This is a genomic window from Litoribrevibacter euphylliae (assembly GCF_042646085.1).
Classification (GTDB): domain Bacteria; phylum Pseudomonadota; class Gammaproteobacteria; order Pseudomonadales; family Litoribrevibacteraceae; genus Litoribrevibacter; species Litoribrevibacter euphylliae.
Genome location: NZ_JBHRSZ010000004.1, coordinates 1 through 57,671 on the forward strand (window position 1 = coordinate 1; position 57,671 = coordinate 57,671).

At 44.4% G+C, this 57,671-nt stretch carries 46 protein-coding genes (1 of these 46 running past the window's edge); 20 read left to right on the forward strand and 26 right to left on the reverse strand.

What is annotated here, in order from left to right; genetic code table 11:
- Window positions 1–3,114, forward strand: a 3,114-nt coding sequence (locus ACFOEK_RS07580; protein ID WP_386718622.1) for a VCBS domain-containing protein, incomplete at its 5' end; no start/stop codon positions are given.
- A 144-nt stretch (window positions 3,115–3,258) separates the two neighbouring features.
- Here ACFOEK_RS07580 and ACFOEK_RS07585 read toward each other — a convergent pair.
- The 10 genes from ACFOEK_RS07585 to ACFOEK_RS07630 all read right to left on the reverse strand — a co-directional run bounded on the left by ACFOEK_RS07585 (window position 3,259) and on the right by ACFOEK_RS07630 (window position 17,079).
- Complete coding sequence (locus ACFOEK_RS07585; RefSeq protein WP_386718625.1) at window positions 3,259–3,597, reverse strand: tryptophan synthase subunit beta like protein; 339 nt, start codon at window positions 3,595–3,597, stop codon at window positions 3,259–3,261.
- 23 nt (window positions 3,598–3,620) lie between these two features.
- A complete protein-coding gene (locus ACFOEK_RS07590) occupies window positions 3,621–4,991 on the reverse strand; it encodes a TolC family outer membrane protein (protein WP_386718628.1) in 1,371 nt (456 codons plus the stop codon).
- 17 nt (window positions 4,992–5,008) lie between these two features.
- Window positions 5,009–5,641, reverse strand: coding sequence for a response regulator transcription factor (locus ACFOEK_RS07595; RefSeq protein WP_386718631.1), 633 nt, complete (start codon window positions 5,639–5,641; stop codon window positions 5,009–5,011).
- Window positions 5,638–6,978 (reverse strand): HlyD family type I secretion periplasmic adaptor subunit, encoded by a 1,341-nt coding sequence (locus ACFOEK_RS07600; RefSeq protein WP_386718634.1) that lies wholly within the window; start codon window positions 6,976–6,978, stop codon window positions 5,638–5,640. Before ACFOEK_RS07600 ends, ACFOEK_RS07595 begins: the two co-directional genes overlap by 4 nt.
- A 1-nt stretch (window position 6,979) precedes the next feature.
- Window positions 6,980–9,154 carry a type I secretion system permease/ATPase gene (locus ACFOEK_RS07605; RefSeq protein ID WP_386718637.1) on the reverse strand — a complete coding sequence of 725 codons (2,175 nt, stop codon included), beginning with the start codon at window positions 9,152–9,154 and terminating at the stop codon, window positions 6,980–6,982.
- Between the two features lie 205 nt (window positions 9,155–9,359).
- Window positions 9,360–9,776: a phosphoribosyl-AMP cyclohydrolase gene (gene hisI, locus ACFOEK_RS07610; protein ID WP_386718640.1), complete on the reverse strand. Its 417-nt coding sequence runs from the start codon at window positions 9,774–9,776 to the stop codon at window positions 9,360–9,362.
- 123 nt (window positions 9,777–9,899) lie between these two features.
- The gene (folE2, locus tag ACFOEK_RS07615) at window positions 9,900–10,853 is read right to left on the reverse strand and encodes a GTP cyclohydrolase FolE2 (RefSeq protein WP_386718643.1); all 954 of its coding nucleotides are present in this window, start codon (window positions 10,851–10,853) and stop codon (window positions 9,900–9,902) included.
- Between the two features lie 207 nt (window positions 10,854–11,060).
- Window positions 11,061–13,295: a bifunctional diguanylate cyclase/phosphodiesterase gene (locus tag ACFOEK_RS07620; protein ID WP_386718646.1), complete on the reverse strand. Its 2,235-nt coding sequence runs from the start codon at window positions 13,293–13,295 to the stop codon at window positions 11,061–11,063.
- Between the two features lie 9 nt (window positions 13,296–13,304).
- Window positions 13,305–15,188 (reverse strand): PAS domain-containing sensor histidine kinase, encoded by a 1,884-nt coding sequence (locus tag ACFOEK_RS07625; RefSeq protein WP_386718649.1) that lies wholly within the window; start codon window positions 15,186–15,188, stop codon window positions 13,305–13,307.
- A 67-nt stretch (window positions 15,189–15,255) separates the two neighbouring features.
- A complete protein-coding gene (locus ACFOEK_RS07630; RefSeq protein WP_386718652.1) occupies window positions 15,256–17,079 on the reverse strand; it encodes a M61 family metallopeptidase in 1,824 nt (607 codons plus the stop codon).
- Window positions 17,080–17,278: 199 nt separating this feature from the next.
- Between ACFOEK_RS07630 and ACFOEK_RS07635 the strand changes: the two genes are divergently transcribed.
- A complete protein-coding gene (locus ACFOEK_RS07635; RefSeq protein WP_386718655.1) occupies window positions 17,279–17,545 on the forward strand; it encodes a late competence development ComFB family protein in 267 nt (88 codons plus the stop codon).
- A gap of 14 nt (window positions 17,546–17,559) precedes the next feature.
- Here ACFOEK_RS07635 and yfaE read toward each other — a convergent pair whose 3' ends face one another.
- The 5 genes from yfaE to ACFOEK_RS07660 form a co-directional block, all read right to left on the reverse strand.
- Window positions 17,560–17,823, reverse strand: coding sequence for a class I ribonucleotide reductase maintenance protein YfaE (yfaE, locus tag ACFOEK_RS07640; protein ID WP_386718658.1), 264 nt, complete (start codon window positions 17,821–17,823; stop codon window positions 17,560–17,562).
- Between the two features lie 30 nt (window positions 17,824–17,853).
- A complete protein-coding gene (nrdB, locus tag ACFOEK_RS07645) occupies window positions 17,854–18,984 on the reverse strand; it encodes a class Ia ribonucleoside-diphosphate reductase subunit beta (RefSeq protein ID WP_386718661.1) in 1,131 nt (376 codons plus the stop codon).
- Between the two features lie 137 nt (window positions 18,985–19,121).
- Window positions 19,122–21,386 carry a class 1a ribonucleoside-diphosphate reductase subunit alpha gene (gene nrdA, locus ACFOEK_RS07650; RefSeq protein ID WP_386718664.1) on the reverse strand — a complete coding sequence of 755 codons (2,265 nt, stop codon included), beginning with the start codon at window positions 21,384–21,386 and terminating at the stop codon, window positions 19,122–19,124.
- A 597-nt stretch (window positions 21,387–21,983) separates the two neighbouring features.
- The gene (locus ACFOEK_RS07655) at window positions 21,984–23,561 is read right to left on the reverse strand and encodes an ATP-binding protein (RefSeq protein WP_386718667.1); all 1,578 of its coding nucleotides are present in this window, start codon (window positions 23,559–23,561) and stop codon (window positions 21,984–21,986) included.
- Between the two features lie 138 nt (window positions 23,562–23,699).
- On the reverse strand, window positions 23,700–24,428 hold the full coding sequence (locus ACFOEK_RS07660; protein WP_386718670.1) for a response regulator: 729 nt from the start codon (window positions 24,426–24,428) through the stop codon (window positions 23,700–23,702).
- 225 nt (window positions 24,429–24,653) lie between these two features.
- Here ACFOEK_RS07660 and ACFOEK_RS07665 point away from each other — a divergent pair, with 225 nt between their 5' ends.
- Window positions 24,654–25,472, forward strand: coding sequence for a substrate-binding periplasmic protein (locus ACFOEK_RS07665; RefSeq protein WP_386718673.1), 819 nt, complete (start codon window positions 24,654–24,656; stop codon window positions 25,470–25,472).
- A gap of 3 nt (window positions 25,473–25,475) precedes the next feature.
- On the opposite strand, the gene ACFOEK_RS07670 is transcribed toward ACFOEK_RS07665, so the two are convergent.
- Entirely contained in the window at window positions 25,476–26,594 is a 1,119-nt protein-coding gene (locus tag ACFOEK_RS07670; RefSeq protein ID WP_386718676.1) for an ABC transporter ATP-binding protein, read from the reverse strand.
- Between the two features lie 273 nt (window positions 26,595–26,867).
- On the opposite strand from ACFOEK_RS07670, the gene ACFOEK_RS07675 reads away from it, so the two are divergent.
- Both ACFOEK_RS07675 and ACFOEK_RS07680 read left to right on the forward strand, forming a co-directional pair.
- Complete coding sequence (locus ACFOEK_RS07675) at window positions 26,868–28,418, forward strand: hydantoinase B/oxoprolinase family protein (RefSeq protein WP_386718679.1); 1,551 nt, start codon at window positions 26,868–26,870, stop codon at window positions 28,416–28,418.
- Window positions 28,419–28,568: 150 nt separating this feature from the next.
- Window positions 28,569–28,904: a Grx4 family monothiol glutaredoxin gene (locus ACFOEK_RS07680; RefSeq protein ID WP_284379912.1), complete on the forward strand. Its 336-nt coding sequence runs from the start codon at window positions 28,569–28,571 to the stop codon at window positions 28,902–28,904.
- Window positions 28,905–28,967: 63 nt separating this feature from the next.
- Here ACFOEK_RS07680 and ACFOEK_RS07685 read toward each other — a convergent pair whose 3' ends face one another.
- Complete coding sequence (locus ACFOEK_RS07685; protein ID WP_386718683.1) at window positions 28,968–29,795, reverse strand: TonB family protein; 828 nt, start codon at window positions 29,793–29,795, stop codon at window positions 28,968–28,970.
- A gap of 346 nt (window positions 29,796–30,141) precedes the next feature.
- Here ACFOEK_RS07685 and ACFOEK_RS07690 point away from each other — a divergent pair, with 346 nt between their 5' ends.
- Window positions 30,142–30,744 carry a peroxiredoxin gene (locus ACFOEK_RS07690; protein WP_386718686.1) on the forward strand — a complete coding sequence of 201 codons (603 nt, stop codon included), beginning with the start codon at window positions 30,142–30,144 and terminating at the stop codon, window positions 30,742–30,744.
- A gap of 120 nt (window positions 30,745–30,864) precedes the next feature.
- Here the strand turns inward: ACFOEK_RS07690 and ACFOEK_RS07695 are convergent, their stop codons facing one another.
- The gene (locus ACFOEK_RS07695; protein ID WP_386718689.1) at window positions 30,865–31,914 is read right to left on the reverse strand and encodes a 1-acyl-sn-glycerol-3-phosphate acyltransferase; all 1,050 of its coding nucleotides are present in this window, start codon (window positions 31,912–31,914) and stop codon (window positions 30,865–30,867) included.
- A gap of 206 nt (window positions 31,915–32,120) precedes the next feature.
- Between ACFOEK_RS07695 and fabA the strand changes: the two genes are divergently transcribed.
- The 5 genes from fabA (at window position 32,121) to ACFOEK_RS07720 (ending at window position 40,296) form a co-directional block, all read left to right on the forward strand.
- Window positions 32,121–32,669 carry a bifunctional 3-hydroxydecanoyl-ACP dehydratase/trans-2-decenoyl-ACP isomerase gene (fabA, locus tag ACFOEK_RS07700; protein WP_386718692.1) on the forward strand — a complete coding sequence of 183 codons (549 nt, stop codon included), beginning with the start codon at window positions 32,121–32,123 and terminating at the stop codon, window positions 32,667–32,669.
- Between the two features lie 56 nt (window positions 32,670–32,725).
- On the forward strand, window positions 32,726–33,976 hold the full coding sequence (locus tag ACFOEK_RS07705) for a beta-ketoacyl synthase N-terminal-like domain-containing protein (RefSeq protein WP_386718694.1): 1,251 nt from the start codon (window positions 32,726–32,728) through the stop codon (window positions 33,974–33,976).
- Window positions 33,973–35,178 carry an enoyl-ACP reductase FabV gene (fabV, locus tag ACFOEK_RS07710; RefSeq protein ID WP_386718697.1) on the forward strand — a complete coding sequence of 402 codons (1,206 nt, stop codon included), beginning with the start codon at window positions 33,973–33,975 and terminating at the stop codon, window positions 35,176–35,178. The genes ACFOEK_RS07705 and fabV overlap by 4 nt, the downstream gene beginning before the upstream one ends.
- 219 nt (window positions 35,179–35,397) lie before the next feature.
- On the forward strand, window positions 35,398–39,969 hold the full coding sequence (locus tag ACFOEK_RS07715) for an ATP-binding protein (RefSeq protein WP_386718700.1): 4,572 nt from the start codon (window positions 35,398–35,400) through the stop codon (window positions 39,967–39,969).
- Between the two features lie 84 nt (window positions 39,970–40,053).
- Entirely contained in the window at window positions 40,054–40,296 is a 243-nt protein-coding gene (locus ACFOEK_RS07720; RefSeq protein ID WP_386718703.1) for an acyl carrier protein, read from the forward strand.
- 79 nt (window positions 40,297–40,375) lie between these two features.
- Here the strand turns inward: ACFOEK_RS07720 and ACFOEK_RS07725 are convergent, their stop codons facing one another.
- Together ACFOEK_RS07725 and rnt are read right to left on the reverse strand one after the other, a co-directional pair.
- The gene (locus tag ACFOEK_RS07725; protein ID WP_386718706.1) at window positions 40,376–41,392 is read right to left on the reverse strand and encodes an AraC family transcriptional regulator; all 1,017 of its coding nucleotides are present in this window, start codon (window positions 41,390–41,392) and stop codon (window positions 40,376–40,378) included.
- An 89-nt stretch (window positions 41,393–41,481) separates the two neighbouring features.
- Window positions 41,482–42,168 (reverse strand): ribonuclease T, encoded by a 687-nt coding sequence (rnt, locus tag ACFOEK_RS07730; protein WP_386718709.1) that lies wholly within the window; start codon window positions 42,166–42,168, stop codon window positions 41,482–41,484.
- 359 nt (window positions 42,169–42,527) lie between these two features.
- On the opposite strand from rnt, the gene ACFOEK_RS07735 reads away from it, so the two are divergent.
- From ACFOEK_RS07735 to ACFOEK_RS07755, 5 genes are all read left to right on the forward strand, one after another.
- Window positions 42,528–43,472, forward strand: a complete 945-nt coding sequence (locus ACFOEK_RS07735; RefSeq protein ID WP_386718712.1) for a flagellar protein MotY — start codon at window positions 42,528–42,530, stop codon at window positions 43,470–43,472.
- 208 nt (window positions 43,473–43,680) lie between these two features.
- On the forward strand, window positions 43,681–44,904 hold the full coding sequence (locus ACFOEK_RS07740; protein WP_386718715.1) for an argininosuccinate synthase: 1,224 nt from the start codon (window positions 43,681–43,683) through the stop codon (window positions 44,902–44,904).
- 214 nt (window positions 44,905–45,118) lie between these two features.
- The gene (gene cmoA, locus ACFOEK_RS07745; protein ID WP_386718717.1) at window positions 45,119–45,871 is read left to right on the forward strand and encodes a carboxy-S-adenosyl-L-methionine synthase CmoA; all 753 of its coding nucleotides are present in this window, start codon (window positions 45,119–45,121) and stop codon (window positions 45,869–45,871) included.
- Between the two features lie 66 nt (window positions 45,872–45,937).
- Window positions 45,938–46,927, forward strand: a complete 990-nt coding sequence (gene cmoB / locus ACFOEK_RS07750) for a tRNA 5-methoxyuridine(34)/uridine 5-oxyacetic acid(34) synthase CmoB (protein WP_386718720.1) — start codon at window positions 45,938–45,940, stop codon at window positions 46,925–46,927.
- A 64-nt stretch (window positions 46,928–46,991) separates the two neighbouring features.
- Window positions 46,992–47,651, forward strand: a complete 660-nt coding sequence (locus ACFOEK_RS07755; protein WP_386718723.1) for an MBL fold metallo-hydrolase — start codon at window positions 46,992–46,994, stop codon at window positions 47,649–47,651.
- Window positions 47,652–47,690: 39 nt separating this feature from the next.
- On the opposite strand, the gene ACFOEK_RS07760 is transcribed toward ACFOEK_RS07755, so the two are convergent.
- From ACFOEK_RS07760 to ACFOEK_RS07770, 3 genes are all read right to left on the reverse strand, one after another.
- Window positions 47,691–48,761, reverse strand: a complete 1,071-nt coding sequence (locus ACFOEK_RS07760; protein WP_386718726.1) for an AI-2E family transporter — start codon at window positions 48,759–48,761, stop codon at window positions 47,691–47,693.
- Window positions 48,762–48,764: 3 nt separating this feature from the next.
- Window positions 48,765–49,328 carry a Crp/Fnr family transcriptional regulator gene (locus ACFOEK_RS07765; RefSeq protein ID WP_386718729.1) on the reverse strand — a complete coding sequence of 188 codons (564 nt, stop codon included), beginning with the start codon at window positions 49,326–49,328 and terminating at the stop codon, window positions 48,765–48,767.
- Between the two features lie 160 nt (window positions 49,329–49,488).
- The gene (locus ACFOEK_RS07770; protein ID WP_386718732.1) at window positions 49,489–50,775 is read right to left on the reverse strand and encodes an HD-GYP domain-containing protein; all 1,287 of its coding nucleotides are present in this window, start codon (window positions 50,773–50,775) and stop codon (window positions 49,489–49,491) included.
- Window positions 50,776–50,945: 170 nt separating this feature from the next.
- On the opposite strand from ACFOEK_RS07770, the gene ACFOEK_RS07775 reads away from it, so the two are divergent.
- The 4 genes from ACFOEK_RS07775 (at window position 50,946) to ACFOEK_RS07790 (ending at window position 53,376) form a co-directional block, all read left to right on the forward strand.
- Window positions 50,946–52,031 (forward strand): PA0069 family radical SAM protein, encoded by a 1,086-nt coding sequence (locus ACFOEK_RS07775; RefSeq protein WP_386718735.1) that lies wholly within the window; start codon window positions 50,946–50,948, stop codon window positions 52,029–52,031.
- Window positions 52,032–52,128: 97 nt separating this feature from the next.
- The gene (locus tag ACFOEK_RS07780; protein ID WP_386718738.1) at window positions 52,129–52,383 is read left to right on the forward strand and encodes a GrxA family glutaredoxin; all 255 of its coding nucleotides are present in this window, start codon (window positions 52,129–52,131) and stop codon (window positions 52,381–52,383) included.
- A gap of 225 nt (window positions 52,384–52,608) precedes the next feature.
- A complete protein-coding gene (locus tag ACFOEK_RS07785; RefSeq protein ID WP_386718741.1) occupies window positions 52,609–53,091 on the forward strand; it encodes an FKBP-type peptidyl-prolyl cis-trans isomerase in 483 nt (160 codons plus the stop codon).
- Between the two features lie 54 nt (window positions 53,092–53,145).
- Window positions 53,146–53,376, forward strand: coding sequence for a DUF5683 domain-containing protein (locus ACFOEK_RS07790; protein ID WP_386718744.1), 231 nt, complete (start codon window positions 53,146–53,148; stop codon window positions 53,374–53,376).
- Window positions 53,377–53,465: 89 nt separating this feature from the next.
- On the opposite strand, the gene ACFOEK_RS07795 is transcribed toward ACFOEK_RS07790, so the two are convergent.
- The 3 genes in view from ACFOEK_RS07795 to ACFOEK_RS07805 are tightly spaced (at most 56 nt apart) and all read right to left on the reverse strand, a layout consistent with a single transcriptional unit that may run on beyond the window.
- Window positions 53,466–54,509, reverse strand: a complete 1,044-nt coding sequence (locus tag ACFOEK_RS07795) for a prolipoprotein diacylglyceryl transferase family protein (protein ID WP_386718747.1) — start codon at window positions 54,507–54,509, stop codon at window positions 53,466–53,468.
- 56 nt (window positions 54,510–54,565) lie between these two features.
- A complete protein-coding gene (locus ACFOEK_RS07800) occupies window positions 54,566–55,684 on the reverse strand; it encodes a phosphatidylserine decarboxylase (protein ID WP_386718750.1) in 1,119 nt (372 codons plus the stop codon).
- Window positions 55,678–57,671, reverse strand: partial view of a hypothetical protein gene (locus tag ACFOEK_RS07805; protein WP_386718753.1) — the 3' portion only. Its footprint extends 469 nt past the window's final position; only the last 1,994 of its 2,463 coding nucleotides appear in the window; its start codon lies off the right edge, out of view; its stop codon occupies window positions 55,678–55,680. The genes ACFOEK_RS07800 and ACFOEK_RS07805 overlap by 7 nt, the downstream gene beginning before the upstream one ends.

The following is a 57,671-nucleotide window of genomic DNA, read 5'->3' on the forward strand; positions in this document are numbered from 1 at the left end:
ACCAAATCTCAGACCATCACCATTACCGGTGCCAATGACGATGCAAACATCGTTGTGACGGCAACGGACACAGCAGTGACGGAAGACGATGCGTCGAATGCCACAGCGACCGGTACTGTAACTATTACTGATAGTGATGTTGGTGAAGGCTCTTTAGTAAGTAGTTTGGCTTTATATGGCAATGTGTCTGTAGACCTCTTGGGTAACTGGACATATACCTTGAATAATACTAACCCTCTAGTTCAGGCGTTAGCAGATGGAGAGACCTTAACGGATACGATTAGGTTTATTTCAGACGATGGCACCGTGGCTACACAAGAAATCATCATCACCGGTGTCAACGATGAGGCAACTATTGTCGTTGTAGCAACTGATGCTTCGGTAATGGAAGATGACGCTACTAACACTACAGCTTCAGGTACAGTTGTAATCACTGATATTGACAATGGTGAAGGAACCCTTGTAAGCAGCACTGCCACTTATGGAACAGTCTCTGTAGATGCGTCCGGCAACTGGACCTATACCTTGAACAATGGTAGCACCACTGTTCAAGCTTTAGGTGATGGCCAGGTTCTGAACGATATCATCACCTTTACGTCAGACGACGGTTCCACTCAGACGCAGCAAATCACCATTACAGGTACAAACGATGATCCTAAGATTTCTTTAGGTTTATTAGGTGATGTCGAAGAAAATAGTGCTGTCGAAGGTCAAAGTATTGCTAAGTACTCTGCTAGTGATGTGGAAGGTGATGTTGTTGTAACCTTTAAAGATGGTACAAACTCTGCCGGTTACTACCAACTAGTAGGCGCAACTGTAGTTTTGACTGCTGTCGGGGCAGCATTTGTAAATGCAGGTAATGAACTGCCTGATATTCAGCTGACAGTTACCGACGAAAGCGGTGCTTCTGTTGATTCGATTACTGTGACGCCAGTAGTTAATCTTGTTAATGATGCGCCAGTAGTTTCTTCTGCAGATCTTGGTTCTATTGCTGAAGACGGTAGTCTGCTTATTACTCAGGCTGATCTTCTTTCTGCTACTGAGGATGAAGAGGGTGGCTTGACGGTAAGTAATCTTCAAGTGACGTCTGGTTCGGGTGTTTTAACCGATAATGGAAATGGAACCTGGACATTTGAGCCTAATGACCATTGGAGTGGAAGTGTTGAGTTCAGCTTCGATGTGATTGATGGTGCGCATTCGATCGCTGGGGATGCAACTCTTTCAGTAACTGCACAAGCGGATACTCCAAACTTGTCTGGCCCAACTAAGATTGTCGAACTTGTAGATTTGTCAGGTAATAATGGCAATGACCAAGACGGTGTGGTTGATATTACGAATGGTACGATCACATTAAACAGCGAAGGTGATGATTCAGAAACTTCCCCTTCTGAAATTGAAAATGGTCTTGGGTTAAGTGCTGGTACATTAGATGCACTGGCTGATACGACATCTTCAACCAAAGCGTATGATGGTTCTTACTATCAAAAAACCTTTTATGCTCAAGCTGGTGATACGTTGACGTTTGATTGGGACTTTATTGATCCTGAAGGAGCTAATAATCAAAACACTTCCGTTTATAATGATTATGCGATTGTTGTGATAAATGGAGTGCCTGTTGTTCTAGAGGAAGCTAATGACAACGAGCAAGGCGTCGCCACTTATACTTATACGGTTACTGAAACTGGACCTTTAACTCTTGGATTTGCCGTCGTAAATGTTGGTGACTGGCGTTATGACTCTCAGCTAGTTATTTCTGATCTTGAGTTGTCTGGTGCTACTATCCCGACTGAGTCGATAGACGTAGCTGTAAATGTTGCATCTTCTTTGATAGACCTGGATGGTTCTGAGTCCATGACGGTCACTTTGTCAGGTTTCCCTGAAGGTACGCTATTTAGTCAGGGCGAATTAATAAATGGAGAGTGGGTAATCGATTTAGGTACTGATTCTCTAGAAGGGTTAATTATGACCTTGCCTGTACCAGCCAGTAATTTTGATCTTCAAGTTACTGCAATGTCTACGGATAGCAATGGTACTACGGCTGAATCTGATTTAACGATCCCTGTTACTTTGATTGATACCAGTGGTTCAGAAACTGCACAAGTTGGTTTGCAGGGAAGTTACTATGGATTTAATAACTGGCCTGGTGGCGTAGGAAGAGAAGTAGACTCTATCTCTGAGGCTAAGACTATTATTAATGGTCGAAGTCCTTCGGCTACTTTCACTGCTACGTCATTAGATTATGTTGCTGGTACTGGTGATCTTGCGAAAAATGATCATCTACAAACTTTCTTAGGGGAGGATGCTGATTCACTTTCAAAAGATCCTGGTTCAAGAGATCAAGCTGTTTTACACATGGAAGGTAAGATCTTCTTAACTGAAGGGACGTACGCTTTCCAAGTAACAGCTGATGATGGTTATCAGATCTTAGTTGATGGCGTTTCTGTTGCTGAATACGATGGTAATCAAGGCGCTACTACTCGTAATCCTGATAATTACTCAAACGGTCATGTGTATTTTGATATTGATACCGCAGGTGCGCACGATATTGAGATTATTTATTGGGATCAGGGTGGAGCTTATCAGTTCCGTGCCGAGATCACTGATGATAATGGTCAAAGCTGGAATACCTTAGATGGTTCTTACTTAAGAAGTTCTGAAACCAATGCTGATCAACTTATTGGTGATGATTCTGCCAATGAATTAATTGGTTTGTTGGTGGATGACAACATCTTTGGTCAGGATGGAAACGATACCATTATTGGTAATGCTGGTGATGATTACCTTTCAGGCGGTGCGGGTAGCGATACCTTTGTTTGGAAGTCAGGTGATGACGGCACGGTTTCTGATGTTGCCATGGATACCATCAAGGATTTCCAAACTGGCAATGGCGGTGATGTATTAGACCTTTCTGATCTGTTAATTGATGAGCAGGCCAACGATCTGACTAACTACCTAAGCTTCGAAAGTGATGGTGTTAATACGGTTGTTAGTGTGAAAGCGGACGGTGCTAATGTGACTCAAAAGATTACTCTGGAAGGTGTGAATCTCACAGGGCCGGATGCGGATATCATTAATCAGCTAATCAATGATGGTAACTTGGATGTGGATCAGTAGTGATCCATCTTTCCATTACTCAAATCCTCTCTGAAAGGGGATTTGAGTAAGCATTAAAAAAGGAGCCGTAGCACGGCTCCTTTTTTAATGGATGATTGTTCTTAAGAATGATGATTCTGTTCTTAAGAGTGAAAAATCAGATCGTTAAAGCAAGTCGTCTTCATTTAGCAGAGAGGTTCCTTCTTGATTTAACAGAGAGCGTAATTTCTGACGAGATACCAGTTTCTGTTGAACGGCATCTGGTAGATCGGTGAATAGAATGACCTGTTTTTCAATTAAGACCTGAATTATGTCTTCTGCTACACGTGCTAATTCGCTGTCAGATTCACGAAGTGCTCTTAGTGCTTCATCTTGATCCGGTTCCATACCTAAGAAAGCAACTACTTCAGGTGAGGTTGTAGGAAGGTATTCATCGTCATCACTGTCTTTCACTGAGGTGAGAGCAATGATGTTTCCTTCGTGATTGCGTTTTACGTAAGGCATGATGAAATCTTCCTAATCTGAGCTTATGAGAACTTCTTACCTGGCGGTAGTTGTTCTGGTTCTGGTGCTTTTACTTTCAACGAGTTAAGTAGTTGCCCTTGAGCTCGTAGTACCTGGAACTTAGCGATGGTAAATTCGCTTTGCGCCTGAACGTATTGGTTCTTGGCTCGTAACAACTCATTCTCTGAATCTAGCACATCTAGCAGACTGCGCTGACCAATTCGAAATTGTTGTTCATACGCTTTTTGAGTCTCTTGAGTTGAGTCCACATAGTCTTTAAGGAAAGCTACGCGGTTCTCGGCTGATTTGAATGCATTCCAGGCAACCTCAGCGTTCTTACGAACTTCTCGTAGTTGAGCATCCAACTCGTATTGGGATTTTTCAAACTGGCTCATTGCCTGACGCTGGCTCGCATCGGTAAAGCCACCTTGGAATAGGCTGTATTCCATTTTTAGCATGATGTAAGCGTCGTCGTTACGACCTGCTGTGCCATCTAAGTTGTCGTTCCACGAAACGCCTGACTCCAGGAAGAAGTTAGGATAGTAATCGCCTTCAACCGCTTCTACATTGAATTCTTGAGACTTCACTTGATGACGTCGTGATTGGACGGTTGGATGGTTTGCCAACGCAGCTTCAATAGCATCGCTTTTATGGTTTGGTAAGTCGTAATCGAAGTAGGGCATGTTCACCAGTTCAGGTGGATTTACGCCAACCAATTCGTAGTACTGGCTTTCGGCATCGTACAGATTATTCAGAGCGGTTTCGAAGTTGGAGCGTGCCAATGCCAGACGTGCGCGGATTTGGCTGATGTTGGCTTTATTATCTGCACCAGAATTAACTCGCATTTGAATCTGATCATGAATACGTTGGTGCGCTAATAGATTCTCTTTACTGTTTTTAAGAACTTGATTCGCCGAAACCACGTCAACGTAAGCGTCAACTACTCGAATTGCGACGTCTTCTGCCACTTCGATCAGTTCGAAGTCAGCTGCGTCAATGCGAGATTGCTCACGAGCTCGCTCGCTCTGCATTTTAAAACCATCGAACAGGTTCTGAGTGATTAATACTTGCGCTTCACGACGCTTAAGTGTTTCTGAACCACCGCCGGCAACTGTACGTGTGGTGTTATTTTCACTGTTTTCAGGCCCAATACCGGCAGAAATCAGAATCTGTGGTAAGTAGCGTGAGTAGGCTTTTTGTTCTTCATCACGAATGGTCGCGTGCTCTTTAATTTGAGCCTGAACATCAGGATGATTCGTAATAGCGACGCGGATGGATTCTTCTAGGCTACTGGCCAGCGATAGATTTGAAAATCCAAGTGCGCCAACACAGGTTAGAGCAGCGAAGGTTCGCTTTAACCTCATTGATAGGTGAGTTTTGCTGTTGTTAGTCATAGTATACCCGGAACAAGTTATAAGTCGTTTTTATAGTTCAGAATTAATTCGGTTCGATTTTTAATCGATAGTTTCTCGTATACGGCGGTCAGATGTGCTTTTACGGTTCTTTCCGCTATATGCAGACTGTCAGCAATTTGTTTGTTGCTATGGCCCAAGACTACGTTTTTGGCCACAGACAGCTCTTTTGATGTCAGTCTTTCAAGAGCACTCTTGTCGGTGCTTTGTTCATTAGAAGAGGGTGTTTGTTTCAACCCTTCGACAACAGAAGCGCCTAGCCATACATCACCAGCAAGCACTAAATTAATGGCTGCTACCAGCCGCTCTTTACTACTAAAGAGATTTCCATAACCTTTATAGCCTTGTTGCAAGGCTATAAGGCCTTCTTCGAACGAAGGCGTAGGGCTTAATAATATTACTTTCTTTTGGTGCTTTATTAATTCGGAGCGCACTATATCACAGTCGATTTTTTGTTCAATCAGGACAAGTTCTGTTGTGTGTTGAGAAAGTACAATTAGTGCTTCTTCCTTAGAGTTTGCACAGTAAATTTGAAACTCTGCTTGGAGCTGTTGAGTTATCGTCGGCTCAGACTCTAGTGAAGCTATAATGACTAAGCTACCTTTAATTTCTTGCAATAGTTGAATACTCATTTTTCTGTCAGAGCTCTCTCTTTTGCTTTGAAAATGGGCTTAAGTAGGTAATCCATAATGGTTTTCTTACCCGTCAGAATATCAACATTGGTGGTCATCCCTGGGATGATAGGCAACTCGCGTTCGTTTTTTCCTAGGAAGCTTTGATCTGTTGTAACTCGAACCAAATAGTAGGTTTCATCTTTCTCATTAGTGATTGAGTCAGCACTGATATGAATAACAGAGCCTTCAAGGCCACCATAAATAGAAAAGTCATAAGCAGTAAATTTAACGATGGCTCGCTGCCCAGGGTAAATACGTGCAATATCGGCCGGACTAACTTTGGCTTCTATCAGTAGAGAATCTTCGATTGGAACGATACTGAGAATGTCCATACCCGGTTGAACAACACCACCTACGGTATTGATCATGATTTGTTTGACGGTTCCTTTTACCGGTGAGCGCACGGCGGTGCGGGTGACTTTATCTTCCAATGCGTCTTCGGATTTAGAAAGGCGTGACAACTCAGCAGTAACTTCTGAGAGTTCCGCATAGGCTTCACTTTGGTGTTTGAGAATGATTTCCGACAGTTTTGAATCCATCTCTTCGATCTGTGCCTGTAGCACAGGGATTGATAGATTAAGTGAGCTGATTTGGGTTTCTAGTCGAACCACCTCTTTTTCAGCTCGGATAATTTCTACTTCGGAAACCGCGCCACTTCTTGCTAAAGGAATCAATAAGTTTAATTCACGTTCGGCTAATTTCAGTGATCGTTTGGTCTGAGCTTTTTCCGATTTAACCTGAGTTAGTTCGGCTTTGGTTTGCGAAACTTGTTTTGAAATAGTCGCCTTTTGAGCATTTAATTGATTCAAACGTTTTAAGAACAGACCTCGTTCCTGCTGAATAAAGCTCAATGCATCTTCGGGAAGATCATAGGGTACGGCAATGGCATCATCACCCTGTGATTCAGCCGTTAAGCGTGCAGCTCTGGCTTGAAGTTCAAAGTAACGTAATTTAGTTTCCTGGAAAGACGACTGGAACTGGGTGTCATCAATTTTAACTAATACATCGCCTTTGTTGACTAACTGACCTTCGCTGACCAGTAATTCAGAGATGATGCCGCCTTCTAAGTTCTGAATCACTTGAAGTTGTTGAGACGGTATAACTTTACCTTCGCCCCGTGCGATTTCGTCAATTTCAGCAAAATAGGCCCAAGTTATGATCAGAATCAGAAAGGCAAAGACAGTCCATAGCAGCAGTCTGGATTTAAATGGCGTTTGTTCTTCCATCGCCGCTCTGTTTGGCGACATATAGGCAATGTCGATGTCTTGGGTGCGTTTCAAACCGGGTTTTAACATATTATGACTCCGATCCTGATTGGCTGGCGGAGCGAAGCAAACCACGTTTTAAGGCATCCATAACCTGAGTTTTTGGACCGTCAGCAATGATGTGCCCCTGATCCAGTACGATGATGCGATCAACCAAGTTTAAAAGAGATGCACGGTGAGTACTCAGGATCAGCGTCTTGCCTTTTAGATGCTGATCAAACTGTTGAAGTACCGCTTGTTCGGTTTGATTGTCCATTGCACTGGTGCATTCGTCCATGAAGATGATCGGCGGATCGTTCACTAAAGAACGAGAGATTGCTAATTGTTGACGTTGGCCGCCAGACAAGCCTTCGCCACGCTCTCCGACGGTCATGCTGTAACCTTGCGGGTGGTGATTGGCAAATTCGGACAATAATGAGATTTCGGCCACTCTTAGAATTTCTTCATCGGGTGAGAATGGCGCTTTCAATGCAATATTATCTCGAAGACTACCACTGAATACCTGAATATCTTGAGGAACATAAGCAATGTTGTTTCGGCAATCGCTAGGATTAATTTGCTGTTGATCCAAACCGTCCAGAAGTATTTGTCCTTGGGATGGGGTAAATAAGCCCATTAAGAGTTTACCCAGAGTGGACTTTCCTGAACCTACTTTTCCGATCAAGGCAACACGCTCACCGGCCTTGATCTTGATGTTGATTTTGGACAGTGTGGGCTGAGATTGACCAGGGTAGGTAAATTGTAGGTCTTTAAACTCAATCGAGCCCTTGAGCTCCGGTCGATAAATATAGCGGCTGTCATCCTGTTGATCATCGGGTAAGTGGATGATTTGATCCAGAGAGCTGATGGCTTGTTTGGTTTGCTCAAATTGTGCAATCAAGTTGGCGGCTTGTGCCATTGGTGCAATCGCGCGACTACCGAGTAAGACACACGCAATCAAGGCGCCCATACTCATTTCATGCTCTGTGATTTGATAGACCCCGATAATGACAATGGCAACGCCTGTAAGCTGTACGAAAAAGCTGGATAGCTGGCTGACGGAATTGGAAATTCGACGAATATTAACTTGGTTTTTGCTCAAGAAGGCGACGTTTTCTTCCCATTGGCTTTGTCGTTGGCCTTCGGCATTAAAAGAACGAATGGTTTCCAATGATTGAATGGATTCAATTAAATTAGCATGCTTCTTTACGTGCGCCATTTGAGTTTTCTCAATGGCGCGTTTGAGTGGCCATTGGGCGTAATAGCCATAACTTAGAATCAAAAGCGCGGCAACGATAGGCGCTAAAACAATAGGACCGCCTAATGAAAAGATCACGATTAAGAAGAGAATAGCGAAAGGGAAGTCCACTAACGTTGCGATGGTAATGGAACTAAAAAAACTTCGTACGTGATCAAATTCTTTGATGTGCTGCGCAAAGCCACCAACCGATGGCGGTATATGCTGGAAATGAATACCTAACGCTTTTTGGAACAGCTTGGCACTGAGGATAACATCTAGCTTCTTTCCGGCTACTTCGATGAAATGATTTCTTAAACTCTTAATGATGAAATCAAAGATAAATACAACCGCGACACCACTAGCCAAGACCCAAAGTGTCTCTACTGCATTATTGGGAACCACCCGGTCATAAACGTTCATGACGAATAAGGGGTTTGCCAGGACAAATAAGTTGATCATGATGCTGGCAATGATCACATCGCGATAAATACTTTTCGAATACCTGAGAGTATTTCGTAGCCAGTGTTTAGCTTCAGGGGATGAACTAGCTTGTTCTTTACCGCCCGCCGGAAGTTCATGGGTAACGCGGAACTGGGGCTTAATGAATAGGCATTGCCCTGTGTACAGATCTTTAAGATCAGCATAGGACAGCGATAAATGCGTCATGCCATCGTCTTTGGAAGGATCAATGACGGTATAGGAATCGTCTTCTTGATCTAAAGCCGTCAATACATAGGCTTTATGGTCTTTTAAAAGTAGGACGCACGGAAGAATATCTGAAGGTATCTCCCGAAGAGAGCGAGTGACTAACGAGGCGTTAAAGTCGATGCGCTCACAGGCTCGAATAAATAAGCTGGGTGTTAGTTGGTTATCAACTAACGGCAGCCCGGAGATCAGAGATACAGGGGAATGTGGACGGTGCAATATTTGGCATACAGCCGTTAAACAACCCAACAACATGTCATTGTTATTGTAAGAATTCGCCACGTTCATATATCCCTTTATATTCAAAGGTTAATGTACAAGATGTTATTTAGTTTTATTGTTATTTTTTGTTAATAGCGTTAATTAGTTAACAGACAGACTTAAAGTAAAGAATAGTCAAGTTTCACAAAAGTTATTGTCTTTATTGAACTTTTTAGTATTGTTTGACTAAATCCAACAATATCTTTCAAAGTAATATACGTGAATACTATTCGATTGGATCAGACTTTATGGTGACTTTTTGCTCAGAAATGTCGTTATAGAAGCAGCTGCGACGATTGGTATGGCATGCCGGGCCTTTTTGATCTACTTGCAACAAAAGTGCATCGGCATCGCAATCTGCAGCCATAGAAATTAACGTTTGCTGGTGACCTGAACTTTCACCTTTTCGCCAGTAGGTTTGGCGAGAACGAGACCAGTAACACACTTGTTTGGTCTGTAGTGTTTCTTGGATGGAGAGCTTGTTCATCCAAGCCATCATTAACACTTCTCCGGTATCATGCTGCTGAGCAATCGCAGGGATAAGTCCGTCTTCGTTATATTTCAAACTGTCTAAGGCTTCTTCCAGGTCAAAAGTGCTACCGGATGATTGTTTCTCAATGGCTTTCCAGTCAAGTTTGCTCATGAGTGTGTCCAATGATTTGTAGTGGTTATTTATCGTAATGATTATTTGGAGAGAGGAGAACTGGCTTGATGATTCAAGCCAGTGAATTATCTAGGTCGAGAGAGCGGTTGAACTCTCTAGTGACTAACGATGCAGATGGGGTTGGAAACCGCCTTCAACACCTTTAGTGGTGATGCTTACTGCATCGTGAGCATGAAGGCTCTCTAAATGTTCTACACGCAGCCAAAAATCCAGGTATGAATTTTGTTGGTTCAATGCATTCTTAACGCGACGAGCAGCGTCTTCAACGAACATTAAGTTGTGGCCATTCAGACGCGCAAATTCTTGTTCATCTTCACGTTTAACCGCGGTTTGAACCGGCGTTTTCAGAGCGTCTTCAATCACGTTAATCAATTCTGAAATTGGGAATAACTCAACAGATTCATCAAGACGAACAACGACGTGTGCTGTACTTCTTTGGCTATGAGGTGTTGCGTAGGTTCCTTTTTCTGAGCGTAACCAGCTTTCCACTTCGTTAACAGAAATGTCAGCACGACCTTCAAAGTCTTTACTAAATTGTTCTTGAATCAACTGTCTGGCCAATGCTGCTGAGCATGGGCAGGTCGAGGAATATGGCACTTTAACTGAAAGCTCAATAACAACTTTGCCGTCCTCAAGAAAACCGTTAACGCTGACTGGATAATCTTTCCAACCTGCAAATTGACTTTTCAATGCGGGTTTCTTAATCAGGTAATCAAAATCAATATTAAGATTTGCACAGTCACTGATGTCATGATGGCTGTCTAGAAGGTGAGATAAAAACTCTCTCAAGCCCGCAACGGTAACCACTTCTTTTTCTGCATATTGCATCAGAAGAAGGTAAAGACGAGACATGTGAATGCCTTTTACCTGAGGATTATTCAGGTTGACGTAAGTCTGCACTTTGGCATCAATGCGTTGTTCTGGTTCGTTCACATCTTTGATGACGAGTGGTAGAGCGATCCCGCTCATGCCTACCCAGTCCAGCGTAGTGCTATGGCTTGAACGACTTGTAAGTGCCACATCAGGAAGGGCTTTTTCGGAAGCAGGGTTGGTCACTGACTTAGGTATCCTATGTTAGTGTGATAGGGCTTTAAAACCTTAAAAATATTAAGGATAGTTGATCAAACCCAGAGTAGAAATAATCGCGGTATGCTATACGAAAGTGCCAGGATCAGCAAGAAGCGACCCTGGCGAATCTGATAGTAATTATTGATAAGTTACATTAAAAAGGCTAATGGAACCTTAAGTGTCTTAGTTAGACACTTAAGGTTGCTTTTTCAGGAGAAGCTCTTTCAGATCGTTGGCGTGCATTGGTTTTGCATAGAAGAAGCCTTGCACCTCATCGCATCCAAGTTCTACTAATACGTCCGTTTGCTCTTGATCTTCAACCCCTTCGGCAATCACCTGAAGATTGAGTTCGTGGCCCATTTTGATGATCAAGGACACGATGGTTTTGTCACCTTGATTGCTCTCGACACGTCGAATAAATGAGCGATCAATCTTAACTCGATCCACGGGTAAGCGTTGAAGGTAGCTTAATGAGGAGTAGCCGGTACCAAAGTCATCAATAGCGACAGTGATACCGTCCAGTCTTAACATAGACAGTTGATCGATGAACACCATAGCATCTTCTGTCAGCATAGATTCAGTGATTTCCAGTTCCAGGTATTTAGGATTAATGCCCGTGCTTTGAATAGTTTCATGGACGTAGTCGATGAAGTTGGGATCTTTAAACTGACGCATTGAAATGTTCACCGCAACGCGCAGTGGCGGCAGACCTTCCTGAGTCCACTTAACTTGTTGCTCACACGCGGTTTTCAATACCCATTCACCGATATGAACAATCTGGCCTGAATCTTCTGCGGCAGGAATGAAATCCATCGGAGAAATAATAGTGCCGTCTGGCTTGAACCAACGAACCAGAGCCTCAACACCAATGTATTGATTTGTCTTCAGGCAATACTGTGGTTGATAGAAGAGCACCATTTCGTCATTTTCGAGAGCGCCTTTCAATTCTTTGATGACATTAAGGCGGCGTTTCAGTTGCTCATCCATTGCCGGATCAAAGAATTGGTGTTTGCCCTTGGTGTTACTTTTAGCGTACTTCAGGGCAATGCCAGCGTTCTTGAATAATTCGTTCGCATCGCACTCGCAAGTGTCTGAAGCTGCAACACCGGCAGATACAGAGACAGGAAGTTCGTTATCACCAATTTGAAGCGTTGTTTCCAGCGCTTTGTAGAGTTGCTGTGGTATAAGCTCGCGATCTTCATCTGTCGCGACAGCGATGTACACGCCAAAGGTGTCGCCACTTACACGACCAATAACTGCATTAGGGTAGGTGCTGGTTAGGCGCTCTGCGACCATCTTGATCACAGAGTTGCCGGTATCATGACCGAGCCCATCATTCACCGCTTGGAAGTTATCTATGTCGATAAGCAGCAATAAGTGCGTTTGGTTATTATTAGCAAGCAGGCTTTGGATTTTATCCAGAAAACCATTGCGATTCTTTAAACGGGTCAGATTATCCTGAAAGGCGATTTCGTTAATGTGTTCAAAGAGATAGGTATTCTCAAGTGAAGTAGCTATTTGAACGCCAAAAACAGCAAGCAGCTTCTTGTTAACAAACTCCAGTTCGTTATCTGGTTGACCTGCGATCACGATTTTGTGACCAGAAGGTGATTTTGCAAAGAGGCAAATGATATCACCATCAAACAGGCTGGTTTCCGACGAAAAGGCGTTGGCTATAGCGATATTAAAGTCATCACCTAATTCTGATATTGGCGTATTTGCTTCGATGTTTATATCTGAACCTGAAGCCAGTACCAGTGCTGTATTCTTGGTGCTCATGTTGTGACTGCCACACACCAGAACTTTACTTGGAGAGCATTTAGCCAAGTTACCAAATGGCTCCATCACATCACGGGATAGACCTGAGATACTGCGTTCTTGAAAGAGCTCTCTTGAAGACTTAACAATGTATTCCAAGCCTGCTTGACCGGTTTCCATTGCTTTGATTTGTTCGTAGGAGCGTAGAGCAGAGGTAAGTGCGGTAATTAACTTAGTACGTGTTAATTCACTTTTCGCTTTGTAATCATTGATGTCATATTTACTTATAACTTCTAACTCGGGAGCGTAACCAGGCTGGCCTGTACGTAGAATAATACGAACCGAGTTATTCTTAATTTCATCTCGAATGTAGCCTACAAGTTCTAAACCGGCGTTTTCAGTTTCCATGACAACGTCAAGGAGGATGCAAGCGATATCCTCTTCTTGTTGAAGAATTTCTCTTGCTTCTTGTCCTGAAAATGCAGATAGAATTTCCAGAGGTTTACCCTCAAAGACAAAGCCTTGCAAAGCAAAAGTGGTCGCCTTATGCATTTGCTGTTCGTCATCGACAACGAGCATTTTCCAGGGTACCGACGAAGTTTCTGATGGAACTTCATGGTGGTCATCCTCAAATACAATTAGCTCGTCCTGCGGTGATAGCTGCTGTGTCATATAATTATTTTATCCTTGAGCCTCATCCGATATTGGTGCAACTTTTGGAATCGTCACAATAAATCTTGTTCCTTTATCTTCGTCACTTTCAAGTGATAAGGTACCGCCCAATATTTTTACAGTAATATTGTGAACCAAGTTTAAACCTAATCCGGTACCACCTTCACCCATTTTGGTTGTGAAGAAGGGATCAAATACCTTTTTCTGAAGGTCCTTAGGAATCCCTTTTCCGTTGTCTTCAAAGATAATTTGAACCTGGCCATCGGGTAACAGTTTTGCATTAATTAGCATAGTTCCCGCTTGATCATCGGTAAAGGCATGATTTACCGCATTTGTGAAAAAGTTCGTAACTACTTGGCCTAAGGGGCCGGGGTAGCTGTCTAAGGAAATGCCTGGTGCAATATCAATGCTGATTGAGTGTCGTGTATGTTTTAATCGAGGCACTAAGGTCGAGATAACTTCTTCTAATACTGTCTTGAGGTTAAACGTCCGTCTTTGAGAACTGGTTTGGTCGGCTGCTACCTGCTTGAAGTTCTGAACCAAATGAACGGCACTGGTTAAGCTGGAGTTGAGCAAAGATGATGCTTCTTCAACGCCGTCAATAAAGGTTACCAAAGAGGACTTCTTAAGTTGTCCGTTGTCGAATTCATCTCGAAAATTTTTAGCGCGATCAAGTAGAGCACTGGATACGGTAACGCTACTGCCAATTGGGGTGTTGATTTCATGTGCAACCCCAGCCACGAGTCGTCCTAGCGAGGCCAGCTTTTCTGTTTGAACTAAGGTGTCTTGAGCCAGTTCCAAGTCTGCTAATGCCTTTTCAGCTCTGTCTCGGGCTTCTTGAATCTTGGCTTCACTGCGTTTGCGCTCACTGATGTCTTGCAGCACGATTACGTGGCCTTGCGCATTACCCTGGGAGTCGAACAAAGGCGCTGATGAATACATCAGCGTCATGCCAATGGTGCTGGTGTTTTGACCTAAGTGTGAGGCGACCGTGAGCTCGCCTTTGATCTGGGTATCTTGAAGGGTTGAATCAAGGGGCAGGTCTTTAATGATGTCCGATAGCGGTTGATTGATAACCTGAAGTTTTTCTATATGTACCAGTTCATTGAACGATGGATTACAGTCCACAATATCTCGGGCTTTATTCAGATAAACAATCGGACTCGGAATGCCGTTAAGTAATGTTCGTTGGAAGCTTAACTGGTCTTGAAGGTTCTTCTCAAACTTCTCCTGAAGGCGTTGAATGGAGTTGTAGGCTTGAATGAAGTGGCCCAGCTCATCTTCGGTTTGCCAATCAAAGTATTCGCGCTGTCCGGTACGCTCAAAGGTTTCAATGGAGTCCATCACTTTACGAATTGGCTTAATGATAGTGACTCCAAAACCAAAGAACACCATCACGGTCAATGTGCCGGATAGGAGAGATAGTAGAAGCAATTGAGTTAGGATATTTTCGTTCAGATCTTTTTGATCAGGTGAAAGATCAAAATGAATTTCCAGTTTTCCCAGTGTATCTGTTTCCAGATCCGCTTCATGAATGATTGAACGCTTACTGACGTAAACATTCTCTGAACTTGGAGGGCATTCTTTATTGAAGTCGAATTCATTGGGACCTAGAACAGATTCGAGACGAATACAGATGACACGCTCTTCTCGACTGATGGTTTCGAGAATGGCTTTTACACTGCTGGATTCCAAATACCAAAGAGGTCGTTCAAGCAATTGTGTGGAACGTGTGATAAAGCGATCAGCTTCGCTTTTAAGAACTCGCTTGGATTCAGATACTGTGGTGAGTGCAAACACCAATACAAACAGGCTGGTGATGAGCAACATTGGAGGTATGGTAATTAGCAGGAATTTTCCCCGTAATGACCGTTTGCTAAACCAATGCTGCATAAATCTTCGAGTCCTTAATTACTATCTTGTCAGTTAAGATTGAGGTTCTTTCTCAGTCTAGTTTATATCAGTGTTTAATCCACTTCTCAGCTTCATTCTCATTTATTATCGATAAATATACGGAAGGTAAAGAAGTTTTTGAGATTTTAATGTCACAGCTCATCAGTTGATCTTGCCTAAAGAAGTGACAAGGGACGTCACTGTTTTCATCGAACTTACTAAGCAGTTTATCGAGGTCTTCTTTACCGACTTTCAACTGATCGATAGCGATGATGACATCGCCTGCTGACAATCCAGCCGCTTGTGCAGGCATATTATCAAGCACCTGAACGATTTCTGCGCCCATTGGGTGTGCTTTACTTCGCAGACCAAAACTGAAGGTGCTCTCCTTGGTAGGCTTTTTTCCGCCCAGATCGGTCAGACTGGCACTTTGATATTCTTCATAGGATACGCCAACGGCTTTAAGTAAATCACTAAGCGGTAAATCTTCGGTGGTGTGTAAAGCTAAGTTCAGATAGTCAGAGACATCAACCGAAGTGACTTCCTGAATTACATCAGGCATTTCGCTTTCGTTAACGCCTCGACCTTCCGATAAGTAGCGTTGCCAAAGGTGTCTCATCACATCGTCTAAGCGGAATTGATGATCGCTCTTAGTTTGTATGAGTAAATCTAGGCCCAATGCGATTAAAGCGCCTTTCACGTAATAGCTGACAATGTGATTTGGCGCGCCTTCATCTTGTTTATAAAAACGTGTCCAGGTGTCAAAGCTGGAATCGGCAACCGTTTGACGAAAACGGCCGTTTTGGCGGATTACACGCGTAATATCTTGTCCTAAACATTCAAGGTAACTTTCATTGGAAATAACGCCACTTCGAGCAAGGAACAAGTTATCAAAGTAAGAGGTTACTCCTTCAAATAGCCACATTAAGTTGGTATGAACTTCTTGGGTCAGGTCGTATGGTAAAAACTTCTGTGGTTTGATGCGCTTTACATTCCAGGTATGGAAGTATTCATGACTGCACAGACCTAAGTAAGTTCGATAACCGTCAGTTATTTCTTTGTCATTCTTATGAGGTAAGTCGGAGCGGTTGGCGATCAGACTGGTCGATGCTCTGTGTTCCAAACCGCCATAGCCTTGATCTACCACTAAGGTCATGAACAGGTAGTAGTCCATCGGCGCTGGTGTACCAAAGAAATTGATTTGATATTCACAAATGATTTTCAAATCACGACAGAGGCGATCCATGTCTGCATAGTGTTTTCCAACTAGTACGACATCATGCTGTACTCCGCAAGCCTCAAAGCTGGCCAGGGTGAAGTCAGAGATTTCTACAGGGTGATCAATCAAATCATCGTAGTTATCCGCATGATAAAGACCAAATTCATAGCGCCCATGATCCACAGGTTTTAGTGACGTGGCGACTTTCCACTCTGAACTTTCTTTAAAGCTTGGTTTGATGATATTCAGTGAACAAGGTTGTGATTCTTGCCCGAGCACTTCAAGGAATAAACTGGTGCCGTTGAAATAGGCGTGTGTTTGATCAAAGTGAGCGCTACGCACGGATAAATCCCATGCATAAACAGGATAACTGATTCGTGTGGGTTGCCCTTGGGTATGAATAATCCAAGTTGATTTGTCTTTTTTCTCTGCTTTTAGCGGTGCTTGCGTGCTGGTGTTGATGGCATGTAATTCAACAATGTTCTTGGCAAAATCACGGATCATGTAACTGCCTGGTATCCATGCAGGCAAACGAATTTCTTGTTGTTGAGCTGGAGCGTCGATGTCTAGGTGAACCAAGTAACGATGGGCATAAGGTTCGGCAAGCTCAACGGTATAACGTATGGCATAGGAAGAGGGTGTTTCGTTAGACGATGCAGTTGCATGGGACATGATGATAAGACCGTAACATTTTTAATAATCAATGAGTTATGAACGTTTTATAAGTTCTGCATGGTTTTTTCAAGCCATTTGCTAAACTTCATCTATAAACTTTAGACATAGATTAAAAAGTCAGCGTGTAAAGTAGCTTATTTATTCGGTTATTTTCTCGTTGGTTTGAATGAAACGATGGCAGAAGGAATGGGTTGCTATGAGTCTAACAGACCAAATTCAGAACTATGTAGAAACGCTTGTTGAAGAAAAAATATACGAGAAGCTCGGTGCGGATGCAGATATGGATACCATGATTGATATTGCCTGTGTGGCTCTCAATCAGCTTCCGGCTAGATACATTCGTTATGCAGTTGATTTGGTCTTTTATATGCAGCCAGAAGAGCGTCAAAAACTGTTTGATGACGTAGAGGCCAGTGTGTCAGAAGCGATTGCTTACGTTGAAAACCATAAACGCCAAGCTTGATGGTAGGCGTTTTTTTACAAGGGGCGCTCTAGCTTGATGTCTGTTAGAGCTCTGGAACAGCAAGTTACGATTTCGTTTTCCTTTAAAAAGGCCAGGGGTGGCTCTTGATATTCCACCCGGCCTTCCAGCAGCTTTACGCGGCAGGCTCCGCAATACCCAGAACGGCATTGATATTCAATACGAATATCATGCTCTTCCAGGCTGTCTAGGATAGGTCGTGATTTTGGTGCATAGATAGGCATTAAATCATCAACTTGAACCTTCACTTCATCAGACACGTAAGTCTACTCTTATCTCTGGTATGAAGGTTAAAGATCGAAATCATCAAAGTCGTCGGCGGAAATAGCACTGTCCACCTGGCCAACTAGGTAAGAACTGATTTCAGACTCTTGAGGTGCTACCTGAACGTTGTCGCTGACTAACCAGGCATTCATCCATGGTAGAGGGTTTGATTTCACTTCAAATGGTGATGTTAGACCAACCGCTTGCATACGAATAGAAGTGATGTATTCAACGTACTGGCACAAAATGGCTTTGTTTAGGCCGATCATAGAGCCATCTTTAAACAGGTATTCCGCCCATTCTTTTTCCTGTTCCGCTGCGTCGATGAAGATTTGAGTTGCTTCTTGTTTACACTCTTCTGCGACTTTTGCCATTTCAGCATCATCTTGACCGCTAGCCATGATGTTCAACATGTGTTGTGTGCCGGTTAAGTGAAGCGCTTCGTCTCGGGCAATTAATTTAATGACTTTAGCGTTGCCTTCCATCAGTGCGCGTTCTGCAAACGCAAAGCTACATGCGAAGCTCACATAGAAGCGAATGGCTTCTAGCACGTTGATGGAAACCAGGCACAGATAAAGGCGTTTCTTTAACTCGAAACTGGTGATTTCAATCGTTTCACCATTGATTTGATGAGTGCCAATGCCGTGCATGATGTAGTGATTCATGTATTCAATGAAGCAGTCATAGTATTTACTGACGCTGTCTGCACGCTTCTGGATTTCTTCGTTTTTAACAATGTCGTCGAATACTTCAGAAGGGTTAGCCTTGATGTTACGGATAATGTGAGTGTAACTGCGGCTATGAATTGTTTCACTGAAAGCCCAGGTTTCGATCCAAGTTTCCAGTTCTGGTAACGAACAGACAGGCAGTAGAGCTACGTTCGGTGAGCGCCCTTGGATACTGTCCAACAGCGTTTGATACTTTAAGTTGCTGAGGAAAATGTGTTGCTCGTGCTCAGCTAAGTCTTGGAAATCCTTGCGGTCTTTTGACAGATCAACCTCTTCAGGGCGCCAAAAGAAAGACAGTTGTTTTTCAATTAACTGTTCGAAGATAGGGTATTTTTGTTGGTCGTAACGAGCAACGTTAACCGTCTCACCAAAGAACATAGGTTCTTTTAAAGGGTTGTAAGATTTTCTGTTAAAAGTAGTGTACTGCATCAGCTGTTATCCGGATCTACAAGACGTTCGTTATGTTCGTAAAGCGAGTGTTATGTTTAATATAAACAGTGTTCTCAAAAAAGGACTGTAATTACAGTCCTTTTAAGTTGGTCATTCCAATGGGGCTTATGAGACTATTAAATCTTACAAGCGCCGCCTTCACAACCATCGTCTCCGCTGTTGTCGCTCGCGCCGTCGCGGGTGTTGTGGTAGTAAAGTGTTTTAACCCCTAGCTTATAAGCTGCCAGGATGTCTTTCAAAATGGTCTTTACAGGTACTTTGCCATCCGGGAATTTAGATGGATCATAGTTTGTGTTAGCCGAGATCGCCTGATCCACAAACTTCTGCATAAGACCAACAGCTTGAAGGTATCCGTCGTTGCTTGGGATATCCCAAAGCAATTCATATTCGTGACGGTGGTTATCAATGTCTGGTACCACTTGTTTCAGAATACCATCTTTACTTGCTTTAATACTGATTAAGCCGCGTGGTGGCTCAATACCGTTAGTTGCATTACTGATCTGAGAAGAGGTTTCGGAAGGCATTAATGCCGTCAAGGTGCTGTTTCTTAGACCGTGCGTTGTAATGTCAGTACGTAGCGTTTCCCAATCCAAGTGCAATGGCTCATCACAAATGTCGTCGAGCTCTTTACGATACGTATCAATTGGCAGAATGCCTTGTGAATAGGTTGTTTCATTGAACTTTTCACAAGCACCTTGCTCTTTTGCCAGGTTATTTGATGCTTTCAATAGATAGTATTGAATGGCTTCAAACGTTTTGTGTGTTAGTCGGTTAGCAGAGCCATCCGAGTAACGCTTATAGTTCTTCGCAAGGTAGTAAGCGTAGTTAATAACGCCAACGCCTAATGTACGACGGCTCAGGCTGGCAATTTCGGCTGCTTTGATTGGGTAATCCTGATAGCTAAGCAAGCTGTCCAGTGCTCGTACGATCAAGTCAGACAGTTCTTCCAGTTCGTCCAAATTCTCAAGTGTACCCAGGTTGAACGCAGCCAGTGTGCAAAGCGCAATTTCGCCGTTTTCATCGTCGACCGAATTCAAAGGCTTGGTTGGTAGCGCAATTTCTAGGCACAAGTTACTTTGACGAATCGGTGCATATTCAGGGTTGAATGGGCTGTGTGTATTACAGTGATCCACATTCTGAAGATAAATACGGCCTGTGCTTGCGCGTTCTTGAGCAAATAATGAGAAGAGCTCAATAGCAGGAACCGTCTTCTTACGAATAGATTCGTCGGCTTCGTACTTAACATAAAGCTCTTCGAACTTTTCTTGATTTTCGAAGAAAGCATCATACAAGCCTGGAACGTCTGACGGGCTGAACAAGGTAATGTTGCCGCCTTTGATCAAACGCTGATACATCATGCGGTTGAATTGAACGCCGTAGTCCATGTGGCGAACACGGTTTTCTTCAACGCCTCGGTTGTTTTTCAGAACCAACAGCGATTCAACTTCCAAGTGCCAAATTGGGTAGAACAGAGTAGCTGCACCACCGCGAACACCACCTTGAGAACAGCTCTTTACGGCTGTCTGGAAATGCTTGTAGAAAGGAATACAGCCTGTATGGAAGGCTTCACCACCACGGATTGGGCTACCTAGCGCGCGAATACGACCCGCGTTGATGCCGATACCAGCTCGCTGACTGACGTATTTAACGATTGAAGATGCCGTCGCGTTGATGGAATCCAAAGAGTCGCCAGTCTCAATCAATACACATGAGCTGAACTGACGAGTAGGTGTGCGTACTCCGGCCATGATTGGCGTTGGTAATGACAACTTAAACTGGGAAACGGCATCGTAGAAACGCTTGATGAAGTCTAAGCGACGCTCTTTGTCATAGCTGGCAAATAGGCAGGCGCCAATCAAAATGTATAAAATCTGAGGGCTCTCAAAGATTTCGCCAGTAACACGGTTCTGAACCAGATATTTACCTTCAAGCTGCTTAACCGCAGCGTAACTGAAGTTCATATCGCGATCATGAACCAAGAAATCGTTCATTTGATCGAACTCTTCTTCGCTGTAGTCTTCCAGTAAGTGTTTGTCGTAACGACCAGCCTCAACCATTTCAACAACATGACTGAACAAGCGTGGTGGCTCAAACTTACCGAATGCTTTTTTACGAAGGTGGAAAATATTCAAACGCGCAGCAAGGTATTGATAGTCAGGTGTGTCCTGAGAAATCAAATCGGCTGCGGACTTAATTAAAGTTTCATGAATGTCTTCGGTTTTAATGCCTTCGAAAAACTGAATGTGAGATTTTAATTCCACTTCAGAGACTGATACGTTATTCAGTCCTTTTGCTGCCCACTCAACAACCTTGTGGATTTTGTCCAAATCAATTGATTCAGTACGTCCATCTCGTTTAGTAACCGAAAAATTTTTATTCATGAAGGATGACCTGCCTGCTTCCTTATTATGGTCTTTTGGAAGAACTACTTTCCCTACCTATACGGCGTTACTTATATAACAGATCCGCAAAAACTAAATGCACTATTTGTGGTACTGAGTCCCCTATGTGGTGCACAAGATATAGGGTTAAATGAATGTTAGATGACACAAGATAGAGCGTTAAAAGTGTAATTTCAAGGATTGACATTAGTCGCCAAAATGTGCCTTTTTTACAAGTCTTGGGGGCGGTATTCGACGTAAGCCAGAGCTGATGCGGGGTGGCTGATAAAGACCTTGTGAAAGTTCAGGGATTAAAGATTTTATTGATTTTTTCTATGGTTTTTCTTGAAGGCTTTAGCGGGAAATTATGGACAAAAAAAAGGAACTCAAATGAGTTCCTTAAATTCAGAGATAAATACGAAAAGGGTAGAACTAAATGTTCTAACTACAACCTCTCTGTATTCGTGAATCAATCTGCCTAGAGAACTACTGTTCAACGAATACATGATCTATTTTGGTTGAAAACCCTTTAAGCGTCTGTTGTTGGTTTGTGAGAGTGCTGTAACAGACTGTAAGCTGGTGAGAAGTGTGTCTCACTTATGGTTGTTCTCTAGGCCAGATCAGGCTGAACTTGGCCCCCTGGAGTTTTTTACTGCGCCCAATCATGGCTTTGCCGCCGTGCCAATAAGTAATTCGGCGAACGATGGATAGCCCTAAGCCATAACCTCCTGACGCTCGAGTACGACTGTCATCCAAACGAGCAAAAGGTGTAAACACTCGATCCCATTCTTTTTCAGGAATGCCTGGGCCGTCGTCTTCAACATCAACACGGCAGGTGTCTTTGGTGAGATGACAATTAACAAAGACTTCTGATTTGGCATAACGGCGAGCGTTACCAACCAGATTTTGAATGGCTCGATGAATGTATCGCTCTTCGAACTCTGAGGTTGTGTTTTTAGTGTCACAGCTGAATTGATAGTCGATGGTCAGGTGGCTATCTGCTAGGGCCTGTTGCTCGGTGCAGACTTGCTCAACAATGTCTTCCAACTTGAGTTTCTGGAACTCGATGATCGGGCCGCCTTCTTCTAATCTAGCGTAAGTCAGAATCTCATCAATCAGATCGTCTAATTCTTGAATATCATTGTCGATGGCTTGCAGTTGGTTGCTCATCGAAGGGTCATCCGAGAAGTCTTCGATCATTTGAACGCCAAAGCGAATTCGAGCAACAGGAGTTCGTAGCTCGTGGGAAACCGCTCGAATCATTTCGCGTTGGATGCTCAGTAGGCGTTCAATGTGCTCAGCCATGGTATTGAAGGCTTCCGCCATGCGCCCCAATGCGCCCTGGTCTTGTTGATCAATTCGGGTGTTTAAGTCGCCGCGCGAAATCTTATAAGAGGCATGCTCGATTTTTCGGAATTTACTGTTCAGTTTTTTAACCTGGAAGTAGAGCACCAGTCCTAAGGTACAGAAGGCAACAATAATAACGATGATCGCAGGTAGTAGCGGGAAGTCGGCTTCCAAAGGAATAGGCCCCACGCTGATGACTTTATCTTGATATGGGATGTTGACGAACAGCGAGTTCTTCGCGCAGTAATCATGTGAGCAGACTTGATAGTGGGCGATGGGCGTTCCGGACAGATCGGTTTGTTGACGTTCTTTATCGGCTGTTGAAATGTTAATAGCAAAGCTTGTTAATTCTCTGAGCTGCGCCAGTGCTGCGTCAAAGCTTTCTGACTGCGCTACAAAACGTTTCATGAGTTTTGGAAGTGCATGTGTGAACGTGTAGGACGGGTTATTTAGCGTCACTTCCAGGATTTCATCCTCCAGTGTATCTAGACGAATAAAGGCTTTGAGTTGTCCGTGCTCAGTAAATTCATAATAGGTAAAGCCTCTTCTTAATCGCTCTTTGATGCGATCACTAAATTGAGTGCTTTCATATTCTGTGGTGGTAAATGTGGCGCCGGGAAAGTGGGTTTGAGAGGCACTTAGTAATTGATCGGAATCTTGTTGGAAGGCCAGTTTTGCCAAGGCTAATGGTGCGGCTGAAATCGTTTCCACGTGACGAACTTGATTCACGAAGTTGATGGCGTAGATGGAAACAAATGACAAGCCGAATAGGGCAATCGAGGCGACTATCAGAGTCACGTATAGTTTGAAGAAGAGGCTTTTAAACACGAGCTATACCTGAACTGTGGAATGGATCAGTGCTGTGAACGAGACAGGTTCAACAGGGTTATAGTTATTTTTGAAGTTTATCGTTTGGACGAGGGAAAATAATTCGTCTAAGTATGAAATGAAAAAGGGTAGGAAAACCTACCCTTCGATGTCTTTGACGAATAAATACCCTTTACTGCGAACTGTTTTAATTCGTCTTGGGTGCATAGGATCATCGCCAACTTTAGGTCGAATTCTGGATACTCGAACATCAATAGAACGGTCTTGGCCGTCGTATTCGATGCCTCGTAGCGCGGTGAAGATTTCTTCACGGCTTAGTACCGTGCCAGCATTGCTTGCCAGTAACCAAAGTAAATCAAATTCGGCACTGGTGAGGTCGATGCTTTCTTCAGCAAGCCAGGCTTCTCGCATAGCGCTATCGATTACCAGCTCGCCAAACTCAAGGCGTGTTAGTTGTTCGCTGGCTGGTTCAGGAGTGCTGTCGGTGGTTGGTTGATGTGTTCTGCGGAGTAAGGCTTGTATGCGCGCCAGTAATACTCGAGGACGTACAGGTTTAGCGACGTAATCGTCGGCACCCATTTCCAGGCCAAGTACTTGGTCCAAGTCATCTGTGCGAGCAGTCAACATCAGAATCGGGCCTTTGTATTTAGGGCGAACCAAGCGACATACTGCGATGCCATCTTCACCAGGAAGCATAAGGTCTAATACGACCAAATCTGGTTGCTCATTGATAATGCGGTCAATGGCTTTTGCACCATCACCTTCAATGCTGACCTGAAGACCATTATTTTCAAGATAGTCTTTAGTAAGGCCTGCCAGACGTTCATCGTCCTCGACGATTAAAATATTTGGAGTATGGGTATCCATATTTCTTATTGTTACCAAACGCTTAATTGTTTTTCGTTATAGTTCTCACAGTGTCTAATTCAAGTCTTTTTATGTAATTATTTCAAGTTATTAGTTTGATATTTTAAAAAAACACTGAATGTTGAATAGAAAACTCTTCTATTTTCGTCAAAGGCTTCTATTTTTAATTTAGTTTTTATCAAAAAGTTGTTTTTCCATGAGTTGTTTTACCATGGGTTGTTTTTCATGAAGAGTACATTGATACAGAACTGTTGGATTTCTTTGGCTATCGTTATTTTTAGCTCAGTTTCCCAATCGCTTTTTGCCGGTGAAGTACATGGCAATGCACGGCCTTCTTTAGTTTTCGCATTTCAAGATACGGACAATTATCCTTTTCAGGTGGGTAATGGTGCTGATATTCGCGAGAAACGACCGGGTATAGCTGTAGATCAGATCAGAGAAGTTGCGAGTCGCTTGAATCTTGATATAGAGCTTGTGCGAGTACCATGGAAACGTGGCTTAGTCATGCTTAAAAAAGGACGGATAGATGGTTTGTTTAGTGCCAGCTATCAGAAAGCTCGTCGACAATATGGGCGTTATCCGTTTGACGGAGAAAAGGAAAGCAGTGAGCTGCGTAGCTATTCAAACAGTTATTCGCTTTTCATTCATAAAGACAGTGGAATATCCTGGGACGGCACTTCCTTTAATCGCCAAGAGTTTCGAGTTTTTGTTCCTTTGGGCTTTTCCATTGCAAACGACTTAAAAAAGCATGGACTGTTGGTTAATGAGTCTTCTGATGTGTTGCCATTTCTGAAGATGTTGTCAAAAAACCGAGTTGATGCTGTAGCGCTATTAACGCCTTCAGGCCAGAGTTATCTATCAAAGCATAAGGATGAGTTGAGTTCGGTTAGAATGCTGCCAACGCCCTTGGTGAACAAGGATTATTACCTGATGTTGTCGCATCAGTTTGTTGCGAAAGATGCGCCCTTAGCGTCACAGATTTGGGCGACCATTGCTGCAGTACGTGATGATCCGGTATTTCATGAACGCTTCTCGTTGTATTGATGCTTACGCCGTTTCCTTAGAAAACGTAATAATGTGGTCAGCAGAGAAGCGAATGCCCACTCGATCACCCACTTCAAAGTTCAAATGGCTGGATAAGAGTGTTGATACTCTTTGTTTGGACGGCAGTTCAAGGTCGTAAAAACAGGAAGCGCCGAGGAAGTGTTTTTGGGTTACTTTTGCGTGTAGCGGACTGTCAGAGGCAAAGACGATATCTTCGGGGCGTACAAGTAAGTCAACTTCTTCCCCTACGGAGTGAAGCAGCGGATGAGGTGAGGACGCCAACCCAAGTTCAGACGATACGCCGTGACTGCTTTCAATCTTCGCCGGTATTAGGCAGCCTTTTCCAATAAAACTTGCGATTTGGCGATTAGCAGGTTCATGGTAAAGATCGTATGGCGTACCCCATTGCTGGATTTTACCTTTCATCATGATGCCGATTTTGTCTGCAACGGTGAAGGCTTCTTCCTGATCATGAGTCACTAGGATGGCACTGGTGTTTTGTGCTTTCAGAATCTCACGAACCTCAAGGCTCAATGAACGACGCAGTTCCGTGTCCAGATTGGAAAACGGTTCATCTAACAGGATTAACTTTGGACTTGGTGCCAGTGCTCGTGCCAGCGCAATTCGTTGTTGCTGACCGCCTGATAGTTCATGAGGAAAACGATTGGCCAGTTCTTTTAATTGGACAATATCGAGCATTTCTAATGCTTTCGATTCCGTATTCTTATCTTTTTTATTGAGCCCAAAAAGGACGTTGTCGAGTACTGAAAGATGAGGGAAGAGAGCATAATCCTGGAATACCATGCCCACGTTGCGCGTTTCCGGTGGTTGCGACAGGGTTGGACTAGCTATTAATTTACCATCAACTTTGATCTCGCCTTGATCGATGTTTTGGAAGCCGGCAATGGTTCTTAAAATGGTGGTCTTACCGCACCCAGACGGCCCAAGTAAACAACCGATTTCTCCAGGATGCAGAGTGAAGCTGGCGGACTGAACCACTGGGGTCTTTTCGTATTTGCAATGCAAATCACTGATGCTAAGAACATCGGTTGTGGAAAAACTGCTATCGAGATGTTCTTCAACGGCTAATTTACGTTCGACCGGTGATTTAGACGCGTGCATAAAACTGAGACCTGAAGTGGTGTTCGATCAAGATGATCAATACTTAGATAAGAATATAGGCATTTTATAATGCTTTTGCGAATAGTAAATATTATCGTTTGTTTTTCTCTCATGGGTTTGTGCTAAATCAGTATCATTTGACTCATTGCTGTTAAAGATTGGCGATATTCATTGGCTATTCGCAATGTGGGCGCTAGTATTCCTCCCCAAAGTATCAATGTCATATTCTTAAGTGATAATGAATCAGTGTAGAAGAGATAAGAGGGCGCGTTTGTGGATCCGATTGAACTAGGGATATTAGTCAGTAGATTTGAATCCATCTGTGAAGAAATGGGCGCGATTTTGCAGCAATCCTCGTTTTCTCCGAACATTAAAGATCGGATGGATTTCTCTTGTGCCCTGTTTGATGCCGACGGTGGTTTGTTAGCTCAAGCAGCTCATATTCCCGTACATCTTGGCAGCATGGCGTATGCTATGAAAGATATTGTGAGTCAGGTGGATTGGCAGTCCGGTGATGTTTTGGTTCTGAATAATCCATACATGGGCGGGACGCATTTACCGGACGTTACTATGGTTGCGCCGTTCTTTTATGAAGGACAGGTACAAGCCTTTATTGCTAATCGTGCTCATCACGCCAATATCGGTGCTGAAGCGCCAGGTTCCATGCCGCTATCTACTCACATCGATCAAGAAGGTATCTTGATTGATCCTGTGAAATTAGTCGTCAACGGTCAAATGGATGAAGCTTTGCTGACAAAGATTAGTTCAGGCAATGCGCTATCTCGTGGTGATTTTTTAGCTCAGCTTGGATCGGTGCGTGCCGGTCTTGATCGTTTTTCTCATCTGGTAAATAAAATGAGTGTTGATGAGCTTCAGCAGGCTGTGTTCTCTTTGAACGCTTATGGTGAGAAGTTGGCGTTAGCAGCGTTTCAGCAAATACCCGATGGCGATTATGACGCATGTGATTATTTGGATGGCGATGGTATTCATCAGGATGACAACCATCATATTCAGATTCAATTAAAGATCACGTCAAAGAATGGTCGATTGATTTTTGATTTTGAGGGAACAGATCCTCAAGTTCAGGGAAATGTGAATTGTCCGTTGTCGGTTGCCGCTGCGTCGGTGTTTTACGTATTGCGGTGTTTGATGCCTGATCAGGCGCCGAGTTGTGATGGTGTATTTCGAACCTTTGAAATCAAAGCGCCAAAAGGTTCTCTGCTAAATGCAAACTACCCATCTGCGGTTGCAGCCGGAAATGTGGAAACCTCCATGCGCGTTGTGGATGTTGTGATGAAGGCTTTATCACACGCATTACCTGAGCGAATCAGTGCTGCCAGCCATGGTTCTATGAATAATGTGGCAATGGGATCGCGAAACTCTGAGATGGTAGGGCAGTGGGATTATTACGAAACCATTGGTGGTGGGCTAGGCGCCAGTGCTTCAGCCAATGGCTTATCTGCCGTTCAGGCTCATATGACCAATACGTCTAACACACCCGTAGAAAGTCTCGAACTTCATTATCCTATTCGCGTCTTAAAGTATGCAATTCGAGAAGGCAGTGGCGGAAAAGGTGCCTTTTCTGGAGGTGACGGTATTGAACGTTGTTATCAGTTTAAAGAGGCTGCTCAAGTGACTCTGCTAACAGAACGTCGTGAACTGGCTCCTTATGGATTGGCTAAGGGTGAAGCCGCTGAGAAAGGGCTGAATCAACTGAATGATGAGGTGCTGCCAGGAAAGTGCTCGATAACCGTTAAGCCGAATGATCGATTAACAATCATGACAGCTGGTGGCGGTGGCTATGGTTCCCTTGAGAAACAATAGAAGTGCCATTGAGTCAACTTATTGTATTTTATCTGAGCGTTTTAGTAGGAATTGAATTCAATAGTCGTTAAAATGCGGCTATCTAACTAACAAAGCTTTGTTTCTGTGCCGGAACAAAGCCAGATTTATGAAATAACCGGTGAGGTAGTGATGTCTGATACTATTGAGCGCATTAAGCAACAAATCTCTGAAAATCCAATTCTTCTTTACATGAAAGGCAGCCCAAAACTACCTCAATGTGGTTTTTCTTCTCAAGCGTCTCAAGCTGTTATGGCTTGTGGTGAGCGTTTTGCGTTTGTGGATATTCTTCAAAATCCGGACATCCGTGCAGAACTGCCAAAATACGCAAACTGGCCAACGTTCCCACAGCTATGGATCAACGGTGAGTTGATTGGTGGTTGTGACATCATCGTTGAGATGTACCAGAAAGGTGAACTGAAGCCTTTGATTGAAGAAGCAGCGAAAGCCGCGGCGCAAGATTCTTAATTAAACCTTTACACGTTTGATTAGATAGTTAAAAAGGCGATGTCAGCAATGGCATCGCCTTTTTTATTCATCAAAAAAACTTAGAGGGATATTCATGGTGTACTCTTTACCCTCGATGTTTTCAGGTATCGGGGGCAAGGGGCTAGCTAGTAGTACTTTTTGCTTTATTGCCTGATCGACTTCGTTGTTACCACTGCTCGATACGACCGATGCGAAAATAATCGTACCATTTCTCCACCAGGTTGCTTTTATAGTGATGGGATCTAATTTTTCTCCTGGCGTTGTGGTTACTTTTAGAGCTTGCTTATTTATAACCCACGCAAGGACTTGTGCCTCGTACTCTTGAGTTGCTGTTAGTTCTGGAGTTTCAACTTCTTCACTTTTAACGGACTTTTGGCTACCTGCATCTGATCTTTTCTTGGCTTCTTTTTCTTGTGATGCTCTCAACTCGGAAATTTTTATATCTTCATCTTGTTCAACCGGTTTAGGTTGTTCCTCAGTGTCTCTGTCTTTATGTCCTTGTACCTCTTGAGGTGGTCGCTTGTTGGTCTGTATGGTTTTGGTGTTTAAGTGATGGGTAGAAATCTCATCCGCTTCTATTGAAGGAGGTTTGGGCGTTTGAATGTTTACTTTAGCTGAACTGGATTTTTCTCGTGATTTAACGTTTTCTGAACCAGCTTGATCCTTTTTTTCAAGCGTTTTGGATTCTTCCAAATGTTCGTTCTCTTTTTTAGATTCTTTACTGGCAACGGATTCTAGGTCGCCTTTAACATCTTTTTGAAGTGCTTCTCGGGTATTTATGTTTGCTTGATGTGTGTTTAGCTGAACCTCAACCGAATAGGTAGGTTCTTTTAACGGAATCGGGATAATCTCAGGCGTTGGATACAGCACGACAATATGCCCTGCTAGAGCAAGGAGTAAGGTAAGGGTGAGTCGAAGGTGGCTCTTACGCATCCCGGGTAGTCGATTCGTGAACAGTAGTTTCGAGTGTACCAGTTTCAAACCACATGAAAACAGCTAATACGTTGATTTGTTTATTAAATAGTCAAAGTTAATGCGGTTGTCGAGTTGATAGTTTTTATTTATCGGTGCGATAGGAAAAATTAACTAATCTGTTGGGTAGGATTCTAAATATCGCGCGTGTATGATTGATTCACTTTCGATATAGGTGCCCAAATCCCTCTTGATAAGGCACTCCGTTTTTATCGCATTACTTTCATTTTTAAGGAGCAACGCAATGAGCGTATTAGTTGGCAAGAAAGCCCCAGACTTCACAGTTCCAGCCGTTCTTGGTTCTGGTGAAATTGTAGATTCTTTCACTCTTTCAGAAGCAATCAAAGGTAAGTACGGTCTAGTATTTTTCTATCCTCTAGACTTCACTTTCGTATGTCCTTCTGAGCTTTTGGCTCTTGACCACCGTATGGACAAATTCAAAGAGCTAGGTGTTGAAGTTATCGGTGTTTCTATCGATTCTCACTTCACTCACAACGCTTGGAGAAACACTCCTGTAAATGAAGGCGGTATCGGTGCTGTTAAGTACACGCTAGCGGCTGACATGACTCACGAAATCTGTAAAGCATACGACGTTGAGTCTGAAGGTGGTGTTGCATTCCGTGGTGCTTTCCTAATCGACAAAGAAGGTAACGTTCGTTCTCAAATCGTTAACGATCTACCACTAGGTCGTAACATGGACGAGCTAGTTCGTCTAGTTGAAGCGCTTCAGTTCCACGAAGAGCACGGTGAAGTTTGCCCAGCTGGTTGGAACAAAGGTGACAAAGGTATGGATGCTTCTCCTGAAGGTGTGGCTAAGTACCTATCTGAAGAAGCTGACAAGCTTTAATTTGAAGCTATTGCGCTAACTGAGTTGTTGTTAAAAACTCAGTTGCGCTCATGATGCTTCTGAAATCTGAGGTCATGATGTGATCTTGGATTAAAAAGAGCCTCTTAGGAGGCTCTTTTTTTATGCTTGTCTATTTTTGATATGACGATAGCTGTTTGCGTAGCTTTGAATGAGTTGATTTCGAGCAGCAACAGGCAGAGGTTGGGTGCGCTCTTTGATCTGTTGGGCTGTTGTGTTGAGGTGTTCAGGCACGGTTGTTTTATTTACAAGATGGTAGGCGGTTTGGTGGGTGTCGAACAACTGATAGTGTTGATGGATATGTTCATCCACTTGTTGTGTAACATTCTCAATGTCGTCAGAAGGTTTGAGTGGCGCCCCAAAGTGAAGTTCTACCTGCCCTTGGCATCGGTCTAAGCTATCAATCAAATGTTCCATGGTATCGGTACGTGTTGCGGTGGAATATTCACTGCCCGACAGGCCTTTCAAGTAGGTTTCTAAGGCTTTGTGGGTATCGGATGGGTCCCATTGATAGCTGATGGCGACCGGGATAATGGATTGTTGAGATAAGAACTCTGCTTGTGACTGGCCTTTGTTTTTGGCCATGGTCAGCATTTTTAGCACTGCAGGATTCGTTTGATCAATGCCGTTCTTTGCTCGACCTTCTCGTTGAGCAATCCAGATATTATTGCTTTCTAAAGAGCGTTGAATTTGGTTACTCAATTTTTTGAGTGTAACGAACTTCTGTTTTAGTGGCATGTTGCCGCGAGGCACTTCCAGGCAACCCGCCAATTTCATTAAAGTCGCCATTGAGGGCTCTTCGGTCAGGTTACTGCCAATGGTACTACGCGCGGCTGAATATCCATGAGTAAGCAAGGCATGATTGACCAGCACCGGGTCCAATAAAATATCTCGATGGTTACTGACGAAGATATGGTGTCTGTTTTTACTTAATGCTTCTAATCCCGATACCCGAATAGCTTCGAATCGACGTTTTACCCAATGACTAAAGAACACCATGAATGCGGTAACGTCGGATGGTATGTCGTCGGACGATGTATTGTCGTGGTATTTAATTTGTAAGTGTTGAAGTAACTCTTGGACTTGAAAAGAATTGCTTTGGCTACGAATGGGGTGGGTTGATTGTTCTGCATGAAAAGCCGTTGATTGCATCTGAATGTACCGATAACTGACTGATAATAAATGTGAAAAATTGTGATAACCAGATAGTAAAAGGTATCGCTGATTGAGCCTATAGCAGAAATGAAGGTTGATTCGAGATGTCAAATGGTTGAGTCCATGAGTCAAGCGAAGAGGTGCCTAGCTGACTTAAAGTAGCCAACATCAAATGATTCAGGCTTTAGTGAAAGGAGGCCGACATGCTACAGGCAGTTATTCCCCAAGAGCGTTTTAACAAGGAAGTAATTTCAAAAGACAGCTTAACCAAAGAAGAGTTAAGTGCATCCATCCTCACTCAAGAGAATGATTCGTTGGGCGACTTCAAAATGATGTTGCCACAAGGCGAGATGCAATTGCTTGATCGCGTTGTGCATCTAAGTAAAGACGGTGGTAATTACGGACGCGGCGAAGTGATTGCAGAGTTCGATATCCACCCGGACCTATGGTTTTTTAAATGCCACTTTCCAGGCGATCCTATTATGCCTGGATGTCTTGGCATTGATGCGCTATGGCAGACCTTGGGTGTGTTCCTTGCGTGGCAGGGACATTCAGGAAAATGTCGTGCTTTAGGTGTGAGTGATGTGAAGTTTGGTGGTGAAATCCTGCCGGACACCAAAAAGGTTCAATTTCATGTTCACGTAAAGCGCATCATACAGCGCGGTATGACTCTAGCACTAGGTGATGGCGTTGTATTGGCTGACGGCCAAGAAATTTACAGCGCTAAAAACTTAAAAGCGGCTCTTATTTAACGCGTTCAGTACGTAATCCTATAACCCTGCGAACAGTGAATAAAGGTAAAGATAGAATGAGACGAGTAGTCATCACGGGTGCTGGTATTGTCTCCAGTTTGGGTAATTCTTTGGATGAAGTCAGCCGTTCCTTGAAAGAAGGCCGAAGTGGCATTGCGACTAATGACAGCTTTAAAGAAGTGGGCATGCGTTCGCACATCAGCGGATCTATTGATTTTGATACAGCAGCGTTAGTGCCTAAGCGAGTGGCCCGTTTTATGGGGCGAGGTGGTGCCTATGGCTACCACGCGATGGAGCAAGCACTAGAAAGCAGCGGCTTAACCCGAGAAGAGATTTCAAACGAACGGGTCGGCTTGATCATTGGTTCCGGTGGTGGTGCTACCGATGAAATTCTGGATTCAGTTGAAGTGATGCGTGCCAAAGGCATTCGTAAAGTCGGGCCCTATCGTGTTACACGAGGCATGCACAGTTCAACGGTTGCTTGTCTGGCGACGGCTTTTGAAATTCGTGGTGTGAGTTATGCGGTGACTTCGGCTTGTGCGACCAGTGCGCATGCCATAGGTTCAGCGTATGAGCAGATTCTTCTGGGAAAACAAGATGTAATGTTTGCTGGTGGCAGTGACGACATCCATTGGACGATGGCACTTCAGTTCGATGCGATGGGCGCACTGTCGACCGCATATAACGATCAACCTCAGAATGCGTCTCGACCTTACGATGCTTCTCGTGATGGCTTTGTGATTTCCGGTGGTGCAGGCGTTCTTGTGCTGGAAGATCTGGAACATGCGCTTAACCGAGGTGCCAACATTCTTGCTGAGATTACCGGTTTTGGTGCCACCAGTGATGGCGACGACATGGTTCAGCCGTCGGGTGAAGGCGCGATCCGTTGTATGAAACAAGCGATGGGTGGCAGATTAGAGATTGATTACGTCAATGCTCACGGCACATCCACACGCATAGGTGATGTCAAAGAGCTTAATGCGATACAAGCGGTGTTTCCTAGTCAAGCTCCGCCTGTCTCATCGACCAAAGCGTTAGGTGGCCATGCCATTGGTGCGGCGGGTGTGCACGAAGCCATACATTGTCTGTTGATGATGCGAGATGGTTTTATTGTTGGTAGTCATAACTTGGAAATCGTCGATGACATCGTGTCTGAATATCCGATTTGTCGTGCTACTCAAGAAGCCAAGTTGGATCGTGTGATGTCGAACAGTTTTGGGTTTGGTGGTACCAATGCAAGCTTGGTGTTTGAGCGCTTTGATCCGGAAAGTGTGGCAAGCATTCAGCCGGAGAGGGACGTAGCATGATGGTGATTGAGCCCAAAATTCGAGGCTTTATGTGTACCACGGCTCATCCCGAAGGATGCAAAGCCAATATTGATGCTCAGATCAAACAGGTTCAAACCTGGGCGAAAACTCAAGATCTGACCGATAAGCCTAAACGCGTATTGATTATTGGTGGCTCGGCCGGTTATGGCTTATCCAGTCGAATTTTATGCGCAGCTGGATATGGTGCGACAACTCTGTCAGTTTCGATGGAGAAACCTCCTAAGGAAACGAAGTCTGCGACGGCGGGTTGGTATAACAATCACTTCTTAGAACGTTGGGTTGAACAACAAGGTGGCCAAGCCTCTTCAATCTTTGGTGATGCGTTTTCGGACGAGGTGAAACAGCAAGTCGCGGATGAAATCCGTAACACCATGAAGCAGGTTGATCTGGTGGTTTATAGCCTTGCTGCGCCAAGACGCAATAAAACCATTCAAGGTGAACCGGTCACTTATCAATCGGTGATCAAGCCGATTGGCAACGCCATCGACGTCAGGACTGTAGATACGGCTTCCGGGCAGATGAAACACTTTGAACTGGAAGCGGCTTCAGAGCAGGAAATCGATAATACCGTCGCAGTGATGGGCGGTGAAGATTGGTTTGACTGGATGTCGTTGTTAAACGCAGAAGGTCTACTCAGTGATCAGATCCAAACGGTTGCGTTCAGTTACCTTGGTGGTGAGTTAACTAAGGCTATCTACGGTGCTGCCACTTTGGGTGCGGCCAAGGAAGATGTGGAACGCTATTGTTTGCGCATTAATCACTTGCTGAATTCAGACACTCATTCGCCCGTAGCGAAAGTGGCGGTATTAAAAGCCATTGTGACGCAATCCAGTGCCGCTATTCCGTCTTTGCCTTTGTACATTTCGGTGCTGTATCGAGTGATGAAGTCACAAGGTAGTCACGAAGGGTGTTTGGATCAAATTGTTCGGCTCTTTGATAGCGGACTTTATCCTCAGGCGGATCAGCACTGTGCGAAGGATAAACCCTATCGCTATCGCTTAGATGACAGAGAGCTGCAACCTGAAGTTCAGCAAGCAGTGACTGAACTTTGGAATCAGGTTTCAGAAGAAAACCTGGAATCCACCACAGACTTTTCTGGCTATCGATCAGATTTTTTAAAGCTGTTTGGATTTGATTGGCCAGACATCAATTATCAACAGGGAGTGTCACCCATTCCCTAAAGAAATCGTTGAAACGCATTTGTTTTCAGAACTTTAGAATGAATGCGTTATCTAATTAATTTCGCCGTAAAGTGCCTCTTTTTGAGCTCGTAATTACACGATTAGCGACCGAGTGACTCTAATTGTGTTGGGAAATGTGTTGCTTGAGATCGGGCTTTATTCATCGTTATTGGCACTTTTTTCGTATCCGCGGCTGATTGGCAAATGGAGGTAAGTAGTATGTTCGATATTGAAGGTGAAGCAGGAACAAAAACTCAGGAAGCCAAAGAAGGAACTTTGGACAAAGAGAGTACGTTGGATAAAACAGCGGAAACTTCTGATGCCGCGTTATCCGCATCCGCCGATGCAAACCTCAGTGAAGGTGACACGGATGGTGCTGCTTCCGGCATGACCTTACGTTGTGATCGTAAAGCGTTAGGTATTGAGTCACTTGAGTTTGTTGGTGGCCCTTTCCTGGATAAAGACACCTTGATTCAAAAGCGTAACGTCATTAAATCATTAGCAAACGACACTTACGCAGAACAAGTATTGAAGCCGGTTGATGACATAAAACGTCCTTCGGCCTTGTCGTTAGTTCATAAGATCGCAGACCGCATTCTAAAAGAAGAACAGCTTGGCCCGTTAAGCCTATTAAATATTGAGTTGAGTGATGATCAATCAGCAGGCTATGAAATAGCGGTCGTGGTGCAGAATCGCTCGGTTCGTAATGGTGTTTGGTCTCCTAAACACCACAGTTTGGTGAACACTTGGTTATCCGAAGTCAGTGCCAAACGCCTACCGGTTGTGACCTTCATTGATACGCCGGGCGCCGATGCCGGCAATCAGGCCAATATGGAATTTCAGGCGGGCAGTATTTCAGAGCTGATTGCAGGCTTCACGCGTTTGGATGTGCCGAGCATTGGCGTGATTTACGGCAAGGGGTATTCGGGCGGTGCCATTCCTTTGGCCGCAACCAACTTATTATTTGCTTTGAAAGATGCTGTATTCAGTACCATCCAGCCGCAAGGCTTGGCAGCCATCGCGCGGAAAGAACATCTTACTTGGCAAGAATGTGCTCAGAAAGTTGGAATCAATGCGGTAGAGCTGGTGTTTGATGGTGTGATTGATGGCGTGATCGATTATTCGCCGTTAGAAGAAATGCCTCAAGCAAGTTCAGAGAAAGTACGCGTGGTGAAAGAAGCCTTGTTAGCAGGCTTGGCATCCTTAATGGAACATCACGAGAAACCTTCACAGATTCGTGATCTTCGCTGGCAAACTTTGAGAAGCCGCTTAAGTTTTCAAGAGCCACACTATGAACAAGGTAAGACTTCTGAGCGTATCCATATTCAAATTCAGCCGCGTGAAGTATCTAACCTTTCAAAAGATTCACATCTTCAAGAAGAACTGCAAGGTCAGCTATTCGAACAGTGGCTAAATCGATCACAACCTTTGAGATATCATAAGCCTTTAGAGCGCTTGTGGAATACGATTCAGGCTGACACCTCTGTTGCTTCAGAGCTGTCGGGTCGAATCGGTCAAAGTATTGATGATCAGCAATTTCAGAAGATCGAAGCTCTCTCGTTAGCCTTGGCAATTGAGTTTTTTCATCAATGGCAAGGGCAGTTGGGTTGCTATCTAGATCAATTCAAAGCGTATCTTCAGCAAGCAGACTCCTCATCGCTGTTTGAGTTTATTGCAGATCAGGCTCGTGGGGATCTTCAAAGCCCAGCGCTTTCTCTGACTGATTTTGTAGCAGTGAAAGAAATTCAAGAATTGGTGTTGCATCACTTAGAGTTATTGAAACTTCTTGATGTCAGTTATGACGTGTTTCTGTCGGAAATCTGCTCAGTGGCTTGGGAGTATTCACTCAAGCAAACGCTTTCTGTGGAAACGGTTCAAAAGCTATTGCGTTCAGCACAAGTGATCGCGGCGGAACAAGGCATCAATCGCGAGCGTGCCCAACGTTTCTTGAATTGGTTACATCATTTGGAAGAGCAAGGATTGTTGAGTAACCTTGTTACCCGAATGAACGACTGGAAGCTTCGACAATTTCCTCAGACCGATCCGGTACTTTTCGTCGTGGCGGGGTATTTTGTCAGTACTTTGTTAACCCGGTTGTATTGGCATCAGGTACGAGGCATTCCGTTCTCAGGCGCCTTTCAACCAAGACATATTGGACGACAGAAGAATTTCTGGCACCGCTTAACGCAGGCGTCCCGAAACGTGCGCATTCAACAAGTATTGAATGAAACCAAGACACAACGAATGATCTCTCCGCAATCCTGGATTGATCTTCTGTTTGAGAACTTTCAACCTTTGGATCAGGAACTGGTAACGAAAGATCCCAAAGTATTCCCGGGCTTTGCGAAGCGCATAAATCAGGTGTTGGACAATTCAGGTACACCGTGTGGTTTGTTGACGGGCGTGGGTGCGCTTAAGTCTCAGGTGAACACAGCACACACCAAACACCAAGTGGGCTTGTTTGTAAGCAACAGCGATTTCCAAGCGGGTGCCTTTGACATGGCATCGGCTGAGAAATTGTGTCGATTATTGGAGCGGGCATCAGTGGCAGGCATTCCTGTCATTGGATTGGTGTCCTCGGCTGGGATGCAAACCAAGGAAGGTGCTTCTGCTTTATTTTCCATGGCCGTTGTCAATGAAGCCATTTCCCGCTTTACCGAGGCGGGTGGCCGAATGATGATCATTGGTTATGGCGATTGTACCGGAGGTGCGCAAGCGAGTTTCGTGACGCACCCGAATGTCGATACCTATTACTTGTCTGGCACTAATTTACCTTTTGCAGGCCAGGTTGTTGTACCAGAACATCTGACACTTCAGGCAACGCTATCGAATTATCTCACCGAGCGCCGCTGGGGAGATAATGACCGCTTAGTGATGAGAGGGCTTATTCGTCATCCTTTCTTTGCTGGTCTGGATCGTAGATTAAAAGAAATTGATCCGTCTCTTACGCTATGCGAACTCAATCTGAATGACGTTTTGGAAACGTGGTTGAGTGAGAATGGCAGTTTAACCAGCATTGCTGATGCGCCGATTAAACAGAAACAGTACAACAAAATTAAACAGCTACTTATTCACGCGCGTGGTTGTACTGCCATTCGTTTGATTGATGCGGCTCATGCGGCCAATAAACAGGTGGTATTGGTTCAATCAGACCCAGATATGAATTCAGTTGCGGCTGACTCCTTGGGTATTGGTGATCGTCTGGTCTGTTTGGGTGGCCAAAGTTCGGAAGAAAGTTATCTTAGTGCTCATTCGGTCTTGCGCGTTGCAGAGTTAGAGCAGGTGGATGCATTGCATCCCGGAATTGGCTTTCTCTCTGAAAATGCCGATTTTGCGGCGGCTTGTTTGGAAAAGGATCTGAATTTCATCGGTCCGGAAGCTTCTTCGATTGCAAGAATGGGAGACAAGGCGCAAGCCATTGCGACCGCAAGAGCTGCGCATGTTCCTACGGTGCCGGGCAGTGATGGGGTGGTTGCAACACTGGCTCAAGCAAAACAAGTCATGGCTGAAATCGGCGTCCCCTTGTTAATTAAAGCCAGCCACGGTGGTGGTGGCAAAGGCATTGGAACCGTTCAGTCACCTGACGAATTGGAAGCAACGTTTTTACGAGTCCAACAGGAAGCCAAAAGTGCTTTCGGTTGTGGTGATGTTTACATCGAGCGTTTGCTGGAATCGGTTCGTCACATCGAAGTTCAGGTGTTACGAGACAGTCTCGGTAATTTCCGAATGATGGGGATTCGAGATTGTTCTGCACAGCGCAATCGCCAGAAAATCATTGAAGAATCTGGTGAGTATGTGCTCACTCAAGAGCAAATTTATGCATTGAATACCTGGTCTGCTGGTTTATCTCATCGTATCAACTATGTGGGCGCAGGCACGGTAGAGTTTCTTTACGATTTAGAACGAAATTGTTTCTACTTCATGGAGATGAATACGCGTCTTCAGGTGGAGCACATCGTTACCGAAATGACCGCTGGTGTGGACTTGGTAGAACAGCAGTTCCGAATCGCAGAAGGCCATAGCATTGCTGAACTGCCGGAAGCGGTGGTTCAGACCGGTCATGCGATTGAAGTGCGGATCAATGCGGAATCCATTTCTAAGGATCAAACCAAAGGTGAGTTAGTGGTTACTCCGGCGACGGGACGTTTTACCAAAGTCCATATCCCGGAAAAAGACTACGCTCGTGTTCTGTGTGTTGCCGCGAAAGGCAAAGAAATGACGCCATTTTATGACAACTTGGTCGCTCAAGTTGTAGTTCATGGCAAAGACAGAGCTGAAGCGATTGCTCGATTAAGTACTTACCTGGATGAACTGGTCATCAGCGGAGTGGACACTAACTTACCTCTGATCAAAGCGCTGCTGAAGAGTAGCGATTTTATCTCTGGCGAAATCACCACAGCTTTTGTTGAAGAGTGGGTGGCAGAAGACTCGTCAGCAGAAGACAGTGACTTTCTAGATACTCTGGCCAACCGAGCCAATGAGAAAGCAGATTCAAGCACGGCTCTGATCGAACATGATGGAAGTGAGTACCTACTTAAGCTTCCAAATACCGGAGTCGTTTATGCGGCGCCATCACCGGACAGCGCGCCTTTTGTTAAATCCGGCGATGTGATTTCTGGTGATCAAACGCTTTTATTGCTGGAAGTAATGAAGATGTTTATGCCCGTCACGTTAAGTCATTTCTTTAAAAACGCGTCAGGTAAGGACAAGTACCGTGTGATGCATTGTCGAGACTTGGATGGTCAATATTTGCAACAAGGAGAAGTGGTGTTGACGCTGAAAAAATTATAGAGAACTTCTCGTCATAGAGGACCTCTCTATGTCTTACAAAACCCGAATTTACCAACTGAATATGTAAATAGAAAGGAACAAAAAATGTCAGATTTAACTAAGAAAATTCAAGCAATCATCAGTGAGCAATTAAGTGTTGAACTAGACCAAGTCACTGAAAAAGCGTCTTTCACTGAAGACTTAGGCGCAGATTCTTTGGATACCGTGGAGTTGGTTATGGCTCTGGAAGAAGAGTTTGAAATTGAGATTCCTGACGAAGTCGCGCAAAACGTGAAGACCGTTGAAGATGTGATTAAGTTGATTACCGAAGAAGCCGCAACGGCCTAATGATATGCTGGAGCTTACTGAAGCCCATCTCTTCAGTAGGCTCCGTCCTCTCTTATTCAGAAGTCTCCTGGTATCGTCTCTAGCTTTCCAAGTCTTTTCTGTATTGTTTTGGGCTCATGCCCGTCCAGCGTTTGAAGGCGCGACTGAAGGCGCTCAGCTCTGAAAATCCTAAGACAAAGGCAATTTCACTCAGAGAGTGATTCTTATCCTTGATGATTTCCAACGCTTTTTCCTGGCGGATTTCTTCCACCAGTTCCTGGAATACCAAGTTCTCTTTTTTCAACTTGCGATAGAGTGTTTGTCGACTCATGTGCAGACGTTGTGCGACACGATCAATATCCGCCTGACCGTGCGGTAGTAATTCCAGCACAATGTCTTTTACTTTGTCGCCAATCTTACGTTTGAACAAACGGGTATTAATCGCTTCGGCATAACGTTGTAATGCGGAGCGAACATAGGGGTTTTTCTGTTTTGGGCTGAACTGTAAAAAGCGGCTGGCGAAGGTAATGCTGCACACGTCTTGATCAAATTCGACCGGGCAACCAAACAGCTTTTCGTATTCTTCTGCGTAAGGCGGAGCCGGGTGAGCAACACCGATTCTTTCCATGCGAATTTCATCGTTCACAAATTGCTTGGTACGTTGCACTGCTAAAGCCAGTGTGCGTTCCATGTCCTGTTGGCAATAAAATTCAGGCTTATGGTGATGGAACTCAATGACGGAGAGGCTGCCTTGCTTATCAAAGGTCAGCTCAATGCCATTGTTAACTAAGCTGAACAAGCGAACGTATTGCTCGATACCTTGTTCCAGGGAATCACTGTGAACCAATACATTGGCGACTAAACCCATTAATTCGGCACTGCTCAGTTGTCCTACGTGCAAGCCGATGGCAGGGTCTTGAGTCAGGGATTTGGCTTTTTCCCAAAGCTGGTGGTATTGAGTGATGGGGAGGCGTGCTTCTTGATCGTCCAGAGTGGCCGGAGAAATGTCTAATTCTTCCAGCAATTGTGCCTGGCTGTGTTCATCAAGGAAGTCATTGTTTCTCAAATAATGAAGTACGGAGCGAGCAGAAGAAATACTAACCGTGGTTTCGTTCATTTATGTCTGCTGCTCCTTCAAAGACTTGTTAACCGCTTGTTAACTATATGTATGTCCGTTTTTAAGCATAGCAAGCTTTTATTAAAGAATTACTCACCAAATTGTTCAAAATCTTCCATGCTGACTTCTTCTTTGGCTTCCTCGATACCTTTTGGTGGCCAGCCTCCCATACGCATCCACTTATTCACAATTTCACAGAAGAGTTCGGCTGTTTTTACGGTGTCGTATTTCGCTGAGTGGGCTTCTTTGTTATCGAAATCTATGTCTGCTGCGATACAGGCTTTTGCTAAAACGGTTTGTCCGTAAGCCAAACCAGCTAAGGTGGCGGTATCAAACGTCGAGAACGGGTGGAAAGGATTGCGCTTGATGTCACATCGTTCGGCAGCGGCCATCACAAAGCCGTGATCGAACGTTGCGTTGTGGCCAACTAAGATCGCACGATTACAGCCTTCATTTTTTACTTTTTTACGAACGACCTTAAAGATTTCTGCTAAAGCTTCTTGTTCGGTGACTGCACCACGATTTGGATCATTAGGGTCAATACCTGTGAATTCAAGAGCGCTTTTCTCAAGGTTTGCACCTTCAAAGGGATGAACCGGGAAGTCGATGACTTGGTCGATGTGAAGCCAACCTTCTTCGTCCATGTGTAAACACACAGCACAGATTTCCAGGAGCGCGTCGGTTTTGGCGTTGAAGCCAGCGGTCTCAACGTCAATTACAACCGGCATAAAGCTGCGGAAACGTTGAGCGAATAGAGATTTTTCTGAATCAGACACAGGTGGGAATTCCTTGGGTTGTTCGTTGCTGATAAACAGCCTGGCTAACATTAGCGTGGCCGCTCATTTTACTTGCTCTGGCGCTGTTAAACCAGATGCTTGCTCTTTACATCGAGGTTTTTTCAGAAATTCACTTTTGGTAACCATCTACCAACCATTCTGTAACTGAGGTTAACGGAGAGGGTGTGATTTAAGGACTAAAATAACTTTAGTTTTTGAAGCTCGTGCCGATAGGCAAAGATGTGAGGGTAAGTTTAAGCTCTGACGGGCGTTGTACCTATTAACAACAAGAGTAACTTCCAGAGTATTTGGAATCGTGTTTATTAGTTTCAGACTCAGATAGCGATCGGAATCAAAACGTGCGTAAAACTAGGTTAAAAACGAAGCACTGGTTGACTCAAACTTTGTTGGTCAAACTGGTGTTAATCATCGCAACAGCGGCATTGCCTGTGATGGCAAATGTACCGGCTGTTACCTATATGGCATCGTATGATGATAGCGAGTGGAAGCTGGAGTCTTCCGTGTTTGCCTGTTCGCTTTCTCAGGAAATTCCTTCGTATGGCCGAGGTGTGTTTTACCGCCGTGCCGGTGAAAAGATGGTGTTCTTTCTTCAAACGCCTTACAACCAAATGCGTAAAGGCCAAGCCTCTTTAGTGATTGAACCCCCGACTTGGCGTCCTGGAAATCCGGCACGTCACATGGGGTATGTGGACGTGATTTCTGGGGATAAACCATTCCAAGTGGAGCCTGAGCGTGCAAGCTCTATGCTGGCAAGCCTGAATAATGGTTTTGTTCCGATGTTTACTCGTAAAAGTTGGTACGAACCAACTGAACCTTCTATTCGAGTAGGATTGAGTGCGTTTGATTTTGATCCTATTTATCGCGACTTTCTTGGCTGTGTTAGTCAGCTTCTGCCCGTCAATTTTGACCAAATCAAACGTTCCGTGGTGTTTTATGACAGCGGCGGTTTGTATCCGGAAGAAAAATACTACCAGTTGATGGATTACATCATCATGTACATCAAGGCTGATCCTGCTGTGTCGTCAGTAATTGTGGATGGTCACACGGATGACATTGGACGCCGCTTTAAGAACCGTGAATTATCTCGTGAACGGGCTGAGCATATAACGAATTACTTTGTTAAAGCCGGTATTCAGGAAGATCTGATCACCACGCGTTATCACGGTGAACGTTATCCAGTGGTAAGAAACCTTGGTCAAGATGGTCGTAAGCGAAATCGTCGTGTGACCATTCGTTTAGAGCGCGATGAACCTTTCCGTCCGAGCAATTTAGAGTTCTTCTAAGCTCGACTTTTGCTTCAAGTCTTTGTGTTAAAAAGCCAAGGTGTTGCCTTGGCTTTTTAGGTTCAAGTTTCATTCTCCTCAGTGGAAGAGGATTTATTGGGATATTCATCGGAAATACTAGGAATACGTCTCTGTCGCCAGTACAATAGGCCGATTTTTTAGTATCGATGCCAGTATTTACGCCCAATTAGGTAAGGAGCCCAAATCGATGAGTGACGTGAAAAAGGTCGTTCTAGCTTATTCCGGTGGTTTAGACACCTCAGTAATCGCTAAGTGGTTATCAGAAGAATACAACTGTGAAGTTGTGACGTTTACTGCGGATCTAGGTCAAGGTGAAGAAGTTGAGCCAGCGCGTGCAAAAGCTGAAGCGCTAGGTATCAAAGAAATCTACATTGATGACCTTCGTGAAGAGTTTGCTCGCGATTTTGTATTCCCAATGTTCCGTGCAAATGCGGTCTATGAAGGTGAATACCTTTTAGGTACGTCAATTGCTCGTCCTCTGATTTCCAAGCGTTTGATTGAAATTGCCAATGAAACAGGTGCGGACGCTATTGCTCACGGTGCAACCGGTAAGGGTAATGATCAGGTTCGTTTCGAGTTGGGTGCATACGCACTTAAGCCGGGCGTTAAAGTGATCGCTCCATGGCGTGAGTGGGATCTGAACTCCCGTGAGAAGTTGATGGCTTACTGTGAGAAGCACAATATCGCGGTTGAGCAGAAGAAAGGTAAGAAATCTCCATATTCAATGGATGCTAACTTGCTACACATCTCTTACGAAGGCGGCATTCTGGAAGATCCTTATGCAGAACCAGAAGAAGATATGTGGTTATGGTCTGTATCTCCTGAAAATGCTCCAGACAAGCCGACTTACATTGAGCTTACCTATGAAAAAGGCGACGTTGTTGCAATCGATGGTGTAGCGAAGACGCCTGCTCAGGTAATGGAAGAGTTGAACAAGATTGCCGGTGCTAACGGTATTGGTCGTGCGGACATCGTTGAGAACCGTTATGTTGGTATGAAATCTCGTGGTTGTTACGAAACACCAGCAGGAACAGTATTGCTTCGTGCACACCGTGCAATCGAATCTTTAACGCTGGATCGCGATGCAGCACATACCAAAGATGAGTTAATGCCTAAGTATGCAGAGCTTGTTTATAACGGTTACTGGTGGTCTCCAGAGCGTAAGATGCTTCAAGCGGCAATCGATGCGACTCAAGAGTACGTGAGCGGTAACGTTCGTTTGAAACTGTACAAAGGTAATGTAATCGTTGTTGGTCGTAAGTCTGAGAACTCTTTGTTCGATGAAAGCATTGCAACCTTTGAAGACGATGCGGGTGCATACAACCAGAAAGACGCTGAAGGCTTCATTCGTTTGAACTCTCTACGTCTGCGTATCGCTGCAAGCAAAGGCAGAAATATGTTGGATGACTAAGCGTTAGCTAGTCTCTGATTAAAAGGCTTCCGTAAGGAGGCCTTTTTTGTATCGGTTAAAAGAGAAGGTTTGATGTTTTCTTTGTGCCTTGGCAGCAGTCGACGAATGCTTAGATCGAGCTATGATCATTAACGAGTGGTGGATTGATCAGTTAGCATTTGCGCTCAGTATCCATTCCATTAAAATAGCCGCTTCAAAAATCAGTGGTTAATTCATGAACGAGTCAGATACCCAATCAGATAATACATCTGATCACATTTATTCTACGCCGCAAGAGCGCATTGGTGATTTTGTCTTTGATGATAATGTCGCACAGGTGTTTGAGGATATGATTTCCCGTTCCGCGCCAGGCTACAGTACGATTGTGTCGCACATCGGTGTGATGGCAAGGCATTTTGTGCAGCCCAATACCCGTATCTATGATTTGGGGTGTTCACTCGGTGCGTGTTCTTTGGTTGTAAACCAGATGGTGGAAGTGGACGGTTGTGAATTAATCGCTGTGGATAACTCTGATGCGATGGTGTCGCGTTGTACTGAGAATTTGAAGAAAGCCGGGCACCGTTTTCCGGTGTCCGTTCAACAAGCGGATATCCTGGAACTTGAGATTAAGAACGCTTCGCTGGTGGTGTTGAACTTTACTTTGCAGTTCATCGATAAAGACATACGTGAAGCGTTACTGAAGAAAATCTACGATGGTTTGGTGGATGGCGGTGCATTGGTGCTATCTGAGAAATTGGCTTTTAACCACAACTCAGAACAGGAGTTGATGATTAAACTCCATCATGATTTCAAACGAGCCAATGGCTACAGTGATTTAGAAATTGCTCAGAAACGGGCTGCCATTGAGAATGTGTTGATTCCGGAAACCAATGGTGAACATATATGCCGACTTGAAAAAGTGGGATTCACCCATGTGTATTCCTGGTTCCGTTGTTTAAACTTTGCGTCCTTTTTGGCCATAAAATAGCGCTTGTTTATATTTACTCAGGCGCTTGTCTGTAAATACGTATTGTAAGTCTGCTTTAAGATTCCTATGAAAATTACCTTTGACGATATTCTTGAAATCCTACCTGAAACGCCGATTGCTCGTTTGGCTGAAGGCTTGCCTGAAAAAATTGCTCATGGCTTGTCAGAACAACGCTGGGCCAATCTCAAGAAATGGATTCCTGTGGTAGAAAACTTACCGGATTTCGGTGAGGTGGATTTCGACCTGAACGCGCATGATCTCGCCATTGGTAAAAATCATTCGATCTCAGAAGAGCAACGACAAGCGCTAGAAGAACAGCTCAAAAGCTTTATGCCGTGGCGGAAAGGTCCATTCAGTGTTATGGGCGTGGATATTAATACCGAGTGGCGTTCTGACTGGAAGTGGGATCGTGTTGCCCCACATATCTCGCCTCTAAAATATCGTTATGTGCTCGATGTAGGGTGTGGCAGTGGTTATCACTGTTGGCGCATGGCCGGTGAAGGTGCGCAAATGGTGGTGGGTGTAGAACCTTCACCGTTATCGAATATGCAATATTGGGCGATGCGCCATTTCATCGGTGCAAATAATGTTTATATGTTGCCGCTAACGTTGGAAGAAGTGCCTGCAAATGTGGCAGGCTTTGACACGGTATTTTCTATGGGCGTTCTCTATCACAGACGTTCGCCTATTGATCATTTGTATCAATTGAAAGCCTGTATGAAGCAAGGCTCCGAGTTAGTGTTGGAAACTCTGGTCGTCAATGCGCCGGAAGGAACTGATCCTAATGGCTACAGCTTGGTGCCGAAAGATAGATACGCGCAAATGCGAAATGTGTGGTTCTTGCCAACGGTGGAGACGTTAATTCATTGGATGCAGCGTGTTGGCTTTAAAGATGTAAAAGTCGTGGATGTGGATCAAACGTCTTTAGAAGAACAGCGTCAAACGGAGTGGATGAATTATCAGTCGTTGAAGGACTTTCTTGATCCTGACAACGTCAATAAAACCATTGAAGGTTATCAGGCTCCAACGCGTGCGACGTTAATTGCTCGCTTATAAGAGCAACATATCTAATAAATATTAGGCTGAGAATGCTTCAGTCGGACCATAATGAGGAGAGACCATGTCATCAGGTCGCGGATTAGCTTATCAAATTGTGCCTGTCACGGCGTTTGAACAAAACTGTTCTGTTATTTGGTGTGAGAACACCAAGAAAGCCGCCGTTGTTGATCCGGGGGGGGACCTTGATCGTGTGTTGGCTGTGATTAATGAGCGTGGTTTAACCCTTGATAAGATCTTACTTACTCACTGCCACATTGATCATGCGGGTGCGACTGCAGATCTAGCGGAGCAGGGGAATGTCCCGATTGTTGGTCCTCAGAAAGAAGAACAATTTTGGATTGACATGCTGCCTCAGCAAAGCATGATGTTTGGCTTTCCGGCGGCAAAGCAATTCACACCAGACCAATGGTTGGAACAAGGCGATACTGTTCAGTTAGGTGATCAGTATTTGGAAGTTCGTCATTGCCCTGGTCATACCCCAGGTCACGTGGTGTTTATCCATCATCCTTCCAAATTAGCGATTGTGGGTGATGTACTGTTTAACGGTTCTATTGGTCGTACCGATTTTCCAAAAGGGGATATGCAGACTTTAGTGAACTCCATTCACCAGCAGCTTTGGTCTTTGGATGATGACTACGAGTTTATTGCAGGTCATGGCCCTAACTCGACCATTGGTTATGAGCGCAAGAACAACCCGTTTGTGTCTGATCACAGAGGGTAGTATTTCAACAACTCTGAATGTTGAGCGTTTCGCCTTTCTTTATCCTTCAGCGTAGCTTCTGACGATAGAAGCGCGCTGAGAGAACCCTTGATATAAGCCTACGAACAGAATCTTTGATGTTGCTAAAATGGGCAGTGCCAAGATCGTTCCGACAATTCCGAACATACTGCCAAAAATAATCACCCCGACAATGACCACAAAGGGATGCAAATCCACTGCGTTGGCAATGATGGTCGGAATCACCACCAGATTATCGAAGATATACGCCACGCCAATTACTGCCACTGCCGCCCATACGTAATAGACATCGAACGGTTGGATACTCATAGCCATCATTAATGGCGGCATCAGCGCCAGTACTGGGCCAAGGTAAGGAATGATGCCAAATAAACCGGCAAACACGCCGAGCATGATGGCGGACTCGAAACCTGCGATGACGAATCCTGTGGTGGCAACCGTCGCCAGAATACTGGTCTGGATGATGACGCCTTTGATATAACCTTGCAGTTGGCGAGCGACTCGGTAATAGATCGACCAACCCATTTCAAAATATTCATTCGGCAGTAAAGACAGTAAGCGGTTACGGGAGGATTTGTAGTCTCTTAACAAGAAGAACACGATGAAGGGTACTAATAATAGAGTACCTGATATGTCTAACAGGATGTTTGATCCCTGAATGATCACGTCAAGATTAAGCTCGGTACTCGACCCCTGAAGAAACTGGTTGATCCCGGCTTTGTCTACCTGAATCCCAGACTTTTCTAATAAAAACTGAAGCTTATCTGTCCACTCGAAGAGCGTGCTTTTCAATATCCCCAGTTTGTTTTGGGCGGCTAAGATGCCGTCCAGTAATTTGGGAAAACCGATAAAGGTTAATCCTGCACTGATGCATACCAGTACACACAAAATCATGGAGGCAGAACTGGCCGGACTTAGCCCGCGCCCGGTCATCTGGTTGTTGACGGGTTCCAGTAATGCATAGAGCGTGAAAGAGACCAGCAGCGCAAAAATAACGGGTTTAAATAACCAGGCAATGCTGATCAATAAAATGCAAATGATGCAAAAAATCAGGCAAGACAAGAATGAAGGGCGTAACAACCAGCTTGGCATGGCTTATTCCTTCAATTCGCTGTTTTCGGGAAGGATAGCTGAGGCGCTTGGATTTTGCGTTACTGCAGGTGAGGGCTCTACTGTTTGGCTTATGGCTTGGTTACTGAGTCTCAGTCGAGTAGCTAGAATCCCAGCGAGGTTCCGCATCAATCGTGCGCCATCAATCGGGTATCTGTCGGTCAGCTCGTCCAGGTTTTGCCGTAAAAAGAAAATGAGTTCAGTCGGCCCCACTGCCAATGCATTTGCGGTTCTTGGTTCATCGACCACCAGTGCCACTTCACCAAAGAAATCCCCTGCTTCAAGTCGAGCCAGATTTTTATGATGAGAGGTAATGTTGACATTGCCAGACAGTATCAGTGCTGCGCCTATCCCTGTTTCACCTTGATGAAAGATGACTTCACCATCTTGGTAGGTACGAAGATGCATGTCTGGTACCAATGCTCGGCAGTGCTTGCGAGAAATCTTGTGGAATAACGGTGTTTTAAGCCAAAGGTCTGCAATACGTTCATCGAGCTGAGTGGTTTTCTTAAAAAAGTTATGCCACAGAGGGTTTTTATTAGTATCCATTCTGTTCCTTTAATGCTTATTCCTTCACACACTCTGTTCTTAGAAGTCTAACTCTGAGGGCAGGGCTACATCTGGCTAAATTTTACTGTTGACCAAAAACTTATGACCCAATCTAACTTTAAATAAGTGAAAACGTTACCACTGATTCGTGTGAATGCTATTACAAACCATCACCTAAGAAATAGTCTTTTAAAGCCTCTTCTGTGGACTTCAACCATTGGTTCAGTTCTGGTGGGATTTTGCTGTCAGGATGCAATTGACGTCGAAAAATACGAATGCTGTCGATTACCTGAAAAATACCGTCTTGAACCAGAGCACCTACTTCCATAATTAGATCGTCATCTTCTGTGGCCATTTCCATCGTACTGGACCCTCGGAACTTGTCGAGACCTGCATTGGACATAGCGAGATCAATCGACAATAGACGACGTTTCAAGTGTTGAGCGGCATTGGTGCTCAAAAAAGGATTGGTAACCTGTTCCATCACTTTTTCGCCACTGGTAACGGCGGTAATGAGTTTATCATAGACCTTTTTAACGTCATTGGCGTCTCTGGGGAGGTCGAAATCAGAAGAGGCCTTAGCCCAGCTTTCCAGAATCTTGATCAGGCACTTGGACGCTTCGTCGTTCAACTGTTCTCCCATATGGGTTTTCAGCACGGTCACTGTGTAGTGGTAACCATGTCGATGGTAAATACTGACGCCACACTCAACGGTCGCCAGAATTTGGCTAGGTATGGATAAATAATACTCGGACTTAGCCATTGGGTAGCCACTGCCATCCAGCCGCTCATGGTGTTCCAATACAATTTTAGCGATGGAATCCTGGTACTCTGGAAATTGATCGAGTATGCGATGCATGATGATGGGATGTGATGCAATATGACGTTCTTGTTCGGGTGTAAAAATGTTGCCTCGGTCTTCCAGCTCTTCACTGAGATGGAGCATGCCTAGATCATGGAAGATAGCTGCGGTGGCGAGATCGTCGGCTTCCATTCGGGGGATCTGCATCATATCGGCAACGCAAAGCGCGGTATAAGTGACGAGCATCGAATGCTCAAATAGATCGGGTTTTTGTTTTTTGCACACAGTTACTTTGTTGCGCATGCTGGTATTCAGTCGCAAGCGTGCAAAACCACGAATAGGCATGTCTCTATCGTGTAACAAATCGAGTGATGCTTTGTATTGGGGATTTTCTTTTAGGTATTCCTGCCAGAATTCCATTAGTGAAGATGCATCAAGCGTATCTTGAATACTAATGACCTGATCAACTTCTTTATTTATTGAATGTTGTTGTAAACGGGCCAATAGATTCTTATTGATCGTTGCGCCTTTAGGCAGAAGCAGTACGCCCTTGGCACTTACAATATCTTCACTGGCGGTGACGACGTCTGTTTCACCTAAATCAGTTACATGTCCTAGGTATTGGTCGTTTGCTGTTGTGGTCATCAATGATCCCTTAGTGTGATGGCCTGTAATTACTCTGTGTACTACTCGCTCATGCTCTATTTACTGATGCTCTACTTACTATAGTGCAATTGGCAAACATCGCTTTTCATTTGCAAAGACTGTATTTTAGTTGTACTGTAAAAATATACAGTATTTAAGGTTGAACTGTTATGCAAACACAAGCGTTAAAAGGCCGTGGAGCTTCTTCTAATCCATCAAATCGTTTTCATTCACTTCACTCCGTAGAGGAACACTTATCCAATGAAAGTGAAGCTTATGATGAGGCAAATTATAAAATAAAACTAATAAGTACTGAGATTATCGAGCAAACTGCCAGGACAGTTATTGCCAGAAATCAATCTCCCGATGTTCCGCATGAACAATCGGTTAATCCCTATGCGGGTTGTGAACATGGCTGTGTGTATTGCTATGCCCGGCCAAGCCATGCTTATCATGATTTGTCACCCGGCTTGGATTTTGAAACCAAGATCATTGCAAAGACGAACGCTGATGAGTGTTTGAGACAAGAGATCAGTAAACCTGCTTACAAGCCTAAACCTATTTTGATTGGTGCGAACACCGACCCCTATCAACCAGTCGAGAGTCGTTATCAGCTGACTCGAAAGTTATTAGACGTTTGTCTGGAAAAAGGTCAGCCCGTTAGTTTAATCACCAAGAGTCATTTGATTGAGCGTGATTTGGATCTCTTGGAAGCGCTTGCTCAGAAAGGCCTGTGCTCGGTAAGGGTTTCAGTGACGACGTTAGATAACGAGCTGAAGCGTATTTTAGAGCCGAGAACGGCTTCGGGGTCTGCAAGATTAGCGACAATTCATAAACTAGCGACCGCTGGTGTGCCGACAGGTGTGATCGTCGCACCTGTGATTCCCTCCATTAATGACAAGGAACTCGAAGCAATTCTAAAAGCATCAAAAGATGCGGGAGCTTCTTCTGCAACTTACATTCTTTTAAGGCTTCCACATGAGGTGAAGGACTTATTCAGCGAATGGTTAGAGATTCATTACCCTCAGAGAGCAAAACATGTGTTGAGCCTGATCAGTCAGTGTCGCGGTGGCAAGCTGTACGACTCGAATTATAAAAACCGCATGACCGGAGAGGGGGTGTTTGCCGAGATGATATCGACTCGCTTTTCTGTTGCATGTAATCGTTTGGGATTAAAAATGGTGGCAAACGAGAAATTAAACCTTTCATTATTTAAAGCGGCACAAGGTGCGCACCCTCAAATGTGCTTATTTTAGTTAAAATCTATTGAGTGTTTTATTTTAATTGATTGTATTAATTTTTGGCGGCAGGCAATACTGCTCCTATCGAATCAACTGATGGGGAGTCAACCTAATGCAACGTATAACTATTTTTGGTCGTGAAGGATGTGGTTTTTGTAAACGAGCTAAGGAATTGTGCGAGATAAAAGGATTGAACTACGTCTATGTGGATATTCAAAAAGAAGGTATTTCAAAAGCCGATCTTGAGAAGACAGTCGGTAAACCTGTTCTGACTGTGCCTCAAGTGTTCCATGGCCAAGATCACATCGGTGGTTTCACTGAACTCAATAACTTTGTCAAAGTGCAGTTAGCCACGCAAGCTGCTTAATTTTACTCATTCACTGTTACCCTTAACCTTCGGCGATTTGTTTTTTCGTCGGAGGTTTTTTGATTTCATAGAATTATGAACCGATCAGTAAGAAATTTGGTTGCTGCCCTTGAAATTCAGGAAACCATCATCACATACTGAACTTAAGCTTTCTTCGTGGCTGGGTTCATGTTGAAAAAACTCATTTATCGTTGCAAAACGGTTTTCTCCTAACTGGGAAAAAATATGTCTATTTCTAATCAAAAAGTAGTAACCATGGATTTTAAAGTATCTGATACTAACGGACAGGTATTAGATTCGTCTGAAGGCGCTGAGCCGTTAGTGTATTTGCATGGTGCAAATAACATTATTCCTGGTTTGGAAAGCGCACTAGAAGGCAAGAGTGCTGGTGATTTCGTTAAGGTGGAAGTTGTTGCTGCGGAAGCGTATGGCGAGTATCACGATCAGATGGTTCAAGAAGTGCCTATGGCGGCGTTCGAAGGTGTGGATAAAGTTGAGCCTGGTATGGCATTCCACGCTGAATCTCCAGACGGCCATCCTATTCAAATCATCGTAACTGGTGTTGAAGGCGACATGGTGACTGTTGATGGTAATCATCCGCTAGCGGGTAAAGATTTGGTGTTTGAAGTGACAGTTAAAGACGTTCGTGATGCAACGGCAGATGAGCTTGAGCATGGTCATGTTCATGGACCTGGCTGCAGTCACTAAGTGATTACATCTGTGGTTTCTGGTCGTTTGTTTTAAACAATATGGAGTGAAACTTTGTCGAATCCAGGCATAGCAGCGGTATTGAGTTTGATTCTTCCTGGTGTTGGTCAGATTTATAACGGCCATTTTTGGCGGGCAATATTTTGGCTGATCATTACTCCAGGGTTTTGGATTGGTTCAGGCGGCTTTTTAGGATGGATCTGTCATTTGATTTCATCCTATACAGCATACAACAAAGCCAAAGAAAAAATGTTGTTTGAAATGAATGGTGATGCTCCAGAATAATGGAGTTACAATCTCTAGAAATCACGAAAGGCTACCGACAGGGTAGCCTTTTTTATGTCCACATTGTTTGGATATAAATAATGTTTGGACTAAATCCGATCTTTATGTAATTGGAAGCGAAGGTTTGAGCTGGTTACTGTGCTTGTTCCTGTGTAGAAGAAGGATACAAGCCAGATTAACTGCACACCTAAGATGACTTCCGGAGTCCAAAGGAAGGATAACCCTGCCATGAGATCCGCTTTTGCCGCCTCAGGAGCAGGATAGAAGCTCATGAAGATGGCTGTGTAAATTACTGCAACGACGGTCATGATTTGATAAGGCGAAATCTTGCTGCCGCCACGGTGGTCTGCACGCAGTGTTTCTGAATACAGTCTCCAGAACTGTGTAAATACTAAGGTGAACATCAGAGCGAAGAAGTAATAGCCTTCCAGGAAGGTCATAAGACCGATCAGACCACACAGGACATAAAGAACTGAGGTAATGGCTTGGATAGGTAGTACACGCACGCCGTGTAACTCTGATGCATAACAGGCTTTACGTGTTTCGCCGGAGAAACTGAAGCTCATTGGGCCAAATACTTTTTGAACCCAAGTAGGAAGCTGGTCCATGCGTTTGCCATAACAGCAACCAAAGCTCACACAAGCCAGTCGCCCAAGACCTTCCCCGAAACTGTAGGCAACAGAGATGGCAGCCATGGTTGGGATTAAAGAAAGCTCGCCGTAGTCTGCAAGCAGTGCATTTGCGCCTTCAATTAAAAGCGGCGCTGAAATGATACCCACAAAGGTTGCGCCACCAATGGTGAAGGTGTGGCTCTTACCTTCAACGATGCGGGCGACCAAACGGGCCGACGGTAAACAAATCGCTAACAAGGCTGAAATAACAACCGCAGTTAGGATCAGAGAATTGTTCACCGATTCCATCATCATCACGAACAGCAGAACGCCGATGGCAAGTGATGTTGCTGTAAAGACACCATAATACGTTAGGTTTAGGCCCACCCATTCGCCGTTTTCATTTTTCTTGAAAGGAATGGTTGCTAAAAACTGCCACCGTTCTTTCGTTAACACTTTGAACATCCATCCTTGAAACGCCAAAAGGCATGCGCCTAAGGCCAACACAAATACGGTATTCATATTAATTTCCTCCACTGGTTAATTCCCTGCGTACAGGTTCTTTCCTTGGTCACTATTTATTCGACTATTGTTGTTTGAGTATTCGGTGTTTGTGATAACCCTGTTACTGCAAATAATTGAGACGAATCTTCCTGACTTTTAGTCTGCGAATGCCCGTTCACTAGCCGTTTTTTGGTATGGGCTGGCATTGCGATGTGTGAGCGAACCGCTACATCGGTTTCAATCAAAGGCTGATTGAAGGCTTGATTGAAACGGCTTTGCGCTTGTTCATGCATTAGGTTTGAAATAATGCGTTCAGAGAACTGGATTCTGTCTTTCTGGAAAATCAGTACATCCGTACTGCTTCCTGGGTGATAGAGGCTCTTTGGCTGCCCTTTTTTCAGGAATAGGCCTGGTTCAACCGGTACTGGATTGTCGTATTCGCGATCGCTGTAGCACTGCTCAATTTCACCGATCATGAGCGCAACCACTTCTACCATTGCGACTAGACCAACGTTACTGCCGCCAGGAATATCGGTATCGATGACGGTCACTACCCGGCGGTTTTTGGAGTAGGGGGTGACTACCTTAACAATGGCGCCTGGGTTGCAAGAATGAAAGTGGCCATCCAGCTCATAGATATCCACAACCTTGCCGGAAACCGGAACGTGGTTGTAATGGTATTTGTCTGGTGTCAGACGGAAGATAGCAAAGTCACCATCTTCAAAGGCTGTGAGCCATCGGGTTTTATCTTCGCCTAACATTTCTTCAAATTTGAAGAATTTGTCTTTGATCCGTAATGGCGAGTCGTCACTAAATGATCCAATTAGCATTCGGGAATCTGCTGGTGACAGAACGGCTTCTGTTTCATTCGGCTGAGGACGACATTCCCAATACTTAATTTTGCGCTCAAAGATACGTCGAGCTGTGGTAAAGGATTCAGGCGGATCGATGCACTCGTCCAAGTTGACACCACATTGTTTGAGGAATTTTTTATTTCCCAGCAAACGTGTTGTCAGCGCCATGTCAAAGTTAAGGTGTGCGAGTAACTTTGAACTGAACGATCCCGTTAGAGCTTTAAATACGCTCGGTGAACGCTCACGAGCTGAGCTATAAAGCCATTGAATGATGCGGTCTGCAAATAGCGTTTCGTCGATGACGTTTGCGTCTTTGTCTATGTACTGATGATTCAACATGCGTTTACATTTTCCTGAATAGTATTCTTTTTACCTTCAGCCGATCCTTGCTGGTGGTGGTCTGAGTTTTGTTGAGCTTCTTTACTTGGTGAAAGCAAGTCGCAGTCGAGAGTTATGATGAGTGCTACAAGCTTTCTGATTCGATCACTGTTTAGTGCCTCCGAAATCAGATGTTGCTTGGTTTGGAAAAGCCACTCAGACAGCTCAATTTCAATGCCTAGTTCAGATTGGAGTTGCTGAATTTGTTCTTTACTCAGGTTATTAACATCCGTGTGCAGAGAATCCATGGCTTCAGCCAAGTGTTTTAGGCGTAAGTCGGTTCGGTAATATTCTTCGGCCTTAGTGTTGAAGCGTTTGCCTGACAGCTTGATTGGGTCGTCGTATTTCTCGTCTTTCAAAATGTCGTTGACGAGGCGATCAGCCACTGAATGATTCCCCTTGATACGTGCCTCGAGATCCAGAACCGTTTCTTCAAGTCCTAAGCCAGTAATCAGGTCACCGGCTTCGTTTTTGATAAAGCTCAGAAGGGCATCGCGGTAGTCTTCCAGACGAACTACGTTAAAGCCTTTGTTACGACGGCTTTTCTTAATTTTTCGAGCTGATTGCAGCAGGGTGTTGAGGAAGTGATTTTGCGTGTCTTGTTTGAAGGAAAATTTCTTAAGCTCGGTTGCCGCCGTAAAGAAAATCTGACGGCGTTCACTTTCGATTTCTGGTGAATCAGGAATGTCTGAGTGGGTAACCTTGCCTTCAGCAATAAGCTTGTATGCCAGTGCCTGAATCAGGATTTGCAGATTGACTGCTTGCCCCATGTCTTGTTCGATGCTGTGGAACAAGGAGTAGTGGCGACCTTCAAATCCGCAGTAGCCCATCTTCTGGAATTCACGAAGTTTGAATAGCAAGTACATCGACATGTTCTTGTCGAAGATGCCCATTTTATCCAAGTCTTCTTTAAGTAAATCCTGATTGCCCAGTTTGCCATCCAGTGCTGCATGGGCTTCTGTGCTTAACAGAGCCGCCGGGTAATCAATTAATCGGAAGTCTGGCACGTAATCGCCTTTCAGTCCTAGCGAGGAACTGACGGTGTGATCTACAAAGTTGGGGCCGAATGGCGTGATCGGACGACCAATGAATTTAATTTTGGCTTTGCTTTTCCAGCGACGCCAGAACATCCGCAGATGTGTAAAGTCGAGCTCATGCGGTAGGAAACCCAGTACGGTTTCCGGGTGGAATTGTTCAAAGTCGATGCGATAAGGCGCAGCGGTATAAGTCCCCACAAACAGAGGTAAAAAGTGCTCTGTGATCTTAATTACCAGATCGCCTAACAGTTTTTCATGAGCTTCATTAAAGCCATTGGTTTTGTCTTCGAGGGCGTGTTGAATTTTTTTACTGCCGAGACTGATGTGGGTGCCGTTATTCGCCAAACTGATGTTGGAAGTGTTTGGCAGTATGATTAGGTTTGAGTTAATAATGCCTGCGTCACGTAGCTTTGCGACCGCATTCAAGTGTGAGCGACTTAACACCTGATGACAAAGAGCCATATAAGCGTGTTTCTCTTCTCCTTTATCCCAACCTGATAAGCAAGGGCTCATAAACAAGTCACGATAAAAATTATCTGAGATGCAATCGTTTAATTGTTTCTGGCGACTTGGTGGGTGCGGCGAGAAAAAGATCATCGCTTTTTGCTGGAAGTGTTCCAGACCAAAATGTTTATTTGCATATTCGGTGAGCAGGTGTGTGAACAAGAAGCGATGTGAGGTTTCTTGAGAAAGCTGGAAACCCAGACCTTTCTCTTTCGAAAGATTAAGGACTTTAAATGAGTGGGTTTCGGGGGAGGTGTTGTCGTTGGAGAAGTTATCCACCAACTTCATGCCTTCCTCACGAATGTAGTCCGGTAGCTGATATTTATCAGCGAGAATATCGGCTAATGATAAGCGCACTAAATAGCTAATCGGCACTCGAACCCAAGGCTGATCGTCTTCCATAAACA

What these genes read in the sequence shown, in the direction of transcription:
- ACFOEK_RS07690 (WP_386718686.1), top strand. Translation starts at nt 30,142, where the DNA reads ATGAGCGTATTAGTTGGCAAGAAAGCCCCAGACTTCACAGTTCCAGCC.
- ACFOEK_RS07630 (WP_386718652.1), bottom strand. Translation starts at nt 17,079, where the DNA reads ATGTCCCATGCAACTGCATCGTCTAACGAAACACCCTCTTCCTATGCC.
- ACFOEK_RS07715 (WP_386718700.1), top strand. Translation starts at nt 35,398, where the DNA reads ATGTTCGATATTGAAGGTGAAGCAGGAACAAAAACTCAGGAAGCCAAA.
- ACFOEK_RS07660 (WP_386718670.1), bottom strand. Translation starts at nt 24,428, where the DNA reads ATGGATACCCATACTCCAAATATTTTAATCGTCGAGGACGATGAACGT.
- ACFOEK_RS07680 (WP_284379912.1), top strand. Translation starts at nt 28,569, where the DNA reads ATGTCTGATACTATTGAGCGCATTAAGCAACAAATCTCTGAAAATCCA.
- nrdB (WP_386718661.1), bottom strand. Translation starts at nt 18,984, where the DNA reads ATGCAGTACACTACTTTTAACAGAAAATCTTACAACCCTTTAAAAGAA.
- hisI (WP_386718640.1), bottom strand. Translation starts at nt 9,776, where the DNA reads ATGAGCAAACTTGACTGGAAAGCCATTGAGAAACAATCATCCGGTAGC.
- ACFOEK_RS07665 (WP_386718673.1), top strand. Translation starts at nt 24,654, where the DNA reads ATGAAGAGTACATTGATACAGAACTGTTGGATTTCTTTGGCTATCGTT.
- ACFOEK_RS07600 (WP_386718634.1), bottom strand. Translation starts at nt 6,978, where the DNA reads ATGTTAAAACCCGGTTTGAAACGCACCCAAGACATCGACATTGCCTAT.
- fabV (WP_386718697.1), top strand. Translation starts at nt 33,973, where the DNA reads ATGATGGTGATTGAGCCCAAAATTCGAGGCTTTATGTGTACCACGGCT.
- ACFOEK_RS07740 (WP_386718715.1), top strand. Translation starts at nt 43,681, where the DNA reads ATGAGTGACGTGAAAAAGGTCGTTCTAGCTTATTCCGGTGGTTTAGAC.
- ACFOEK_RS07635 (WP_386718655.1), top strand. Translation starts at nt 17,279, where the DNA reads ATGAGTCTAACAGACCAAATTCAGAACTATGTAGAAACGCTTGTTGAA.
- ACFOEK_RS07770 (WP_386718732.1), bottom strand. Translation starts at nt 50,775, where the DNA reads ATGACCACAACAGCAAACGACCAATACCTAGGACATGTAACTGATTTA.
- ACFOEK_RS07670 (WP_386718676.1), bottom strand. Translation starts at nt 26,594, where the DNA reads ATGCACGCGTCTAAATCACCGGTCGAACGTAAATTAGCCGTTGAAGAA.
- ACFOEK_RS07590 (WP_386718628.1), bottom strand. Translation starts at nt 4,991, where the DNA reads ATGACTAACAACAGCAAAACTCACCTATCAATGAGGTTAAAGCGAACC.
- ACFOEK_RS07775 (WP_386718735.1), top strand. Translation starts at nt 50,946, where the DNA reads ATGCAAACACAAGCGTTAAAAGGCCGTGGAGCTTCTTCTAATCCATCA.
- cmoB (WP_386718720.1), top strand. Translation starts at nt 45,938, where the DNA reads ATGAAAATTACCTTTGACGATATTCTTGAAATCCTACCTGAAACGCCG.
- fabA (WP_386718692.1), top strand. Translation starts at nt 32,121, where the DNA reads ATGCTACAGGCAGTTATTCCCCAAGAGCGTTTTAACAAGGAAGTAATT.
- ACFOEK_RS07780 (WP_386718738.1), top strand. Translation starts at nt 52,129, where the DNA reads ATGCAACGTATAACTATTTTTGGTCGTGAAGGATGTGGTTTTTGTAAA.
- ACFOEK_RS07800 (WP_386718750.1), bottom strand. Translation starts at nt 55,684, where the DNA reads ATGTTGAATCATCAGTACATAGACAAAGACGCAAACGTCATCGACGAA.
- ACFOEK_RS07595 (WP_386718631.1), bottom strand. Translation starts at nt 5,641, where the DNA reads ATGAGTATTCAACTATTGCAAGAAATTAAAGGTAGCTTAGTCATTATA.
- ACFOEK_RS07720 (WP_386718703.1), top strand. Translation starts at nt 40,054, where the DNA reads ATGTCAGATTTAACTAAGAAAATTCAAGCAATCATCAGTGAGCAATTA.
- ACFOEK_RS07725 (WP_386718706.1), bottom strand. Translation starts at nt 41,392, where the DNA reads ATGAACGAAACCACGGTTAGTATTTCTTCTGCTCGCTCCGTACTTCAT.
- ACFOEK_RS07625 (WP_386718649.1), bottom strand. Translation starts at nt 15,188, where the DNA reads ATGCAGCATTGGTTTAGCAAACGGTCATTACGGGGAAAATTCCTGCTA.
- ACFOEK_RS07785 (WP_386718741.1), top strand. Translation starts at nt 52,609, where the DNA reads ATGTCTATTTCTAATCAAAAAGTAGTAACCATGGATTTTAAAGTATCT.
- ACFOEK_RS07585 (WP_386718625.1), bottom strand. Translation starts at nt 3,597, where the DNA reads ATGCCTTACGTAAAACGCAATCACGAAGGAAACATCATTGCTCTCACC.
- ACFOEK_RS07755 (WP_386718723.1), top strand. Translation starts at nt 46,992, where the DNA reads ATGTCATCAGGTCGCGGATTAGCTTATCAAATTGTGCCTGTCACGGCG.
- ACFOEK_RS07765 (WP_386718729.1), bottom strand. Translation starts at nt 49,328, where the DNA reads ATGGATACTAATAAAAACCCTCTGTGGCATAACTTTTTTAAGAAAACC.
- ACFOEK_RS07705 (WP_386718694.1), top strand. Translation starts at nt 32,726, where the DNA reads ATGAGACGAGTAGTCATCACGGGTGCTGGTATTGTCTCCAGTTTGGGT.
- cmoA (WP_386718717.1), top strand. Translation starts at nt 45,119, where the DNA reads ATGAACGAGTCAGATACCCAATCAGATAATACATCTGATCACATTTAT.
- ACFOEK_RS07760 (WP_386718726.1), bottom strand. Translation starts at nt 48,761, where the DNA reads ATGCCAAGCTGGTTGTTACGCCCTTCATTCTTGTCTTGCCTGATTTTT.
- nrdA (WP_386718664.1), bottom strand. Translation starts at nt 21,386, where the DNA reads ATGAATAAAAATTTTTCGGTTACTAAACGAGATGGACGTACTGAATCA.
- ACFOEK_RS07795 (WP_386718747.1), bottom strand. Translation starts at nt 54,509, where the DNA reads ATGAATACCGTATTTGTGTTGGCCTTAGGCGCATGCCTTTTGGCGTTT.
- ACFOEK_RS07620 (WP_386718646.1), bottom strand. Translation starts at nt 13,295, where the DNA reads ATGACACAGCAGCTATCACCGCAGGACGAGCTAATTGTATTTGAGGAT.
- ACFOEK_RS07695 (WP_386718689.1), bottom strand. Translation starts at nt 31,914, where the DNA reads ATGCAATCAACGGCTTTTCATGCAGAACAATCAACCCACCCCATTCGT.